Annotated in this window: 53 protein-coding genes, 2 tRNA genes and 3 pseudogenes (2 of these 58 running past the window's edge); 22 read left to right on the top strand and 36 right to left on the bottom strand. The window is 64.0% G+C overall.

The window, feature by feature from the left end:
* Together fdxA and IY145_RS26615 are read left to right on the top strand one after the other, a co-directional pair.
* Positions 1-6, top strand: partial view of a ferredoxin FdxA gene (gene fdxA, locus IY145_RS18130; protein WP_196409485.1) — the final stretch only. 333 nt of this gene lie to the left of the window's left edge; only the last 6 of its 339 coding nucleotides appear in the window; the start codon falls outside the window, past its left edge; its stop codon occupies positions 4-6.
* A gap of 402 nt (positions 7-408) precedes the next feature.
* Positions 409-2,130 carry a CarD family transcriptional regulator gene (locus IY145_RS26615; protein WP_409455313.1) on the top strand — a complete coding sequence of 574 codons (1,722 nt, stop codon included), beginning with the start codon at positions 409-411 and terminating at the stop codon, positions 2,128-2,130.
* Positions 2,131-2,262: 132 nt separating this feature from the next.
* Here IY145_RS26615 and IY145_RS18120 read toward each other — a convergent pair whose 3' ends face one another.
* From IY145_RS18120 to IY145_RS18110, 3 genes are all read right to left on the bottom strand, one after another.
* Entirely contained in the window at positions 2,263-3,129 is an 867-nt protein-coding gene (locus tag IY145_RS18120; protein ID WP_196409484.1) for an RNA polymerase factor sigma-32, read from the bottom strand.
* Between the two features lie 198 nt (positions 3,130-3,327).
* Positions 3,328-4,902: a M48 family metalloprotease gene (locus IY145_RS18115; protein ID WP_246722092.1), complete on the bottom strand. Its 1,575-nt coding sequence runs from the start codon at positions 4,900-4,902 to the stop codon at positions 3,328-3,330.
* Complete coding sequence (locus IY145_RS18110; RefSeq protein WP_196409483.1) at positions 4,808-5,641, bottom strand: thermonuclease family protein; 834 nt, start codon at positions 5,639-5,641, stop codon at positions 4,808-4,810. Before IY145_RS18110 ends, IY145_RS18115 begins: the two co-directional genes overlap by 95 nt.
* Before the next feature lie 165 nt (positions 5,642-5,806).
* Here IY145_RS18110 and ybgF point away from each other — a divergent pair, with 165 nt between their 5' ends.
* The 3 genes from ybgF (at position 5,807) to ftsH (ending at position 10,081) form a co-directional block, all read left to right on the top strand.
* Positions 5,807-6,883: a tol-pal system protein YbgF gene (ybgF, locus tag IY145_RS18105; protein WP_196409482.1), complete on the top strand. Its 1,077-nt coding sequence runs from the start codon at positions 5,807-5,809 to the stop codon at positions 6,881-6,883.
* A gap of 9 nt (positions 6,884-6,892) precedes the next feature.
* A complete protein-coding gene (gene tilS / locus IY145_RS18100; RefSeq protein WP_196409481.1) occupies positions 6,893-7,906 on the top strand; it encodes a tRNA lysidine(34) synthetase TilS in 1,014 nt (337 codons plus the stop codon).
* Positions 7,907-8,158: 252 nt separating this feature from the next.
* Positions 8,159-10,081: an ATP-dependent zinc metalloprotease FtsH gene (ftsH, locus tag IY145_RS18095; RefSeq protein ID WP_196409480.1), complete on the top strand. Its 1,923-nt coding sequence runs from the start codon at positions 8,159-8,161 to the stop codon at positions 10,079-10,081.
* Between the two features lie 165 nt (positions 10,082-10,246).
* Here ftsH and IY145_RS18090 read toward each other — a convergent pair whose 3' ends face one another.
* From IY145_RS18090 to arsC, 3 genes are all read right to left on the bottom strand, one after another.
* The gene (locus tag IY145_RS18090; RefSeq protein WP_196409479.1) at positions 10,247-10,393 is read right to left on the bottom strand and encodes a hypothetical protein; all 147 of its coding nucleotides are present in this window, start codon (positions 10,391-10,393) and stop codon (positions 10,247-10,249) included.
* A 118-nt stretch (positions 10,394-10,511) separates the two neighbouring features.
* Positions 10,512-10,844: a YnfA family protein gene (locus IY145_RS18085; RefSeq protein WP_196409478.1), complete on the bottom strand. Its 333-nt coding sequence runs from the start codon at positions 10,842-10,844 to the stop codon at positions 10,512-10,514.
* Entirely contained in the window at positions 10,841-11,191 is a 351-nt protein-coding gene (arsC, locus tag IY145_RS18080) for an arsenate reductase (glutaredoxin) (protein WP_196409477.1), read from the bottom strand. The genes IY145_RS18085 and arsC overlap by 4 nt, the downstream gene beginning before the upstream one ends.
* Before the next feature lie 298 nt (positions 11,192-11,489).
* On the opposite strand from arsC, the gene glmM reads away from it, so the two are divergent.
* The 9 genes from glmM to IY145_RS18035 all read left to right on the top strand — a co-directional run bounded on the left by glmM (position 11,490) and on the right by IY145_RS18035 (position 20,171).
* Complete coding sequence (gene glmM / locus IY145_RS18075) at positions 11,490-12,839, top strand: phosphoglucosamine mutase (RefSeq protein WP_196409476.1); 1,350 nt, start codon at positions 11,490-11,492, stop codon at positions 12,837-12,839.
* Between the two features lie 48 nt (positions 12,840-12,887).
* Positions 12,888-13,271 (top strand): MmcQ/YjbR family DNA-binding protein, encoded by a 384-nt coding sequence (locus tag IY145_RS18070; RefSeq protein ID WP_196409475.1) that lies wholly within the window; start codon positions 12,888-12,890, stop codon positions 13,269-13,271.
* A gap of 291 nt (positions 13,272-13,562) precedes the next feature.
* Positions 13,563-14,420, top strand: coding sequence for an outer membrane protein (locus tag IY145_RS18065; RefSeq protein WP_196409474.1), 858 nt, complete (start codon positions 13,563-13,565; stop codon positions 14,418-14,420).
* Between the two features lie 306 nt (positions 14,421-14,726).
* Entirely contained in the window at positions 14,727-15,605 is an 879-nt protein-coding gene (locus IY145_RS18060; RefSeq protein WP_196409473.1) for a class I SAM-dependent methyltransferase, read from the top strand.
* Between the two features lie 136 nt (positions 15,606-15,741).
* On the top strand, positions 15,742-17,316 hold the full coding sequence (gene xseA / locus IY145_RS18055) for an exodeoxyribonuclease VII large subunit (RefSeq protein WP_196409472.1): 1,575 nt from the start codon (positions 15,742-15,744) through the stop codon (positions 17,314-17,316).
* Between the two features lie 101 nt (positions 17,317-17,417).
* The gene (locus IY145_RS18050; protein WP_196409471.1) at positions 17,418-17,897 is read left to right on the top strand and encodes a DUF2948 family protein; all 480 of its coding nucleotides are present in this window, start codon (positions 17,418-17,420) and stop codon (positions 17,895-17,897) included.
* A 28-nt stretch (positions 17,898-17,925) separates the two neighbouring features.
* Positions 17,926-19,227, top strand: coding sequence for a histidinol dehydrogenase (gene hisD, locus IY145_RS18045; protein WP_196409470.1), 1,302 nt, complete (start codon positions 17,926-17,928; stop codon positions 19,225-19,227).
* Complete coding sequence (locus IY145_RS18040) at positions 19,184-19,708, top strand: UPF0262 family protein (RefSeq protein WP_210332690.1); 525 nt, start codon at positions 19,184-19,186, stop codon at positions 19,706-19,708. The genes hisD and IY145_RS18040 overlap by 44 nt, the downstream gene beginning before the upstream one ends.
* Before the next feature lie 4 nt (positions 19,709-19,712).
* Positions 19,713-20,171: a low molecular weight phosphatase family protein gene (locus IY145_RS18035; RefSeq protein WP_196409468.1), complete on the top strand. Its 459-nt coding sequence runs from the start codon at positions 19,713-19,715 to the stop codon at positions 20,169-20,171.
* Between the two features lie 62 nt (positions 20,172-20,233).
* Here IY145_RS18035 and IY145_RS18030 read toward each other — a convergent pair whose 3' ends face one another.
* Positions 20,234-20,644 carry an MAPEG family protein gene (locus tag IY145_RS18030; protein ID WP_196409467.1) on the bottom strand — a complete coding sequence of 137 codons (411 nt, stop codon included), beginning with the start codon at positions 20,642-20,644 and terminating at the stop codon, positions 20,234-20,236.
* Positions 20,645-20,773: 129 nt separating this feature from the next.
* Here IY145_RS18030 and IY145_RS18025 point away from each other — a divergent pair, with 129 nt between their 5' ends.
* Entirely contained in the window at positions 20,774-21,238 is a 465-nt protein-coding gene (locus tag IY145_RS18025) for a helix-turn-helix domain-containing protein (RefSeq protein ID WP_312030607.1), read from the top strand.
* Between the two features lie 86 nt (positions 21,239-21,324).
* Here the strand turns inward: IY145_RS18025 and IY145_RS18020 are convergent, their stop codons facing one another.
* Positions 21,325-22,506, bottom strand: a complete 1,182-nt coding sequence (locus tag IY145_RS18020; protein WP_196409466.1) for a glycosyltransferase — start codon at positions 22,504-22,506, stop codon at positions 21,325-21,327.
* Between IY145_RS18020 and IY145_RS18015 the strand changes: the two genes are divergently transcribed.
* The gene (locus tag IY145_RS18015) at positions 22,423-22,692 is read left to right on the top strand and encodes a hypothetical protein (protein WP_196410698.1); all 270 of its coding nucleotides are present in this window, start codon (positions 22,423-22,425) and stop codon (positions 22,690-22,692) included. The two genes, IY145_RS18020 and IY145_RS18015, sit on opposite strands and share 84 nt — an antisense overlap.
* Before the next feature lie 47 nt (positions 22,693-22,739).
* Here IY145_RS18015 and IY145_RS25840 read toward each other — a convergent pair whose 3' ends face one another.
* Positions 22,740-22,901, bottom strand: coding sequence for an ATP-binding protein (locus tag IY145_RS25840; protein WP_246722373.1), 162 nt, complete (start codon positions 22,899-22,901; stop codon positions 22,740-22,742).
* Between IY145_RS25840 and IY145_RS25340 the strand changes: the two are divergent.
* A pseudogene (locus tag IY145_RS25340) lies at positions 22,869-23,147 on the top strand (PepSY domain-containing protein); the annotation flags it as partial. The gene IY145_RS25840 and the pseudogene IY145_RS25340 overlap by 33 nt on opposite strands.
* 292 nt (positions 23,148-23,439) lie before the next feature.
* On the opposite strand, the gene IY145_RS18005 reads toward IY145_RS25340, so the two are convergent.
* A complete protein-coding gene (locus tag IY145_RS18005) occupies positions 23,440-24,102 on the bottom strand; it encodes a CDP-alcohol phosphatidyltransferase family protein (RefSeq protein WP_196409464.1) in 663 nt (220 codons plus the stop codon).
* 73 nt (positions 24,103-24,175) lie between these two features.
* Positions 24,176-30,967 (bottom strand): filamentous hemagglutinin N-terminal domain-containing protein, encoded by a 6,792-nt coding sequence (locus IY145_RS18000; RefSeq protein ID WP_196409463.1) that lies wholly within the window; start codon positions 30,965-30,967, stop codon positions 24,176-24,178.
* Between the two features lie 367 nt (positions 30,968-31,334).
* Here IY145_RS18000 and IY145_RS17995 point away from each other — a divergent pair, with 367 nt between their 5' ends.
* Together IY145_RS17995 and IY145_RS17990 are read left to right on the top strand one after the other, a co-directional pair.
* A complete protein-coding gene (locus tag IY145_RS17995) occupies positions 31,335-31,517 on the top strand; it encodes a hypothetical protein (RefSeq protein WP_196409462.1) in 183 nt (60 codons plus the stop codon).
* Between the two features lie 125 nt (positions 31,518-31,642).
* Positions 31,643-32,325, top strand: a pseudogene (locus IY145_RS17990) (IS3 family transposase); the annotation flags it as partial.
* Positions 32,326-32,426: 101 nt separating this feature from the next.
* On the opposite strand, the gene IY145_RS26195 reads toward IY145_RS17990, so the two are convergent.
* A complete protein-coding gene (locus IY145_RS26195) occupies positions 32,427-32,555 on the bottom strand; it encodes a hypothetical protein (protein ID WP_281433674.1) in 129 nt (42 codons plus the stop codon).
* A 299-nt stretch (positions 32,556-32,854) separates the two neighbouring features.
* Here IY145_RS26195 and IY145_RS17985 point away from each other — a divergent pair.
* Positions 32,855-34,042, top strand: a pseudogene (locus tag IY145_RS17985) (integrase core domain-containing protein).
* A 44-nt stretch (positions 34,043-34,086) separates the two neighbouring features.
* Here the strand turns inward: IY145_RS17985 and IY145_RS17980 are convergent.
* The 22 genes from IY145_RS17980 to crcB form a co-directional block, all read right to left on the bottom strand.
* A tRNA-Lys gene (locus IY145_RS17980) sits at positions 34,087-34,162 on the bottom strand.
* A gap of 116 nt (positions 34,163-34,278) precedes the next feature.
* Entirely contained in the window at positions 34,279-34,512 is a 234-nt protein-coding gene (locus tag IY145_RS17975) for a DUF1467 family protein (protein ID WP_196409461.1), read from the bottom strand.
* Between the two features lie 49 nt (positions 34,513-34,561).
* Complete coding sequence (mce, locus tag IY145_RS17970; RefSeq protein ID WP_196409460.1) at positions 34,562-34,966, bottom strand: methylmalonyl-CoA epimerase; 405 nt, start codon at positions 34,964-34,966, stop codon at positions 34,562-34,564.
* Between the two features lie 40 nt (positions 34,967-35,006).
* Positions 35,007-36,677 (bottom strand): ribonuclease J, encoded by a 1,671-nt coding sequence (locus IY145_RS17965; protein WP_196409459.1) that lies wholly within the window; start codon positions 36,675-36,677, stop codon positions 35,007-35,009.
* Positions 36,674-37,468, bottom strand: a complete 795-nt coding sequence (locus tag IY145_RS17960; RefSeq protein WP_196409458.1) for a biotin--[acetyl-CoA-carboxylase] ligase — start codon at positions 37,466-37,468, stop codon at positions 36,674-36,676. Before IY145_RS17960 ends, IY145_RS17965 begins: the two co-directional genes overlap by 4 nt.
* Positions 37,468-38,901, bottom strand: coding sequence for an NADH-quinone oxidoreductase subunit NuoN (gene nuoN / locus IY145_RS17955; protein ID WP_196409457.1), 1,434 nt, complete (start codon positions 38,899-38,901; stop codon positions 37,468-37,470). Before nuoN ends, IY145_RS17960 begins: the two co-directional genes overlap by 1 nt.
* 13 nt (positions 38,902-38,914) lie before the next feature.
* Entirely contained in the window at positions 38,915-40,426 is a 1,512-nt protein-coding gene (locus IY145_RS17950) for an NADH-quinone oxidoreductase subunit M (protein WP_196409456.1), read from the bottom strand.
* Entirely contained in the window at positions 40,426-42,468 is a 2,043-nt protein-coding gene (gene nuoL, locus IY145_RS17945; protein ID WP_196409455.1) for an NADH-quinone oxidoreductase subunit L, read from the bottom strand. The genes IY145_RS17950 and nuoL overlap by 1 nt, the downstream gene beginning before the upstream one ends.
* Before the next feature lie 6 nt (positions 42,469-42,474).
* Positions 42,475-42,783 (bottom strand): NADH-quinone oxidoreductase subunit NuoK, encoded by a 309-nt coding sequence (gene nuoK, locus IY145_RS17940; protein ID WP_196409454.1) that lies wholly within the window; start codon positions 42,781-42,783, stop codon positions 42,475-42,477.
* 13 nt (positions 42,784-42,796) lie between these two features.
* Entirely contained in the window at positions 42,797-43,399 is a 603-nt protein-coding gene (locus IY145_RS17935) for an NADH-quinone oxidoreductase subunit J (RefSeq protein ID WP_196409453.1), read from the bottom strand.
* A gap of 47 nt (positions 43,400-43,446) precedes the next feature.
* Entirely contained in the window at positions 43,447-43,935 is a 489-nt protein-coding gene (nuoI, locus tag IY145_RS17930; protein WP_196409452.1) for an NADH-quinone oxidoreductase subunit NuoI, read from the bottom strand.
* 12 nt (positions 43,936-43,947) lie between these two features.
* A complete protein-coding gene (gene nuoH, locus IY145_RS17925; protein ID WP_196409451.1) occupies positions 43,948-44,967 on the bottom strand; it encodes an NADH-quinone oxidoreductase subunit NuoH in 1,020 nt (339 codons plus the stop codon).
* A 10-nt stretch (positions 44,968-44,977) separates the two neighbouring features.
* A complete protein-coding gene (gene nuoG, locus IY145_RS17920; protein ID WP_196409450.1) occupies positions 44,978-47,041 on the bottom strand; it encodes an NADH-quinone oxidoreductase subunit NuoG in 2,064 nt (687 codons plus the stop codon).
* A 9-nt stretch (positions 47,042-47,050) separates the two neighbouring features.
* Entirely contained in the window at positions 47,051-48,355 is a 1,305-nt protein-coding gene (gene nuoF, locus IY145_RS17915) for an NADH-quinone oxidoreductase subunit NuoF (RefSeq protein ID WP_196409449.1), read from the bottom strand.
* Positions 48,356-48,362: 7 nt separating this feature from the next.
* Positions 48,363-48,989: an NADH-quinone oxidoreductase subunit NuoE gene (gene nuoE / locus IY145_RS17910; RefSeq protein ID WP_196409448.1), complete on the bottom strand. Its 627-nt coding sequence runs from the start codon at positions 48,987-48,989 to the stop codon at positions 48,363-48,365.
* Positions 48,989-50,179: an NADH-quinone oxidoreductase subunit D gene (locus tag IY145_RS17905; RefSeq protein WP_196409447.1), complete on the bottom strand. Its 1,191-nt coding sequence runs from the start codon at positions 50,177-50,179 to the stop codon at positions 48,989-48,991. Before IY145_RS17905 ends, nuoE begins: the two co-directional genes overlap by 1 nt.
* A 73-nt stretch (positions 50,180-50,252) precedes the next feature.
* A complete protein-coding gene (locus tag IY145_RS17900) occupies positions 50,253-50,855 on the bottom strand; it encodes an NADH-quinone oxidoreductase subunit C (RefSeq protein WP_196409446.1) in 603 nt (200 codons plus the stop codon).
* A gap of 99 nt (positions 50,856-50,954) precedes the next feature.
* The gene (locus IY145_RS17895; protein WP_196409445.1) at positions 50,955-51,539 is read right to left on the bottom strand and encodes a NuoB/complex I 20 kDa subunit family protein; all 585 of its coding nucleotides are present in this window, start codon (positions 51,537-51,539) and stop codon (positions 50,955-50,957) included.
* A complete protein-coding gene (locus tag IY145_RS17890) occupies positions 51,530-51,895 on the bottom strand; it encodes an NADH-quinone oxidoreductase subunit A (protein ID WP_196409444.1) in 366 nt (121 codons plus the stop codon). Before IY145_RS17890 ends, IY145_RS17895 begins: the two co-directional genes overlap by 10 nt.
* A gap of 197 nt (positions 51,896-52,092) precedes the next feature.
* On the bottom strand, positions 52,093-52,911 hold the full coding sequence (locus IY145_RS17885; protein ID WP_196409443.1) for an ATP12 family chaperone protein: 819 nt from the start codon (positions 52,909-52,911) through the stop codon (positions 52,093-52,095).
* Positions 52,912-52,992: 81 nt separating this feature from the next.
* The gene (locus IY145_RS17880; RefSeq protein WP_196409442.1) at positions 52,993-54,090 is read right to left on the bottom strand and encodes an RluA family pseudouridine synthase; all 1,098 of its coding nucleotides are present in this window, start codon (positions 54,088-54,090) and stop codon (positions 52,993-52,995) included.
* Positions 54,087-54,470: a fluoride efflux transporter CrcB gene (crcB, locus tag IY145_RS17875; protein WP_196409441.1), complete on the bottom strand. Its 384-nt coding sequence runs from the start codon at positions 54,468-54,470 to the stop codon at positions 54,087-54,089. The genes IY145_RS17880 and crcB overlap by 4 nt, the downstream gene beginning before the upstream one ends.
* A gap of 246 nt (positions 54,471-54,716) precedes the next feature.
* Here crcB and IY145_RS17870 point away from each other — a divergent pair, with 246 nt between their 5' ends.
* Positions 54,717-55,328: a PilZ domain-containing protein gene (locus IY145_RS17870; RefSeq protein WP_196409440.1), complete on the top strand. Its 612-nt coding sequence runs from the start codon at positions 54,717-54,719 to the stop codon at positions 55,326-55,328.
* Positions 55,329-55,521: 193 nt separating this feature from the next.
* A tRNA-Arg gene (locus IY145_RS17865) sits at positions 55,522-55,598 on the top strand.
* A gap of 122 nt (positions 55,599-55,720) precedes the next feature.
* Here IY145_RS17865 and IY145_RS17860 read toward each other — a convergent pair.
* Both IY145_RS17860 and IY145_RS17855 read right to left on the bottom strand, forming a co-directional pair.
* Positions 55,721-56,035 carry a hypothetical protein gene (locus IY145_RS17860; protein ID WP_196409439.1) on the bottom strand — a complete coding sequence of 105 codons (315 nt, stop codon included), beginning with the start codon at positions 56,033-56,035 and terminating at the stop codon, positions 55,721-55,723.
* A 537-nt stretch (positions 56,036-56,572) separates the two neighbouring features.
* Positions 56,573-56,856, bottom strand: partial view of a hypothetical protein gene (locus IY145_RS17855; RefSeq protein ID WP_196409438.1) — the 3' portion only. The gene runs 115 nt beyond the window's last position; only the last 284 of its 399 coding nucleotides appear in the window; its start codon lies beyond the right edge, outside the window; the stop codon is at positions 56,573-56,575.

Here is a 56,856-nt window from a genome sequence, read left to right as displayed (position 1 = left end):
GACTGACGCCTCGCCGTCCACAACGGCCGCGCCACGGAAATCGTTAATAGATTCAAAGGCTGTTACGCGGCCGCTCGTAACCATGCGGAAAGGCGCCGGCGCCTTTCCTTTGATTTTTCCCGTACCACATGATATACGGAACATTAAGAATTAGCTTTCGGGCGCGAGGGGCGCAAGCGTCGCGATTTCCAGACAGGAGATAGCGGCCCAGCCGCCGACGTCGAGAATAGGCGAAGATGGCGGCTGATCGTCCGCTAGCGTCGGCTCTATATTGTGAAGCGTCGGAGTTTCGCCAGCCAAACTATGCGCGGTCATTGGCGCTATCCTGGCCGGGGCGCGACGAGCCCATTCGGTCACGAGGCTTCCCGTCCCGTCTCCACAGCGGGGCAATAAAAGGAGTATCCGCGTATGCCCTCGTCCAGCAAGAAGACCGCAAAGAACCGCAAGGCGTCCGTCGCCGGAGCGCGACGCGGCGTGGAGGGCAAGACGACGCGCGCGACCGGCGCTTCCGCCGAGGCGCGGACAAGGAAGACCGCGAGCGCGAACGCCGCCGGTAAGGCGGCCTCCAAGGCCTCCGCCGCGACGACCAAGGCCGCGAAATCGGGAAAAGCGCGCGCCGCCGCCGCCGGGAAGTCGGCCGCCAGGGCGAGCGTCTCCAAGACGAGCCTTTCCAAGACGAGCGCCTCCAGAACGACTGGAAGCAAGGCGGAGACGAAGACGAAGACGGCAGCAGCGCGGACGCGCGCCGCCGCCAAGACGGCGGCCAAGGCCAGCGCAGCCCGTTCGGGCGCATCGAAATCCGCTGCGGCGCGAAGCGGCGCGACCGACGCCAAGACCGCGAAGTCTACAGTTGCCGAGTCTGCGGTCGCCAAGTCTGCGGTTGCCGCAAAGTCTTCGGCCGCCAAGACCGTCGCGGCGAAAGCCGCCACCGCCAAGCCGGCTGCGAACGGCAAGACGACTGCGGGCAAGACGCCGGCCAGGGCCCGCGCCAGCGCCGCGCACACCAGCGACGCCAAGCGCAGCGCGACCGAGCGCCGCGTCGAGACCGCGATCGAGCCGGTCGCGAACGGCTCTGAAAAGACCTCCGAGCCGACGAGCGCCGTCGAAACGGCGCGGGTCGAGGCCACCCGCCCGGAGAGCTCGCATCAGCTTTCACATGAGACTTCAACCGCCGTTGCGGCCGGCGTAACCGGAGATACGAGAATCACCACGCCCTTGCGCCAGAGCGCGACCAATACCGATATCGAGCACTCCGACGTCACCTCGGCTCCGAGCGTCGCCCCGACGGGCGCGAGCGAGCCGAACGCGACGGCGTCCGTTTCACCTCCAGCTTCGAGCGAAACCATTCCAGTGCCAAAACAGACACAAGGAAAGGCGATCAACGCCAAATCTTCGCCGGCGCCCAGAGCCCCCGCCCCCGCTGCTCCCGTGAGCGCTGCGGCGAGCTCGGCCCTTTCGCCCAAGGCCATCGTCGCCGCGCGCACCGCGGCCGCGGCCCCCATCAAGCAGCCGATCCCCGCCGCCGTAAAGGCGAAGACATCGGCGCAGAAGCTCGGGTTCAAGACCAACGAATTCGTCGTCTATCCGGCGCATGGCGTCGGACAGATCATCGCGATCGAGACGCAGGAAGTGGCCGGCTTCAGCCTGGAGCTGTTCGTCGTCAGCTTCATCAAGGACAAGATGACGCTGAAGGTGCCGACCAGCAAGGTCGCCACCGTCGGCATGCGCAAGCTCGCCGAGACCGAGGTCGTCGACAAGGCGCTCTCCACGCTGACAGGCCGCGCGCGCGTCAAGCGCACCATGTGGTCGCGGCGGGCGCAGGAATATGAGGCCAAGATCAATTCGGGCGATCTCGTCACCATCGCCGAGGTCGTGCGCGATCTCTATCGATCCGACACGCAGCCGGAGCAGTCCTATTCGGAGCGCCAGCTCTATGAGGCGGCGCTCGATCGAATGGCGCGCGAGGTCGCCGCGGTGCGCAAGCTCCTCGATTCGGAATCGCTCAAGCTGATCGAGTCCTTCCTGCAGAAAGGTCCGCGCCGTGGTCCCAAAGGCGACTCCGATACGGACGCCGGCGAGGATGCAAGCGAGGAAGGCGAAGAGGACGACGTCGAAGAACGCGCCGCCTGATCGAACGGTTACCGAAGAAAAGCGCTTACCAAGAAAAAACGCGGTCCCGACGGGGCCGCGTTTTTTATTTCTATCGCATCGGTCTCCCGCATCAGTCTCCATGGCGAGCCCGAAGGCTCGCTCATGTCCCGCTCACTCGGCGAGACTCGGCGTCTCCTGCGCTTTGGTCAGCGCCTTGCGCAGCTTGCACAGCGCGCGATTTTCGATCTGTCGCACGCGCTCTTTCGAAATGCCGAGACGATCGCCGAGCGATTCGAGCGTCACGAGACTTTCGCTGAGACGCCGCTCCTGCACGATGCGCAGCTCGCGCTCCGACAAAAGCTTCAGCGCATCGGCGAGCCAGCGCGTGCGACGTCCGGAATCGACGCGGTCCTCGACGATCTCGTCGGGCAATGGCCGATCGTCGACGAGGAAATCCATGCGCTCGGCGGAGGTCGAGGAATCATCCTCGACCAATTGGCTATTGAGCGAGACGTCGGAGCCGGCGAGACGCGAGTTCATCAGCTCGACATCGGCGCGCGAGACGCCGATGGCGCCGGCGATCGCCTGGAAGGCGTCGCCCGACTCCGACTGCGGCGCATGCGCGAGCTTGGCGCGAAGCCGACGCAAATTGAAGAAAAGAGCTTTTTGAGACGAACTGGTGCCGCCGCGCACGATCGACCAATTGCGCAGGACGTAATCCTGGATCGAAGCGCGTATCCACCATGTCGCGTAAGTCGAGAAGCGCACGTCGCGCTCCGGCGCGAAGCGCGCCGCCGCCTCCAGCAGCCCGACATGCCCCTCTTGCACCAGATCGGCCACCGGGAGACCGTAATGGCGAAAGCGCACCGCGAGCGCGATCACCAGCCGCATATGAGCGGAGGCGAGCTTGTCGAGAGCGTCTGTGTCCTTATTGTCCTTCCAAGCGATCGCAAGACGTTTTTCTTCTTCGCGTTCGAGAAAGGGCGCATCCATCGCCGCTTTCACGAGTTCGCGTCCGACTCCGGGCAGATAAGCCATTCTCGCTCTCCGGGGTGGCTGTCGCGCGCGAAAGGCTTCGATCGAAAAGGATCGATCGACGAAAAGCGCTGCGACGATGCCTCGATTGACGAGAATCCCCGGCTTCGGCGTAACCGACGCCTGTCTGTCCGCCCCCCCGGGAATTCTAAGGCTTACAACATTCTCGGAGCGCGACAGTTCCATCGCCGCGAGCGTTTCTCACTCGACGACGAGCTTGTATCTCTCGCCCGGCGTGAGACGGCCTCCATGCTCGAGGCCGTTCAGCAATTGAAAATATTCGAGCGGACGATTGGGGACGACCATGCGCTGCGCCATCGATTCCGCAGTATCGTCCGCGCCCGCGCTCACGATGAAGAGGTGAAGCGGACGCACGTCGATCGACTCTTCCCAGCTCGAGCGGCGGAATGTCGCGACGGAGGCGGCAAAGCGTCGCTCGGCCGCGTCGTCGAGCGCGCGCACGGCGAAAATGAGACGATAGAGCTCGTCGTCGATCTGTATGACCGCGAGCTTGAAATTCCATTCGCCGGCACGCGCGCTGGCGACGACGGCCGGCAATCCATTCACGTCGATGCGCTTCATCGAGGAGCGCAGCAAGCCGTCGACCCAGCCCGACTCGACATAGGCTTCGAGCGTCTTGCCGACCGGCGCGCGCACGCGGTCGAGCCGCAGCGCTTCGTCGTCGCCTTCCTTCACGCCGAAGACGGCCTCGCTCGAATTCTCGAGCAGGAAACCCTCCGGCGCGACGAAGGCGAAGCGCAGCCGCGGATGCGCGAATTTGCGGCCGCGCACGAAACCGTCATTGGGATCGTCGCCATAAGCGAGGCCGTTGATCGCGGCGAGATAGCCCTCGCGATCACGCGCCCCGGCGCCCGGCGCGCTGATCTGCCGCGCCGCCGACACGGCCTTGGCGATGCGATCGGGCGTCGAAGGATGCGTCGCCAATATGTCGAGGTCGGGCGTTTTCTTCTTGCCATAGAGAACGGCGCGCAGCTCGGCCGACTTGCCGAGCGCCGCGAGGAAGCGCGACGCTCCGTACGGATCATAGCCCGCGCGCGCCACCACGCGCACGCCGATGGCGTCCGCCTCCAGCTCCTGAAGGCGCGAGAAGCCGGCGAAGGAGAGGCGCTGCGAAGCGCGCACGTCGTCGCCCTTCTGCTTGCTCTGAATGACGGCTGCGGCCTGGCTGATGACCTCCGCCTCACGCTCGCGCTCGGCGCGCAAAGCGCTGTGGCGCGCGCTCACATGGGCGATCTCATGCGCCATCACCGCGGCCGCCTCCGAGGCGTCGCCGGCGAGCGCGAGAAGGCCGCGCGTGACATAGAGATTGCCGTTCGGCAGAGCGAAGGCGTTGACGACCGGCGTGTTGAGGATCGTCACCTTATAGGCGGCCTGCCCCGGCGTGTCGCTCGCCTGCGCGAGCTTGACGAGAATATCGTCGATGTAGCGCTCCGCCGAGGGAAAACGATATTCGCCGCCGAATTGCGCGGCGAGCTCCTTGTGCTCGGCGGTGGACGGCTGCTCGCCGCCGAGCGTGCGCGGAACCGCGGGCGGCAGCCGCCCTTGCGGCGCAGCGCCGCCATTGAGCATCTCGCCCTGGCGCTCGAGCTGGGCGCAGCCGCAAAGACCGAAAGCGACGAGCACCGCGAGCGCGACCAGACGCGCGCCGCTCGGCCGCGCGTCACGGCCGGCGGGCGCCGTCGAGGAATTCGTCGCCGAGGAGCTCGATCTGCGCCGGAGAGACGAGTTCCATGCGCGGTCCAAAAGCTGTGTCAATCAATCCTCGCACGCGCACTCGCCGCCCCGTGAGCATTCTGGGCGACGTTCCGGCCCGCGCGAATGTCTCGAGATTGCGTTTCCAGATCACGACAGCGAAATCTCCGCGGCGCGGCCCGAAATTCAGATAGAGAGAGCCTCCAGCCTCGCCGATCGTGCCGACGACGCCCTCCACCAGAACCATGCCCTTCTGTCCGGAGAGCGTTTCGGGCCGACCGGCGTCGACGATGTGATACTCGCCCGACGCCCAAAGTCCAAGCTTTCGTCGACGCGCCTGCGCCTCCGTCGCGAGCAGCCCATTGCGGCAGGCGAATGCGGCCGGATCGGGGCGAAAGCGCGCGAGCCCGGCGCCGATGAGCTCCTCCGCGAGAGAGACGAGCGGCGCCGCGTTCCCCTCGCCTTCCACGAAGACGCCCGCGGGAACGCCTCCCCAGCGATCCGGCGCCGTCGAGGTCGCAGCGAGAAAGACGAGCCGACCCGCGCCCACACGCTCGGCGAGAAAACGGCGCGCCGTCTCGCGCGCCGCCGCGCCGGAAGGGAATTCGACGCCCGCGAGCGCGAGTCGGCGGCCGTCCATGCTCGCGAGTTCGAGATCGTCGTCGACGGCTGCGATCTCGATCGGCGCAGCGGCGTCGAGCGCGCAGACGCCCGTCGCCTCCTGCGCCGTCGCGATCCGAAGCGCGGAAGCGGCGCCTGCGAGCAGCGCGAAAGAAACAGCGGCGAAACGAAGCTTCGTCATGAGCGCGAATGATGGAGGAGACCAGCCGAACAACGGCGAAAGACTAGCCGGGAGAAGGTCTCTTCGCCACATCTGAGCGACATTCGCCGCGGCTTCGTCAAATTTTGGCCGAAAGCCGGCTTATGCTACGCCTCGTCCCGTAGCGCTCTCGCAAACGATTCCGCCATGATCCTTTCGTCACGCCCCATTTTCGTCGGCGCCGTCCTCGGCGTCGTCATGGCCGCCGGCGCGGCCTTCGCCGCCGAATCCGACAATGGACCGCGCCTCGACGGGATCGGCCAAGGCATTCGGAACATCGGCCAGAATATCGGCCGCCGCCTCGATGTGACGCAGCTTTTCGGCCATCGCGACCCCGAGGAGGACGCCGGAGGACGCGAGGCGAGCGCGGCGAGCGTTCGCATCGACCGACTCGAGAATCAGATTCGCGCGCTCAACGGGCTCGTCGAGGAGCTGCAGCACAGCATGCGGCGCCTCGAGGATCAGCTGCGCCGCTCGCAGGAGAGCGCCGCCGGCCTGCCGCCTTCCGCCGCATCGCCGCAGCCGCCGCGCGCGGCGGCGACGCCCGAGCCGCCCCTGCCCGGACCGGTGGCGATTTCCCCGGTCGGGCCGCGGCGCGGCGACGCCTTCGATCCCAATCTCAATCCGAGCGCCCCCGGCGCGCCGCGCCCCATCGGCGCGACGCCGCCGAGCGCGCCGCTTCCGGTCGGCACGGCGACAGGCGCTCCGGCCGCCGATCTGCGCTCGCCCGGCGCCCCGCTCGACCTGACCCATGGGCGCCTCGGCGAAACGCCGCCGCCGGCCGAAGCCGCGCCCGCGCCCGGCCCCTCGGCCGCGCTCTCGCCCATAGCGACCGCGCCGCAGACGCCGAAGGACGAATTCGACCTCGCGGTCTCGAAACTGCGTCAAGGCGAATATGAAGCCGCCGAAATAGGTTTCGCCGGCTTCCTCACGCGGAACCCGAAGAGCCGGCTCGCGCCGCAGGCCGTCTTCAACCTGGGTGAGAGCTTCTTCCTGCGGAAGCGCTACCGCGAGGCGGCGGAGAAATATCTCGAGATCACGGCGAAGCATCCGAGCGCGCCGCAAGGGCCGGAGGCCATGCTGAGGCTCGGCCAGTCGCTGCACGAGATCGGCGCGAATGAGCAGGCCTGCGCCTCCTTCGGCGAGATCGCCGTGAAATATCCGGGCGCGCCGGCCAGGGTGAAAGAGATCGCCCAGCAAGAGAGCAAGAAGGTCCGATGCTGACGGGGGCTCATGCCCGCTGAGCCGCCCCCGCCCGATCCCGACCGCGCGCTCGCGCCGCTCGCCGCCCATGACGCGCTGCTGCTCGCCGTCTCGGGCGGGCCGGATTCGATTGCTCTGGCTCTGCTCGCGGCGCGCTGGCCGCTTCGAACGCAAAAGCGCATCGAAATCGCCACTGTCGACCACGGACTTCGCGCCGAAGCCGCGCAGGAGGCCGCGCAGGTCGGCGAATGGGCGCGCGGCTTGGGATTTGCGCATCATATTCTGCGATGGGAGGGCGAAAAACCCTCGACCCGCATTCAGGAGCGGGCGCGGGAGGCGCGCTACCGTCTGCTCTGTGAGCGCGCGCGAGAGATCGGCGCGACGGGGATCGTCACCGCCCATCACGCCGACGATCAGGCTGAGACGGTCCTGTTCCGGCTGACGCGCGGCAGCGGAATCGCCGGCCTCGCGGCCATGGCCGGGGAGTCGCGCATCGACGGGCTCGCGCTGCTGCGGCCGCTGCTCGGCTTTCGCAAGGCCGAGCTCGAGCGTCTCTGCGCCGAGGCCGACCACCCCTTTTTTCGCGATCCCTCCAATGAGAATCCGGCCTATGCCCGTGTGCGGCTGCGCCGGCTCGCCGTCACGCTCGCGGCGGAAGGTCTCGATGCCGCGGCTCTGCTGCGCCTTCGCGCCCGCGCCGCACGCGCCGAGGAGGCGCTCGCCTGGAGCGCCGCGCGCGCCGCGTCGGAGTTGCCGGCCGAGCGCGGCGAAGGGCGGTTCCGCATCGAGGCCGAGGCGCTGCGCACACTGCCGCGCGAGATGCTGCTGCGCCTGCTCGCGGCGGAGATCGTCCGCATCGGCGGCGGCGCGCCGAGGCTCGAGCGTCTGGAGCGCGCCGGCGAGCGGCTCGCCGATGCGCTCGCGAGAGAAACACGCTTCAAAACAACGCTGGGTGGCGCTACTGTGCTTTTCGAGGGCGGCGCCGTCGCCATCTCGCCCGAGCCGCCTCGTCACAGAGACGGCGCGCGCAACGAAGGCGCCTGACGGCCGCAAAAAAGCCACGCCGCTTCGATCGTATGACTTTTCGGCGACATGCGCCTGCAGCTGAGACGACATTCGCCGGCGCGTGAGAACTTCGGCCTGCGCGCAAAATGCACGCGATGCGCGCATCGACAGACGGCGAGACCGCGGCGCGAGGCGATCTCTTGGCAATCGCTTCCGGCGCGCCTAGATTACACGAAACGACTTCTGTTTTCCGGGATGGTCCGGGCGGCATCGTCATTCGCAAGGTTCGACATGAACGCAAACTTCAGGAACATCGCTCTCTGGGCGATCATCGGGCTGCTCGTCGTGGCGCTCGTCATGCTGTTCCAGCAGCCGGGTCAGCGGACTCCGATCCGCGATATCTCCTTCAGCGAATTGCTCACGCAGATCGATCAGGGCCGCGTCCATGACGTGACCATCGCGGGCAATGAGATCACCGGGCACTTCTCCGACAATCGGCCGTTCTCGACCTATGCGCCCAATGATCCGTCGCTGGTGCAGCGCCTGACCGCCAAGAATGTGGCCATCAGCGCGCGTCCGCCGGCCGACGGCAACAGCTGGCTGATGACGCTGCTCATCAACGGCCTGCCGCTCATCGCCTTTCTCGGCGTGTGGATCTTCCTGTCGCGCCAGATGCAGGGCGGCGCCGGCCGCGCCATGGGCTTCGGCAAGTCGAAGGCCAAGCTCCTGACCGAGACGCAGGGCCGCGTGACCTTCGAGGATGTCGCGGGCGTCGACGAGGCGAAAGAGGATTTGCAGGAGATCGTCGAATTCCTGCGCGATCCGCAGAAATTCCAGCGCCTCGGCGGCCGCATTCCGCGCGGCGTGCTGCTCGTCGGACCGCCCGGCACGGGTAAGACGCTGCTCGCCCGCGCCATCGCCGGCGAGGCGAATGTGCCGTTCTTCACCATCTCTGGCTCCGACTTCGTCGAAATGTTCGTCGGCGTCGGCGCCAGCCGCGTGCGCGACATGTTCGAGCAGGCGAAGAAGAATGCGCCTTGCATCATCTTCGTCGACGAGATCGACGCCGTCGGTCGTCACCGCGGCGCAGGCCTCGGCGGCGGCAATGACGAGCGCGAGCAGACGCTCAATCAGCTGCTCGTCGAGATGGACGGATTCGAGGCCAATGAGGGCATCATCCTCATCGCCGCGACCAACCGCCCCGACGTGCTCGATCCGGCGCTGATGCGTCCCGGCCGCTTCGATCGTCAGATCAATGTGCCGAACCCGGACTTCATCGGCCGCGAGAAGATCCTCAAGGTCCATGCCCGCAAGGTGCCGCTGGCGCCGGATGTGGATTTGAAGGTCGTCGCGCGCGGCACGCCGGGCTTCTCGGGCGCCGATCTGATGAACCTCGTCAATGAGGCGGCGCTGCTCGCGGCGCGTCGCAGCAAGCGCATCGTCACGCGGCAGGAGTTCGAGGATTCGCGCGACAAGATCATGATGGGCGCCGAGCGCCGCACTCTGGTGATGACGGAGGAGGAGAAGCGCCTCACCGCCTTCCACGAGGGCGGCCATGCGCTGGTGCAACTCAACATGCCGGGCGCGATCCCGATCCACAAGGCGACGATCATCCCGCGCGGCCGCGCGCTGGGCATGGTGCAGGGCCTGCCGGAGCGCGATCAGATCTCGCAGAGCTATGAACAGCTCAAAGCCATGCTGGCCCTGGCGATGGGCGGACGCGTCGCGGAGGAGCTGGTGTTCGGCCACGACAAGGTGACGTCCGGCGCGGCGAGCGACATTCAGCAATGCACGCGCATCGCGCGGGCGATGGTGACGCAGCTCGGCTTCTCGGACAAGCTCGGCACAGTGGCCTATGCCGAGCCGCAGCAGGAGCAGTTCCTCGGCTATTCGATGGGCCGCACGCAGACGCTCTCCGAGGCGACGCAGCAGACGATCGACTCGGAGGTGCGGCGCCTGGTGCAGGAAGGCTATGACGACGCCAAGCGCATTCTGACCGAGAAGCGCGGCGATCTCGACCTGCTGGCCAATGGGCTGCTGGAGTTCGAGACGCTGACCGGCGAGGAGCTGATCGGCCTGCTGCAGGGCAAGACGCCCGTGCGCGAGGACGTTCCGCCGCCGCCGCCGGCGCGCCCCTCGCCCGTGCCGTCGACCGGCCGCACGCGGCCCTCGCCCGAGCCGGACGCCGGCGGGCTCGAGCCGCATCCGGTGTGAGCAGAACGACAAATGAAAAGCCCGGCGAAAGCCGGGCTTTTTTCTGTCTGTCATACCGGAATCGGAAGCCGACGCCTCGCCGATTTCAGAATGTATTATGTGCGACACGGTTTGCAGGCGATGCTTCCAATGGCGAGCCCGTGGGCTCCTCGGCCCGCGAGCCGATCAGGCGGTTGCGGCAGGATAGACCCTCGTCCCCAGCCGCCGCTCGGCCTTCCAGCGCATCCTGCGCGATCTCGAAATATTGTCTCGTATGCCGTAGCCGACACAAAATCCGAGCACGATGAAAATCGTCGCGTCGAGCAAACCCATGACCCAAATCCTCACTACTGAACGCCACCGTGATATTTGAAACATAGTCTACTGATTCGAAACGACAGACTCACCATCGCAATTATGCGGATCGCCGCGCCGACGAAGCGTCAAAACCTCATCCACGCGGGCCGAGAAGCACGATCGCCGCGCCGATAAGACAAATTGCCGCACCAACCATGTCCCAGCGGTCGGGCGCGCGCCCCTCGACCAGCCACAGCCAGGCGAGCGACGCCGCTATATAGACGCCGCCGTAAGCGGCATAGGCCCGGCCTGCGGCGTCGACCTCGGCGCGGGTGAGCAGAGATGCGAATACGGCGAGCGACAGCAGACCGGGCAACGCCCAGAGCGGCGACAGTCCGAGTCGCAGCCACGCCCAAAAGGCGTAGCAACCGGCGATCTCCGCCGAGGCGGCGCCCAAATAGACTGCCAAAGTCCCCGCAACGCTCACCCGAGCAACGCCTCCACCGCCTCTGGCGGCCGGCACAGAGCCGCCTTGTCGCCGACGACGACGATCGGCCGCTCGATCAGGATCGGATGCGCCTCGATCGCGGCGAATATCGCCTCCTCCTTCACGGAAGGGTCGCCGAGGCCGAGCTCCTCATAGGGCGTGCCGCGCTTGCGGAGAATGTCGCGGACGCCCTTGCCCATCTGCTTCAGCAGCGCTTTCAGCGTCTTTCGATCGGGCGGCGTCTTCAGATATTGCACCACCTCGGGCTCGAGCCCGGCCTCCTTCAGCCGCGCGAGCACCTTGCGGGACGTGCCGCATGCGGGATTGTGATAGATGACGACCTTCATCGAGCCCCCCGGAACATGATAAGTTCGATTGCAGAGCATAGCTCCCCCCGCCGGCCGGACGAAGCCGCGCTGCGCAGGATTTTCGGGGGAGACATACGCGTTAACCACAAGGCGCGAAAGGCGATGGAAGCGACCAGTATGAATGGCGATATTTCTTCACATCCTTTTCCGATGATGCACGAAGGGACGGCGCGCCGTCCGAAAACGCCCACAATCTCGAGGTCGACTTAGCGCCGCGGCGGCGGCTCTCGCGCCTTTCCGGCGGCGCCGCCCCCGCCTTCCCGGAGAACGACAAGCAATGACGCGCAGCTATTTCGGCACGGACGGCATTCGCGGACGCGCCAATCAGAAGATCACGCCCGAGCTCGCGCTCAAGGTCGGCCAGGCGGCCGGCCTCGTGTTCAATCGCGACAGCGAGCGGCGCCATCGCGTCGTCATCGGCAAGGACACGCGCCTCTCCGGCTATATGATCGAATATGCGCTGGTCGCCGGCTTCACCTCCGTCGGCATGGAGGTGCTGCTGCTCGGCCCCATGCCGACGCCGGCCGTCGCCATGCTCACGCGCTCCATGCGCGCCGATCTCGGCGTGATGATCTCGGCCTCGCACAATCTCTACGAGGACAATGGCATCAAGCTGTTCGGCCCGGACGCCTATAAGCTCTCCGACGACACCGAGGCCGAGATCGAGAAGCTCATCGACCGCGATCTGACGAGCCGGCTCGCCGGGCCGCACGAGCTCGGCCGCGCCAAGCGCGTCGAGGACGTGCGCGCCCGCTATATCGAATACGCCAAGCGCACGCTGCCGCGGAACATGAGCTTCGAGGGGCTGCGCATCGTGCTCGATTGCGCCAATGGCGCCGCCTATAAGGTGGCGCCGGAAGCGCTGTGGGAGCTCGGCGCCGAGGTCATCACCATCGGCGACAAGCCGGACGGCTTCAACATCAATCGCGACGTCGGCTCGACCGCCCCGCAGGCGCTGCGCGAGAAAGTGCGCGAGATGCGCGCCGATGTCGGCATAGCGCTCGACGGCGACGCCGATCGCGTCATCATGGTGGATGAGCTCGGCCATGTGATCGACGGTGATCAGCTGATGGCGGTGGTCGCGCGCAGCTGGCGCGACGAGGGCCTGCTGGCCAAGCCCGGCGTGGTGGCGACGATCATGTCCAATCTCGGCTTCGAGCGCCATTTGCAGGGGCTCGGATTGAATCTCGAGCGCACGGCCGTCGGCGATCGCTATGTCATCGAGCGCATGCGCGAGCTCGGATATAATCTCGGCGGCGAGCAGTCCGGCCATGTGATCCTCTCCGATTACGGCACCACCGGCGACGGCCTCGTCACCGCCATGCAGGCGCTCGCCGCGGTGAAGAAGCTCAATCGCAATGTGAGCGAGGTGTGCCGCTGCTTCGAGCCGCTGCCGCAAGTGCTCAAAAATGTGCGGGCGCGCGGCGCGCGGGCGCTGGAGCAGGCCCCCGTCGTCGCGGCGATCGAGGCGGGACGACGGCGCCTCGAGGGCTCGGGCCGTCTCGTCATCCGCCCCTCGGGCACGGAACCGGTCATTCGCGTGATGGGCGAAGGCGACGATCCAGAGATCGTCGGCAGCGTCGTCGACGATATTTGCGACGCGCTGACGCGCGCCGAGGCGGCCTGATACGCTCGTCCGCCACCGCTCGAGGCGGCTCGCTGGGAGGCGACGAGCATGACGTACGACGAGTACAACGCCATGTGCGGCGCGCTGCCAGCGACGAGCCATGTCGTCCAGTGGGGCGGATCGCACGTCTGGAAGGTCGGCGGGAAGGTGTTTGCGATTGGCGGCTGGGACGAGGGTGAGCCACGCTTCACCTTCAAGGTGAGCGACATCGCCTATGAGATTTTGAAGGAGCAGCCGGGCTTGCGTCCCGCGCCCTATCTCGCCTCCCGCGGTCTCAAATGGATCCAGCATTTCGCGGAGCCGGGCCTCTCGGATGGAGCGCTGCGCGACTACATCCGAGAGTCGCATTCGATCGTCTCGCGAGGGCTCTCGCGGAAGAAGCGCGCCGAGCTCGGATTGGATATCGCCCAGAGTCATTCCGGTTCAGATTGAACCCGGAATGACTCTAGATCTCCTTGTTCGGTCGTGTTTTCTTCACGCGAACCGGTTCCCACTTCGCTCGAAAACACTCCAGGCCCCTAAAATCTTTTGTTTTGACGCGTTTCCAACGCCGAACCTGTGTCTACTTCGGCTGGAAACGAAACCGACATCGTCTGCGGAAGGGTCTAGGTATTCCGTCGGTAAGGTTAACTCCACTTTAAGCGTTCTCGCTCAATCTTCCTTCACATTGGCGTAGAGCCAAGGGTCCGCGCCGCGGTCCTCTATCGTGAAGGGAAGATATTTATGGGCAAGACCAGAGCCCTCCTCATAGCGGCCGCGATCGCTTCCGCCATGAGCGCAGGCCCCATGAGCACGGGCGCATTCGCCGCCGATTTGTTGCTGCCGCCGCCTCCGCCGCTCGAGCCGCCGCCGCCCGCCGACTACGGCGGCTGGTATTTGCGCGGCGACGTCGGCGTCGGCGTCAACCAGATTTCCGAGCTTCGCTCGACCTTCAGCCCCACCGTCCTGGTGCCGGCCCCGCAGTTCGATCAATATTCGATCGGCGACAGCGCTTTCGCGGGCGGCGGCGTCGGCTATCAGATCAACAATTGGTTCCGCGTCGACGTGACCGGCGAATATCGCACTGCCGCCAATTATCGCGCCACGCAGAGCTACGCCAACATCTTCGGCCTCGCCTGCGGCGCGCGCTGCTACGACATCTATAGCGCGCAGCACAGCGCCGCCGTCTTCCTGGCCAATGGCTATGTCGATCTCGGCACCTGGTACGGGATCACGCCCTTCGTCGGCGGCGGCGTCGGCGTCGCGGTCAATTGGCTGAACAATCTCTATGATCTCTCGGCGCAGCCGGCCGGCGGCTTCGGCATCGCCCAGGACGCGACCAAGACGAATTTCGCCTGGGCCGTGATGGCGGGCCTCGCCTATAACATCACGCCAAATTTCAAGGTCGAGCTCGGCTATCGCTATCTCGACATGGGCAAGTTCCAGACCAATGTCATCGGCTGCCTCGCCGCCGGCTGCGCGGGCGAGCGCCAGACCTTCCAGCTCGCCTCGCACGACATTCGCCTCGGCTTCCGCTACGCGCTGATGGCGCCGGCGCCCATGCTGATGGCGCCCCCCGGCCCGCTGGTCCGCAAATACTGATCTGAAGCGTCTTCTCCGAAGCCTCTGGGCGCGCGGCTCGCGAGAGCTGCGCGCCTTTTGTTTTCTACGGCCTTAAGTCGGCGCCACAATATACGCCCGACCTTCACATAGGCGATACTAACTCCTGCGCTCCGTTACGCTGGCGTCATCTCCCAACGCCCAGCAGGAGACGAATCCGCTTCCGGGCCAATCAATAGGAAGCGAACTTTCGATGACGAATCGCCATCTCCTTCCATTCTCAGAGTCGGAATGTAAATCATGTATATTCTAAGCACACATAGAACATTTTTGGCGGTCGGCGGACCAATGCACATACATCAAATAAAAATAGACAAAAGCAGCGATCAAGATACACTAATATCGATAGACGACACCGATATTTCTGCCGGACAGATTCGGAGCGGACCTCTATCTGGTTATAATATTATCGATAATAATGGAGTGTTTTATTTTAGAATAGGCGAATATTATTTATGCGCAGACGGAGAAAGTTTTTCCGTCACGACCGATCGATTACTTCCCCGCGCCTGGGAATCATTCACGCTCGTGCATCCAGATCGCGTCGACCGCATCAAAACGCACGGATCGGCCGCCGAGGAGATGACGCGATTCAGATCGCGCGTGGAGCAGCTCACAGCGCAAGGCAAGCCGGTCAAACTCTATGTGGGAGCCGGCGAATTCCCGCGCCGCGGTTTCTTGAACGTCGACCGGGTGCTTGCCAACGCCAACTTCTCCTTCGGCCATTTCGAGGACTACTTCCTTTTCCCCTGCGTTGACATGCATTGGGACATAGCGGAGAATTCCGTCGATTATATCTTTCATGAAGACTTCATCGAGCATCTCGACCAGACGGATCAATTCCGCTTTCTCGCCGAAGCTCTCCGTGTACTGAAGCCCGGGTGCTGGCACCGAGTGAATACGCCCGACATAATCTGGACAATGAAAACGAGGTCCGATTTTTCGCGCGGATTGGAAGGCGTCTATACCGGCGAGAGGCAATGGGGGCATCTCTCCATCTTCTCGCACGCATCTCTCGCCGAGGTCGCGAAAACGGTCGGCTATAAGGAGGTCGTGTTCACGAAGAAAAACACGAGCGTTTCACCCTATGCCGAAGCAGATCACCGACCGCTCGACGATCGCGATCCCGTGCTCGGAAACATATATGCCGATCTCATGAAGGGATGAGCCACCTTTCCAGAGTCGAAGCTCTCGCGAGACGATAGCCGTGGAGCTGGCGATCGCCGAAAAATTCCGGTGACGGTTCGGCCGCCGCCGGCCAGCCCCCCTCGCGGGAAGCCGCAAAATCGGCCATATCTCCCGTATGGCCAAGCGTCCCGCCAAATCCCCCGCCCCCGAGGGCGACGATCCCGCCCCGCCGATCGTCGCCGGGCCCAATGTGCCGGAGCTCTCCGTCTCCGAGCTCGCCAATGCGCTCAAACGCACGGTGGAGGATCGCTTCGGCCATGTGCGGGTGCGCGGCGAGATCACCAATTATCGCGGGCCGCATTCCTCCGGCCATGTCTATTTCAGCCTCAAGGACCAGAACGCCCGTCTCGACGCCGTGATCTGGAAGATGACCTTCCTGCGCCTGCGCGTGAAGCCGCAGGAGGGGCTGGAAGTCGTCGCCACCGGCAAGATCAGCACCTTTCCGGGCAAATCCTCCTATCAGATCGTCATCGAGACGCTGGAGCCGGCCGGCGCCGGCGCGCTGATGGCTTTGCTCGACGAGCGGCGCAAGCGCCTCGCCGCCGAGGGGCTCTTCGACGCCGAGCGCAAAAAGCCCCTGCCCTTTCTGCCCCTCGTCGTGGGCGTCGTCACCTCGCCGACCGGCGCCGTGATTCGCGACATATTGCATCGGCTGCTCGATCGTTTCCCGCGCCGCGTGCTGGTATGGCCGGTTCGCGTGCAGGGGGAGACCTGCGCCACGGAAGTGGCCGCCGCCATCGACGGCTTCAACGCCCTGCCCGCGGGCGGGCCTATTCCTCGGCCGGATGTGCTGATCGTCGCGCGCGGCGGCGGCTCGCTCGAGGATTTGTTCGGCTTCAATGAGGAGATCGTGGTGCGCGCGGCGGCGGCGAGCGCCATTCCGCTGGTCTCGGCCATCGGCCATGAGACCGACACCACGCTCATCGATTTCGCCGCCGATCTGCGCGCGCCCACTCCCACAGGCGCCGCAGAAAAATGCGTGCCCGTGCGCGCCGAGCTGGTGGAGCATACGGCGACGCTCGCCCGGCGCCTCGCGGGGGCGGAACGGCGGCTTTTGGACGCCAATCGGCGGCAGCTCGCCTCGTTGCAGCGCGTGCTGCCCGCGGGCGCGCAATTGCTGCTGGTGCCCGCCCAACGCGCCGATCGCGCCGGCGAGCGGCTGCGCGGCAATTTGCGACGCGCGCTGGATGGCAGGCGGCTCACGCTCTCCCGCGTCTCCCAGGTGCTCGCCCGCCATTCGCCGCAGGCGGAGCTGGCGCGCGCCTCCGAGCGGCTGAAGGGCCTGCAGGCGAGGCTGCGCCAGGGCCTCGTCGCGCGGCGCTCTCTGGCCCTCCGCGAGGCGGAGAGCGCGCAGAGGCGGCTCGACAATGCCGAGCAGCGCCTGCGCTCGGCCTACATCCGCATTCTCGATGAGCGGCAGGCGCGGCTCGATAGGCTCGATCAGCTGCGCAAGACGCTCGGCTATGAGCAGGTGCTGGCGCGCGGCTTCGCTCTGGTGCGCGACGAGACCGGCGCGCTGCTGCGGCAGGCGGCCGATGTCACGCCGGGCCAAAGGCTGGATGTGCAATTTTCCGACGGCCATATCGCCGCGCAGGCGGAATCCGGCGGCGCGTCACCCGCTCCGGCCCCTGCCGCACGGCCGAAGCGCGGGAAAGACAAGGGCGGCGGCGACCAGGGCTCACTCTTTTGAAACCACGCGGCAAATTTTCACTCGGCGTGCGCCATCGCCTCAGCGGCGCGGTTGCACAGCGAAAAGGCGCTCGCCATATGCTCGAACAGGAGGCCCGCTCCATGTTCAAGCGCTCGTCGTCGCCACAGTCCGATGGTCTGAGGCTCCAGGCAATGGACGCCGAGGATCTCTCTTGCCTCTCCGCTCTGCTCCAGGACGCTCTGGTGCGGGTCGGTGATATCGCCTTTCTGCCCGAGCAGAGCCGTTTCGCCTTCGTCGGCTGCCGCTATGATTGGGCCGCCGCCGAGCAGGGCAGACGCGAGCGTTGCCACTCGGGCGTCCATTTCGACGGGGTGCGGCGGGTCCGCCAGCTCAAAATCGCCCGCGACAGGCCTGATGCGATTTTGGAGCTTCTCGCCGTCACTTTCGAGCCCGCCGCCGAGCCGCCGGGGGGCGTGGTGACGCTGATTTTCGCCGGCGGAGCGGCGATTTCCCTGGATGTGGAGTGCGTCGAGGCCCGCCTCCAAGACCTCGGTCCGCGCTGGGCGGCGAAGGCCTGTCCGTCACATGAGCTTGACGAAGACGGCGAGGCAAGGTCATGACAACCGGAAATACCGGTTGGAGAAGAACATGACTTGGCGATTGGATGCGTCGGCGGCGGATTTCGAGGAGCGCTTCTCGGCGCTGCTGGCGACGAAACGCGAGGCCGCCCAGGACGTCGACGACACCGTCCGCGGCATTATCGAGGATGTGGCGGCCCGCGGCGACGAGGCGCTGATCGATTATTCCAAGCGCTTCGACCATATCGACCTCGCGCAGACCGGCATCGCTTTGACGAAAGCCGAGATCGACGCCGCCGAATCCAAAGTGCCGAAGGAGACGCTGGCCGCCCTCGATCTCGCCCACGCCCGCATAAGAGCCTTCCACGAACGCCAGCGGCCGGAAGACCTCCGCTATAAGGACGAGGCCGGCGTCGAGCTCGGCTGGCGCTGGAGCGCGCTCGAATCGGTCGGCCTCTATGTGCCGGGCGGCACCGCCTCCTACCCCTCCTCCGTGCTGATGAACGCCGTGCCGGCCAAGGTGGCCGGCGTCGACCGGCTGGTGATGGTGGTCCCCGCCCCGCATGGGGTGATCGACCCGCTGGTGCTGGCCGCCGCCAAGCGCGCAGGCGTCGACGAGGTCTATCGCGTCGGCGGCGCGCAGGCCGTCGCGGCGCTGGCCCATGGCACCAAGACCATTCGCCCCGTGGCCAAGATCGTCGGGCCGGGCAACGCCTGGGTGGCCGCCGCCAAGCGCCGCGTCTTCGGCCTCGTCGGCATAGACATGATCGCCGGCCCCTCGGAAATTCTCGTGCTCGCCGACAAGACAGCCAATCCCGATTGGGTGGCGATCGATCTGCTCGCCCAGGCGGAGCATGACGAATCGGCGCAGTCGATCCTCATCACCGACGATCCGGCCTTCGCCGACGCGGCCGCCGCCGCCGTCGAGCGTCAGCTGGCGACGCTCTCGCGCGTCGAGATCGCCTCCAAGAGCTGGCGCGATTATGGCGCGATCATCGTGACCAGGAGCCTCGCCGACTCCATTCCGCTCGCCGACCGCATCGCCGCCGAGCATTTGGAGATCGTCTCGGAAGACGCCGAAGAATTGGCGGCGAAGGTGCGCAACGCCGGCGCCATCTTCATCGGCGCCTATACGCCCGAGGCGATCGGCGATTATGTCGGCGGCTCCAACCACGTTCTGCCGACGGCGCGCTCGGCGCGCTTCTCCTCTGGGCTGAGCGTGCTGGACTTCGTCAAGCGCACGTCGATCCTCAAATGCGACCCCGCCTCGCTGCGCCAAATCGGCCCCGCCGCCGTGACGCTCGGCGACGCCGAACGGCTGCAGGCGCATGCGCGCTCCGTGGCCATGCGCCTCGACCAGCGCGGGGCGTGAGGTGGCGGAAAGCGCGACCAAGCGACTGATCTCCGTCACGCTCGACGAGCAATCGATCGGGCGTGGCACGGCCGATCAGGAGCATGAGCGCGCCATCGCCATCTACGATCTGCTCGAGGACAATAGTTTCGCACTGGAGGGCCATGACGGCGGGCCCTACGCCCTCGTCATCGCCCTGCATGACGCCAAGCTCGTCTTCGACGTGCGCGACGAAGCAGGCGCGACAGTCGTCACGCATATTCTGTCGCTGACGCCCTTCAAGCGGCTGCTGAAAGACTATTTTCTGGTTTGCGAGACCTATTACGCCGCGATCCGCACCGCGACGCCGAGCCGGATCGAGGCGATCGACATGGGCCGGCGCGGGCTGCACAATGAAGGCGCGGCCCTCCTCGCCGAACGGCTGAAGGGCAAGATCGACTGCGACTCGGACACCGCGCGCCGCCTCTTCACGCTGGTCACGGCTCTGCACTGGAAGGGCTGAGCCCATGCCGGAGGAAGGCGGACTCGTATCGCGGCCACACGCCGTGCTGTTCGCCTGCACGCAGAACGCCGTCCGCTCGCCCATGGCGGAAGCGCTGGGGCGTCATTATTTCGGCCGCGAAATCTATTTCGCCTCCGCCGGTCTCAAGCGCGGCGAGCCCGATCCTTTCGCCATAGCGGCGATGGACGAGATCGGGGTCGATATCTCCCGCCACAAGCCGCACAGCTTCGAGGATTTGGAAGATTCCAACTTCGATCTCATCGTGACTTTGTCGCCGGAGTCGCATCACAAGGCGCTCGAATTCACACGCGCCATGGCTGTCGACGTCGTCTATTGGCCGACGCTCGACGCCACTGCGACGAGCGGCTCACGCGAGACGATATTGGACTCCTATCGCGCCGTGCGGGACTCGCTGGCCAAACGCATTTTGAAGATGCTGTCGGTGGAGCGAGGATCGGATTGATTTCGCGCCCTTCGTATCTTCGTGGTGAAATTCAGCACCAAGATACAAAGAGCACGTAGACGTCACGAATGCGCGAGAATGGCGAGCAGCAGAGTGATCTGACAGCCGAAGCCGATGAGGAACATCGGCGTGCGAACCCACGGCAGGCCCAGCGTGTAGACGGCATAATGCGCCGCGCGCGAGGCGAAGAACAGGAGCGCCGCGGACGCCGTCGCCGCGGTCCCGCCGCCGACGATCTGAATCGTCAGCGCGAGCACGGCGAAGACGAGGAGATTTTCGATCATATTCGTATGGGCGCTCTTGGCGCGCTGCGCCCAGGGCGCTTTGGTGGCGACGTCATGCAGAGGATCGCGGAAGGCCTCGATCGGCCCCAACTGCAAAATGCGCTGCAAAATATAGGGAATCCACAGGACCGAGGCGAGGCCGGCGGTCAGCACGGTCCAATAGAGCTCGGGAGAAAGGGCGTTGGTCATAGCTTGTCGCGCTCCACTTTTGTCAAAGACGGCGCGAAGCTTAGCGACATGCTTTTCATTGGTGAAGTACGCAGAAATGTCGCATATACCGACAAATCATGTCGATACGGCAGAAATGGATACCGTCTCATGCGCAAGCAGCGACACGAGGAATATGACGAGTGCCCGATCGAGGCCGCGATGGACATCATCGGCGGCAAATGGAAGCCGTCGATCCTATTCCGCCTCGCCGACGGGACCAAGCGCTTCAGCCAATTGCAGCGGCTGCTGAAGACGATCACGCAGCGCACGCTCACGCAGCAATTGCGCGATCTCGAGCGCGATCACATGATCTCGCGCCGCATCTATCCGGAAGTGCCGCCGCGCGTCGAATACAGCCTCACCGAGCGCGGCCGCTCACTGGAGCCGGTTCTCGCGCTACTGTTCCGCTGGGGCGTCGAGAATGTGCTGGAGACGAAGGCCAGAGCCGCCCCGAAAGCCCCTGCGCCAAAAGCCCCTGCGCGGCCTCGATCGGCTGTCGATCCGAGCAGCGCCGGCCGACCCGTGAAATCCCGAGCGGCGGCGCGCCCACGGGCCACGAATAAGGGACGCTGATCTGTGGCTGGCCGAAGACGCTCGCCGTTTTCGTGCAGAAAGTTCTCCCTGCGAATCCGCGCGCTCGCGAGCCTGCCGCCGCCAGCCTATGAAAATCTTCGCCGAGCCGACTTCCCCGCGGTGACGTCCACCACCTCGTCGGTTGCGGCGAGGCACGCTTCGAGCGAGAATTTGCGCAAGGCGCTCTCATAGCCGCGACACGCCAAATCCGCACGCTCATTCGGCGACGCCAGGATAGCGCGCATCGCCGCAGCTAGCGCGCCGGCGTCGCCCGGTTGGACGAGCAAACCGCTCACGCCGTCCTCGATGATCTCGAGCGCCCCGCCGGCGGCGGTCGCAATCACCGGCTTCTGCGCCAACATGCCTTCGACGATAACCCTGCCGAAGGGCTCGGGCGCGATCGAGGTATGTATTACGATGTCCACCGCGCTCATCAGCGCCGGTATATCATTCCGAAACCCCAAAAAATGAATGCGACCCCGAACCTCGGCATTATCGGCTTCGCGACGGAGCTTGTCTTCATAGGCTTGCTCGTCGAACAAAGGGCCGCCAACCAGCACGACATGCACATCGGGCGTCGAACGCGCCGCTTCGATGGCGATATGCTGTCCTTTCCAAAAGGCCAGACGGCTGAACACGCCGACGAGCGGGCTATCCCCGCAACCGATTTGGCGCCGCAATTCCGTCCCGGCCGCCTCCGCATCGACATTCGAGAAAGGAGCGGGGTCGATTCCATTGTGAATCACCACTGCGCGGCGCCGTCCGCCGGCGGCGGCGAAGGCGTCGGCCGTCGCCTGCGAATTGGCGATAACGCAACTGGCTCGCCAATTGGCCAACCGAATGGCGATCGCGCGCATCGCTGCGCTGAAATGGCTCGCCGTCAATATATCGTGCAAATGCCAAATCAGCGGACGCCTGCCGATCACAGATGCGAGCGCGCAGACGACCAGAGCTTTTTGGGAGTTGGCGTAGAGCAAATTCGACCGTCGCGACTTCATGGCGACGGCCCAGACGAGATTGGCGAGGTTTGGGACGACTCGCAATGAACTCCAGAGGCCCTGCTCCCGGGATATCGCCAAAACATCGTTCGCCCCCTGCTCGACCGCCACAGACACGCCGGCCTGCTCAAGCCGCTCTCTGAACGGTCCGTCGCTGAACAGCAAAACGTCGCAGTCCTTTCGGCGATGACGAGCAAAATCGAGCAACGAAAGCTCACCGCCTCCGAGTTGCCCAGTCTGGTCGACGATGAGGATTCGCGAATTGCTCATTTCACAGGGTTCCTGGCGGCGGCGGCAAGACAAATGTCGTTCGCTTGCGAGGCCTCAATCTATGCCGTCGTCTTTCAACGTTTCGTTGCGATCGCCTATAAAAAAGATGAACCGCCGATGGAAGGCGCTCGGACTTTCCGCGAGCAAAAAGCGGCCTCCTCGGCTCGGGCCCCATGCTCTCGCTGAACTTCGGCGCAAATCGACCCGTTGCATGGGCCGATCATGACCTCGGTCTACTCGGCGGCGAATATGACCCTGAACGTCGCTCCGCCTCCAGGCGTATCCATAATCGAGATTCGGCCTCCCGACAGCAGAACCAATTCCTTCACGATCGACAAACCGAGCCCGGATCCCGGCGATATTTCTTCCTTGCGCCAGAATGGCTCGAACACCATGTCTCGATCCGCCGGCGCCACACCTCCTCCGTAATCGACAACGATCCTCTGGCAGGCAATGGCGACGGATTCATAGCATGGCAGTGGCCACTGCATTCGGGCTATGTACTCGGATGGACTGGTCGTATCGCAGTATTTCTTCTCGGCCTGACATGGCCGCTGCTCTTCTTCACCGGCGTAATGCGTTGGCTACAAAAACGGAGCGCGCATCGCATTGTCGCAACGAGACGGAAGGGCGGTGGCTGATCGCGGCGGATGCAGCATGCGCCGACTGAAGTTTCCGTGATCGACGATAGCGCGCGATCTGGTGACCTCGGTCGAAGACGAGCTCGCGGCAATGGACCCAGACGGCCGACGAGCTGTCGATTTTTTTCGTGACCGGCCTCAATGCGCGGTCTCATAAGCCTCCTCTGCGGATTTGGGCCGCCACAAGCCTCGCGGAAGCTCGCGGCCTTTCCCAACATGTCCTTCGGCCGCATTTCGCGCCTGGCGCTCTCTCCGTTTCCGCTCTGGCGATCGAACCGTCGTTTCTCGGAAGTTATTCCTCCGCTGCGATCTGCCGGGCGTCCGAGAAAGCCTTGACGGCGAGTCCCGCAACTCCGATCGCGGCGAGGATCAGAAACGCCGTATCCAGCCGAGCCGCGGCGTCATGCGCGGTCGCGTCGATTCCCCCGGCGCGCGCGACGAAAGGCCATGTGGCCATGAGAATGCGGAACTCGGTCGGGCCGAGACCGATATAGCTCATCGGCCGCGCGTGAAGCGCGATCGTGCGAACATAATTATAGGCCGAGAAGAGCAGATAGCAGGTGAGAATGACCAAGGTGGACTGAAACGATAGAAACGGCGACGCGCCGAACATGACGATGAGCAGGACTTGCGTTATCAGGTCGTTGGTCTGGCCGATGAGCTCGAGCTGACGACATGTCACGTTACGACGCCGTGCGAGCGGCCCGTCGAGCGCCATGCCGAGCCAATTGAGGAATATTCCGGCGACGAAGACCGGCAGCCATGTAGGCGACCAGCGGCAGCCGACGAGCGCCGCCGCAGCGACAATGGCGCCGATGACGCCGATCTTGGTCAAGCGCAGAGGCGTGACCGAGTCTGGCAGCGCCGCGAGGATAATGTCGGCGAGCTTTTGCTCGCCCGCGGCGAGGAAGCTCCGATCGAACCGTTCGGCATGCTCGCTGAGAAGATACGCCACGCTGCACTCCATTTCTTCTTTTTTAGGCGCCGAGCCTTCGACGAGCGGCGACCTTTCTGAGCCAGGAAGGCGCTTATTGGGCCTTCGGCGCGGGAACGTTGTTTCTGCCGCCCTTGTCGAGATCGAAATGCTGGCCGTCGACTTCGATGCTGCGGATGTGCGCGCGATATCGCGCGCCCGGCGAGGCGGCATGAACCTTGTGAACCGCGCCGGCGGAGTTTGTCGCGGCGGCGTGATGCGCCTTCGCGTGAGCGGCGGGCAGAGGCGTCTGCGTGGGCTCGCCTCCCTGAATATTATCGTCGATATCGGCTGCGGAAGCGGCGGCGATCGCCGCTCGACCCGCAGCGGCGAGAGACGCCTTCGAAACGTCCGCGGTGCGAGTAGCCGCTCGATCGGAGATCACATTGGCCGCGCCGGTCGCCGTTTGCCGTGTCTGCGCGAGCCGCGCGGCGGCGGCTGCAGCGGCGTCGGCCGCGCGCGCCGCCAACACCTGGTTGATCGTGCCATTGATATAGAACGGCGCGTCCTTGATCTGCGCGCTGGTCAGGCCACCGCCGCCCGTCACCTTGCCGGCGACGAGCTGATTTGCGAGGCCTGACGGAAAATTGGTCGCCGGTAAGCCGGGATTGACCTCGGAGTTGTAATAGCTGTTGTTGATGACGCCGGTCGTCGTGTTGTTGGGATTGCCGCTATTGTTGAAATTGACGCCGGCGATCCCGCCCGCGTAGCCGCTCTGGCCCGTCACGGCGCCGGTGGCGTAGGAATTGGAGATTAGTCCGAAATTGGTTCCGACCAACCCGCCGGCGGAAGCCAGCGTGGCGTTGGTCGTCGTGCCGAGAGCGGTCACCGATCCGGTCGCGTGTGAGCCGGTGATCGTCCCGCCGGCGTTGGTTCCCACGAGGCCGCCGGCTTGCACATTGGCGACGACATTGCCCGTAGCGTAGGAATTGGTGATGGTAGCGCTGCTGGAGCCCGCGAGGCCGCCGGCGTTGTTGCCGCCAGTCACATTGCCGGTCGCATAGGAACTGGTGATGTTGGTCGAGCCGCCTGTGCCAATAAGGCCGCCCGTGCCGGAGACGCCTGTGACATTGCCGGTGGCGTAAGAGTTGGCGATGAGTCCGTTACCCTGCGTATAGCCGACGAGGCCGCCAGCGCCCGTGCCAAAGGCCCCCGTATAGGTCACATTGCCCGTGGCGTGAGAATTCGTGATCGTCACGATGTTCGAGCCAAAGCTGCTGGCCGCGCCGATCAGGCCGCCTATGCCGGGGTTCTGGCTGACATCTGTGTTCTGATAGCTGGTCACATTGCCCGTGGCGTAGCTATTGTCCACGGTGAAGTTGGAAATCGACGACGAGACAGTGCCGACCAATCCTCCGAGATCGTAGAAACCCGTCACATTGCCGGTGGCGAAGGAGTTCCTGATGAGGATCGGAGCGGAGCCGCTCGGCACATTTCCGATGAGGCCTCCGAGACCAACGCCGATCGTGCCGCCGAGGACATTGCCGGTTGCGTAAGAATCGTAAACATTCGTATTGCTTGCGTAGCCGATCAATCCTCCGCTGTTTCCTCCGAGCGAAGAGTCGACGGTTCCGCTGGCGTGGGAACGATAGATGTTGAGATATTCGCTTCGACCGATCAGTCCTCCGGTCGTTCCACCAATCACGTTCACGGTCGAGAAGCTGTCTGAGATGGTGTTGAATACGCCGGGTTGCGGGAAGATGCCGTTATAGCCGATCAGGCCGCCGGAATTGGCGCCGATGACGGTTCCGGTGCTGTAGGCTTTGCTGATATTGGCCAAATTCGAGCCGACGAGCGCGCCGAGGAAGTTGCCGTAAACTGTCTGGGCGCCGGATGAAAAGACGACAGTGGCCGAAGAGCTGATATTGGCGTTGACGACGCCGATATCACGAATCAGGCTGCCGGCGGACGTCTGGCCGATCAGAGCGAGATTGGGAACGGGATTGTTGTTCACCAACGCCGTGGAGCTGATGGTCAGATTGCCGACGGTATGGCCGAGTCCGGCAAAAGTTCCTGAAAACTTTTCGATCAACGCATCCGTATAAATCTTCCCCGAGGCGTCGATATTCTGCCCCAGAGCGAAATTGCCAGAAGCGCTCGTCGCCGTGGTCCCGGACAGGACAGTCGCATCATGACCGTCGAGCGCATCGAGCTGCGCCACACTCTGGATGAGAGTATAGCTGGCTCCGTTGATCTTCAAGCCGGCGTTGGCGCCACTCAGCGTCACGCTTGCGTATTGCGTGCCCGCGGGAGCCAGAAGCGGGATCGGATAGCCATTGGAGTCGAAAGTGATCCCGCTATAGGTCGCCGGCGAAAGAATATTGTAGTCGCCGCCGTAATTCATCGCTAGGCCGGCGCTCGCGCCGCTCGCTGTGAGCGACGCGTTGATGTTGATGTTATTGCTCGCGTTGAGCCCGAGCGTCGTACTCGCCGACCAGCTCACCACATCATTGACGTTGATGTCGCCGTTGATCGCATTCAGGTTGAAATTGCGCGCAGCGAGAGCTCCCGCGACGAATTGCGCCGTGACGCCGCCCGAGCCGATGGTGACGCTCGGCTGCGTCCAGGACCATGTTCCATTCGTTCCCGCGTTCAGCGATAGATTATTGGCGACGAAGATCGCCTTGCCCGCCGTCTCTAGCAGGCCGCCATTGCCGCTCGTCGCCGCGAGATTGATATTGCCGCCGACTTTCGCCGTCCCGCCGAGATTGCCGACGATATAGCTGCTCAATCCCGAATTGGCGGAGCTCAACGTCAGATTCAGCGTGTTTCCAGAGACGACCAGGGCCTTGCCGCCGCGCGCCGTTACATTGCCCGATTGCTCGACGGCGTTATTGCTGGCGAGCGCGAGGAAGCCGCCGTCGACGATGACGATGTCGCCCGCAGCGACAACCGAGCCGGTCCCCCCGGATGCGACGAAGAGATAATTGCCGGCATTGAAATTGGCGTCGCTGACATTGAGCGTGCTCGCGACCAGCGCGCCGACATTGACGCTCGAGCCCGCCGTCAAAAGCACGCCCGCCGAATTCAAGATGAACACGCGGCCATTGGAATTCAGCGCGCCGGAGATAATGCTCTGCTCATTGCCCGTGACGCGATTGAGCACGACCGAGCTCGCTGAAGGCTGGACGAAATTCACCGTCTCGCCCGCAGCGATCGAGAAGCGGAACCAGTCGATGATCGCGCGGTCGGTCGTCTGCGTGACCGTCGTCGTCGCGCCGGATGTGGCGATCGACACGGAGCCGCTGACGACATGGTCGAGCGCCAGGCTCTGCGAGCCCAGCACCACCGAGCCCACAGCGCCGACGACGGTGTAATTCGGATTGCTGACGCTGAGCCCACTGAAATCGGTGATCGTCTGCACGCCTGCCACGGCGCCGGAGAGCTTCGCCAAGCCGCCGAGACTGGCGGCGTCGCCGGCGACGAGATTCATCGCCGTCAGATTGCCGCCTTTGATATCTATAGAGCCATCGGGGGATCGCGTTCCATAGATCGTCAAGGGCAGCGGCGCGATATTGGCCGTCGTCTGCGCCGCCGTGCTCTGCAGCAGATAATTGCCCGCATCCGCTCCCGTCAGCGTGAGCCCCGTGACGCTGACCGCTTTTCCTGTTCCGGTGTTCTTGTCGGAGAATTGGGGCGTCGCATAAGAAAGAACGAGATTGTCGCCCGAGACCATGCCGGGCAGCGACCATGTGATCGTATCGGCGGTCGTGCCGTCGTAGATCTTGTTCTGTCCGGCGACTGTCGCGGTGATGGGCTTTTGTCCGATCGTCGCCGCCGTCGTCTTGGCGATGGAATAATTGCTCGCCTTACCGCCATTGGCGCCATCGGCCACCGTATAGCCGATGTTGACCGTCTTTCCGTTCCCTGCGTTTTTATCTGCAAAGGCGGCGGAAGTGTAATTGATGTTCAGCGTCTGATTGCCGACGAGGCCGACGAGGCCGCCATTGGCGACGCCGCTCACCAAGGTCGCAGCTGTCGTGCCGTCATACACTTTATCGGCCACCGCGCCGGCGATCGTCAGCGTCTTCGGATTGACCGTCACGACGCCTTTGACGTTCTTATAGACGGAAGACAATAGGCTCGACGCATTCCAGGCGCCGGCGTCGACATAGCCGTTCGTCGTCACCACGATGAAGGGATTATTGGTCGTCGAGGCCGCGCTGTCGATCGCCGAGAGCGTTCCGCCGCCGCCTTGCAAGCCGAGCACGGAGAGCGACAGGCTCGCGGCCGAAGAGGTCGCGGAGCCATAGGCGGGAGCAGCGCTCGTCGTCACATAGATCGGGATCTGCGCCAAAATCGGGAAGCCGGAGGTCGATGCGGCCCAGATCGTCGAATCGAATCCGGCGTAGCTCGCGAAGGTCGACGCCTGTGCGGCAGTGAGGCTCTTGGCGCTGGAGCTGTCGGTCGGAATGGTAGCGCCCGTCGCGCTGCTCGCCGACCAATAGGCGTTGGTTATCGTGCCGCCGGTATTGTCGAACACGAATCCATAAAGCGGCGTCGAGCCGCTGTTCGCCGAATATTCCGTCGCATAGGCGTTGCTGATCGCGCCGGAATTCTTATAGGCGAAGCCCGCGCTCCAGAGAGCCGACGTATTGGTGGTGTTGAGCGCATTGGTATAGGAATTGGTGATCTTACCGGCGTTTTCGCCGACGAATCCGCCGACACGAGGCCCTAGCTCATAGAGGGTGGAGACAGGCGGCGCCGACACATAGGACTGATCGATGACGCCAGTGTTCTTGCCGACGAAGCCGCCGGCGATGGAGGTCGCATCGTTCAGTCGCAAGGTGAGGATCGTGTAGGATCGATCGATCTCGCCCGCATTCACGCCGACGAAGCCGCCGGCGTAAGTCGGCGTGGCTGTCGCCTGAGAGAAAACGAGGCCGGTGTTCGCCGAATTGAGGCGTGTGAAGCTGTCGAGGATCTTGCCGCTCACTTCATTGACGCCGACGAGGCCTCCCCCGATCCCCGTCGTGAAGACATTGCCGGCGGAATAGGACTTCGAGATCAATCCGAAATTATCGCCGACGAGGCCGCCGACGATGGCGATATTCGTGTTGGCGACGTTCATGGCGGCGAAACTGTCGACGATCGTCCCTCGATTGACATTTGCGAGCGCGCCGACTGCTGATTTCGCTGTCGCGACGCCCGAGACCGATCCACCGGAGATGCCGAGGCTGCTGATCGTCGCGCCGGCGCCGACCGTTCCGAACAGGCCGGTCGCGGCGAGCGTAGGTGAATTGAACACATGGCCGAAGCCGTTGAAAATTCCGCTGAAGACGCTCGTCTCGCCGAGCGTGGCGCCGAAGTTGATGTCCGCGCCGAGCACATATCGCCCGCTCAGATTGTTCTTCACCGCGGCGAAGCCCGCGGCATTGCCGATGACGGTGTACGTCTCGCCGTTCAGCGTCACCGTCCCTGCGCCGCTGAAATTGATCTTGCCGGCGTAGGTGTAGGTTCCAGACGCCGTTCCCATCAAAGTGAAGAGACCCTTTGGCGAGCCGTCCGCATTGAAGCCGGAGCCGTAATTCGCCACGAAAGAGGCGGTCCCCGTCGCCGTCATCACAGCGTCGATGAAGACATTGTTCGTCGCGGTCAGCGTCAGTTTGTTGCCCGACCAGCTCACCGCATCATTGACATAGATATTCCCGTCCGCGCCCTTGCCGCTCGTCGACAATATTGTGACATTGTTCGAAGCGAGCTGGCTCGTCAGCGCAGCCCCGGTGATGTCGCCGCCGACGCCGATCGTGAATCCGTCGGGATCGATGATCCAGCTTCCCGTCGCCCCGCTCGTCGACGCCGTCGTCACGACCGCACTGTCGGCCACCGTCACCTTATTGCCGGACGTCTCGATCGTTCCGCCGTCGCCGCCCTTGCGCGCCGAGGCGTCGAGCTTTCCGGAAAGATTGACCGTTCCGCCCGACGCCAGCAGCTTGATCTTTCCGACCTTCACGGTCCCGCTGCTGGACGACGAGCCGCCTGTCAGATCGGCGAGCGTGCGCGCCATGATGATCCCGCTGTTGTTGACCTGCGCCGAGAGCAGATCGTCTGCCGCTTTCGCGGTCAGCACGACCTGGCCGGCATTGGCCTCGATCAGTCCTTTATTCTCGACGAGAGCCTCGTAAGTCCCCTTGTCGATCGTGACATCGAGGAGCGAATCGCCCTCGAAATTGAGCGTCATCTGCTCGCCCGAGGCCAGAGCGACCGTGCCGAGCTTCGCTTTGATCGCCCCTTCGTTCGACACGGTCTTGCCGAGCAATGCGACATAGCCGCCTTCGCTCGCCTTGATGGCTCCCTGATTGACGACCGAGGCGGTCGAGGAGCCAGAAAACACATAGTTCCCGGCCATGAAATTGGAGTTGGAGATGTCGAGCGTCGAAGCGACGAGGCCGCCGACATTCACCTGCGCATCCTTGCCGAAGAGAATGCCCGCGGAATTGACGAGGAACACGCGGCCATTGGCGTTGAGCGCGCCGGAGATGACGCTCTGCTCATTGCCGACGACTCGATTGAGAGTGACCGACAAGGCCGTCGGCTGGAGGAAATTGACCGTCTCTCCGGCGCCGATGGAGAAGCCCTGCCAATTGATGATGGCGCGATTGGTGGACTGAGCGACGTTCATCACGCTGCCGGCGGAGGAGATCGTCGCCGCGCCATCGACGACGACGCCTCCGGTCGGATTGGCGAGCGAATAGCTCGGCAACGCCAGCACCGCGGCTATCGCCGTCATGGCGGAGAGGCCTCCCCTCAGAGCGAGCGGTTCGGGAGCAGATCGCTCGAGCACGCCTGGATGTGGCTGCGCCGGGCGGATCGCCGTTTTCTGCTTCTCGATCCGATTTCCGTTCATCGCCATAAAACCTCTTTTTCCCAAAGGCCCGGATGTTGTTCCGAAGCGCTCCACGGGGCCATCGCGGCGGCCCTCTCCCGGCCTATTCTCGAGAGTGCGAGTGGCTCACCCGAAAGTGTTATGTAAATTGTTTATATCGAAACACGGCCTACGTAGTGCAAAAAAATGGTGCAAACCCGACAAATTTGGGGCAGCATTATCAACAGGTTCCATAGCGAATAAGTTTGTGCGTATTGTCAAGAATTGATCAAATAATTATGAATTACACATTTGCAATGTGAGCGAGTCGACCTACATGACAAAACGCTCGACGCCCGTCTAGAAAGCAATCCGCGCCGATATTTTTTGTTCAAATAGCCTGAAGATCATGATCATTATTTTCCTTTTGGATACCCAGCTTCGTGACCGAGTCTGGCAGCGCCGCGAGGATAATATCGGCGAGGAAGCTCCGATCGAACCGTTCGGCACGTTCGCTGAGAAGATACGCCACGTTGCATTCCATTTCTTCTTTTTAGGCGCTGATCTTTCCTTCGTTCGACGTATCACCTGACGCGCCCTTCCTCAGAAGGCGAATCCGACCTGCAACAAGCCCTTGGTATGCCGGTCGTAGGCCGTCACGCCGCTGTTGGTTCCATAGGTATGCGCGGCTTGCGCCTTCAGCATCAATAGGCTGCCAAAACGACGGTGAGCGACCGCAGAACTCCGTGCCCGCTCGACAAGGTGAACCGGCAATTTCGGGCGGAGCAGCCGAATGCGCTGTGGCTGTCCGATTTCACTTATGTCTCGACTTGGCAAGGCTTCGTCTATGTGGCTTTCGTGATCGACGCCTTCACTCGGCGGATCGTCGGCTGGCGCGCCTCGCGCACGGCGCATGCGGGCTTCGTGCTCGACGCGCTCGAGCAGGCGCTGCATGATCGTCGGCCGGTTCACGGCGGCGGCCTCGTCCATCATAGTGATCGCGGCGTTCAATACGTCTCTATAAAATACACCGAGCGCCTCGCCGAGGCCGGCGTCGAACCCTCGGTCGGCAGCGTCGGAGACAGCTACGACAACGCGCTCGCCGAGACGATCAACGGACTCTACAAGGCCGAGCTGATTTGGCGACGCGGGCCGTGGCGGAGCTTCGAGGCGGTCGAGTTCGCCACGCTCGAATGGGTCGACTGGTTCAACAATCGCAGACTGCTGGAGCCGATCGCCCCCCGGCCGAAGCCGAAGCGCTCTATTATGCGCAACTCGAGGAGCCCGCCGTGGCGGCGGGACCCAGACGAAATGGCCTCCGGCAATCCCGGCGCGGTTCACTTCCTCGGCATGGTCAGCATCGCCACGGCCAGATACTGGCTCAAAATATCAGACTCTGACTTCGTCCATCCCCAGGGATGGGAACAAATCAACCGACAACTATACTATAACGTAACTGCGGCCGAGCGAGGACGTGGCGCCGAATTCCTGCTGATCCGCCCTATGCGCAGGCGCGGACGCCGAGGCCGATCGCCTCACGGCCGGACATTTCGGTGAAGGCGAGACTGTCCAGAGCCTGATGCCGACGCACCCAGGCTTGGATCGCCGGCGGATAGCGGCAATTCGTCAACTGAGATTCCCGAAAAATTTTCCGCAAAATCACGTAAATCCATTCGATTGCGTCGGCCGCTCCGAAAGTGAGGACCGAAACGTGAACGGTTTGCGGCGATTTCGGTGGGTTCTATCGGCTTACCGGTCGCGTTTCGACCGGGCCCGGCCGAGAGATTTTTTCGGCGCCGTCGCCCCAGCAAATTTTGCCCCAGCGGGGCAGTTCTCTAAGTCTTTTGAGCGACCTGAGACATGGGTGACAGTTTGTTCCGGACACATGGGTGACACCTCCCGCCAGGCTAGCCTGGCGGGAGGTGTCGAATGCCCTGGAAGGAGTGTTCGGTTATGGAAAAACGTCTGCGGTTCGTCGCGCGTCTGCTCGACGGCGAGGCGATGAGCGATGTGTGCCGGGAGTTCGGCATCTCGCGCAAGACGGGCTACAAGATCTTCGATCGTTACAAGGAGCACGGCCTCGAGGCGCTCTCCGACCGCTCGCGGCGGCCGGTGCGCTACGCCAACCAGCTGCCCGAGCAGATCGAAGGCCTCATCCTGCGCTGTAAGCGCGAAAAGCCCCATTGGGGCGCGCGCAAGATCCGCGAGCTGCTGCTGCGCAAGCTCGACGGCGATTTCCGCGTCCCCGCCAACAGCACGATCCATGCGGTCTTGTGCCGGCACGGCCTCGTCAAGGCGCTCGGACGCCGCCGCCCGCGCGCGCAGGGCACACAGCTCTCGCCCGGCCTTGCTCCGAACGATCTGTGGTGCGTGGACTTCAAGGGCGAGTTCAAGCTCGGCTCCGGACGCTACTGCTATCCGCTCACCGTCACCGATCACGCCTCGCGCTTCCTGCTGCTCTGCGAGGCGCTGGAATCGACCAGAGAGGACCCGGCGATCGCCGCCTTCGGCAGGCTGTTCCGCGAGCGCGGCTTGCCTCGAGCCATCCGCTCCGACAATGGCGTTCCCTTCGCCAGTCCCAATGGTCTCTTCGGCCTCTCCGAGCTCTCCGTCTGGTGGCTGCGGCTCGGCGTCGAGATCGAGCGCATCAAGCCCGGCCATCCCTAGCAGAACGGCCGCCATGAGCGCATGCATCTGACCTTGAAGAAGGAGGCGACCCGTCCGCCCGGAACGAACAGCTTGCAGCAACAGGCCCGCTTCGACGAGTTCGTCAAAGAATTCAACGAGGAAAGGCCGCATAAGGCGCTAGCCATGAAGCGCCCGGCCGATGTCTATCGCCCTTCCGCCAAGCCCTATGACGGGAAATTGCCCGAGCTCGCCTATCCCTTGCACGACCGTGATGTGCTGGTCACCGCCTGCGGGCGCATCTGCATGTATCGAAAGCGCGTCAACATCTCGACCGTGCTCGCCGGTCAGCGCTTGGGAATCAAGGAGGTCGACGACGGCATTTGGCTCGTCAGCTTCATGAGCTACGATCTCGGCTTCATCGATCTGGAGCAGAAGACTTTGCAACCCCTCGACAACCCGTTCGGCCCGAGGTTGTCACCCATGTCTTAGGAACAGACTGTCACCTATGTCCTCGGTCTGGACATTTGATATTGTGGTGAGCGCGATGGGACTCGAACCCATGACCCTCTGATTAAAAGTCAGATGCTCTACCGACTGAGCTACGCGCTCGCTCGAAAACCGCTTCGAACCGCGGGCGTCGCCTCGCGGATCATCGCGACCCCAGCGTTCGACCCCTACCCGTTGACGACGGAGCGGTCAACCCCGCCTCCCGCCAGATCGATCCTCTATCCCGCCCACTTCACATAAAGCACGAAGAGCGCGAACAAAACCGTAGAAACGAGCGTCGTCACGACGGCTTTCATCCAGAGCTTCGGCGCCACGGGCGCGCCGGGATCCACTCCCGTCGGCGTGTCGTCCTCTTCCTCCGATGAGCGAACCCCAAAAGGCAGAATCGCAAATAGCACGATCCACCAGATGGTGAGATAGATCGCGATCGCGAGCGGCGTCGTGAATGGCACGGTCTGCGCTCCTTGGCCTTACGCCGCCTTTCCGCAAAGGGCGCGCAGCTCAGGCCTGCTCGAGTTCCAGCAGCGCCCCATTGAAGTCCTTCGGATGCAGGAAGAGCACCGGCTTGCCGTGCGCGCCGATCTTCGGCTCTCCGTCGCCCAGCACGCGCGCGCCGGACGCCTTCAGCCGGTCACGCGCCGTCACTATGTCGTCGACCTCATAGCAGAGGTGATGAATCCCGCCGGCCGGATTCTTGGCGACGAAGCCCGCGATCGGCGATCCTTCGCCGAGCGGCTGCAGCAATTCGATCTTGGTGTTGGGCAACTCGACGAAAACGACCGTGACGCCATGCTCGGGAATAGCCTCCGGCTCAGTGACCTTTGCGCCGAGCGTGTTTTTATAGGTCGCCGCCGCCGCCGCGAGGTCCGAGACGGCGATGGCGACGTGATTCAAGCGTCCGATCATGACGTTTCCCTGAAATTTCTCCAGAGACCTAAATGCGCCATCAAGCCTCGATGATCAATACATGCACCTGAGGTTTCTTGCCCCAGACGGCGTTGACGCTGGCCCGCACGGCGCGCTCCACGGCCGTCGCCGCGGCGTCGAAATCCCGGCGCTTCTGCCGCGGAAGATTGTCGAAGGTGCGGAAGATGGCGTCGTCCACCACCTCGCCCATATCCTCGCCGTCTCGGCCCTTCTTGGGCAGGCCGGAGATCAGCACGTCCGGATCGCCGATGAGGTCGCCGCGCTTGTCGATCGCGAGCGCCAGCGAGACGACGCCGGAGAAACTGAGCTTGGCGCGCTCCCGCACAGCGCCGTCGTCCTCCGAGATCAGCACGTCGCCATCCTTGAGGAGACGCCCGGTCGGCGCTTTGCCGACGACGCCGGGCTCGCCGGGGAACAGGCGCACGATATCGCCGTTGCGGGCGCCGATCGTTCTCTCCACGCCGCGCGCCTTCGCAAAGGCGGCATGTACGGAGAGATGATGCCCTTCGCCATGCGCGGGCACCGACACGCGCGGCCGCACCCAATCATAGAGCTGCGCCACCTCGCCACGGCGCGGATGGCCGGAGCAGTGGACGAGATGATCATGATCGGTGATCACCTCGACGCCCAGATCACAGAGCTTGTTGATGACGCGATGAACTTCCCGCGTGTTGCCAGGAATGGCGCGCGACGAAAAAATCACCCTGTCTCCGGTCGCGAGCTTGATGACCGGATGTTCCTTCTCCGCCACGCGCGCCATGGCCGCGCGCGTCTCACCCTGGCTACCCGTCGCGAGCACGACGATTTTGTCGCGCGGCAGCGCGGAGAACATGTCGAGAGACAAAAAGGGCGGCAGGCCGTCGAGAAAGCCACATTCGCGCGAGACCTGGATGACGCGCTCCATCGCGCGGCCGGCGATGACGACGCTGCGCCCCGCCGCCTGCGCCGCCTCGGCGACGGCGCGGATGCGCGCGACATTTGACGCAAAGGTCGTCACCAGAACGCGCTCCTTTGCCTCGCCGATGAGCTTGCGCAGCGTCTGCGCCACGTCGCTCTCGGAGAAACTGTCGCCCTCACGCAGAATATTGGTCGAATCGCAGATCAGCGCGTCGACGCCCTCGTCGCCGAGCGCCCGGAACCGCGCCGCGTCGATGCGATGGCCGACGCCGGGCTCGGGGTCGATCTTCCAGTCGCCCGTGTGAATGGCGAGCCCGAGCGGCGTGCGAATCGCCAGCGCATTGGCTTCCGGAATCGAATGGGCCACGGCGACGAACTCGACATCGAAGGGGCCGATGTCGAGGCGCTGGCCAGTCGCCACAGTGACGACCTTCACATTCGGCGCGCCAGCCTCGCTAAGACGCCGCGCCTCGAGCAGGCCTGCCGCGAAACGAGTCGCATAGACGGTGCAACCGAGCTTCGGCCAGAGAAAGGACAAGGCGCCGATATGATCTTCATGGGCGTGGGTGATGACCAGCCCCACGAGATCGCGGCGGATCTTCTCCACGAAAGACACGTCCGGCATCAGCAGATCGACGCCGGGAAGCTCCGGGCCGGGAAAGGCCAGGCCGCAATCGACCATCAGCCATTGCCGGGCCTTTGGCGGGCCGAAACCATAGAGAGCGGCGTTCATGCCGATCTCGCCGAGACCGCCCAGCGGCGCAAAGACGAATTCGCTCGTTACCTCGTTCATCGGCCTCGCTCCGGCTCGGGCCGGGCCGCCGCGAGGGCCGGCAAGAAGATGTCTCCCGCTTCGATGGCGCGTCGGCCGCTGCGGGTAGAAATAATAAGGCGTCCGTCGGCGTCGATCGTCTCGAATATTCCAGCAACCGTCTCCCGCGCGAGCCGCGCCTCGATTTCGCCGCCCAAGCCAGCCGCATGTCCGAGCCAACGCTCGCGCAGCAAGGGAAACCCGGCGCCGCCTGCCCAGAGAGCCAGCGTCTCCTCCATCTTGTCCGAGAGCAAAGCAAAGAGCGCGCCGGCCCCGGGCCCGCTCAAACGCGACAAATCGCTCGCCGGCACGGGAAGATCGCGCGGCGCGGCGGCACAATTGACGCCGACGCCGATGACGCAACCGAAAGTCGCGCCCGCCCGTACGCCTTCGAGCAGCACGCCCGCCAGCTTTTCACCGTCCAACAGCACGTCGTTCGGCCATTTGAGCGCGAGTCGATCGACCGCGCCGGTGGACTCGATCAGTGCGGCGATCGTCGCGAGGCCGGCGACGAAGCCGAGTTGCGGCGCGAGGGCCGGAGGGCCGAAACCCGACAGAAGCACACTCGCATGAAGATTACCCTCGAGCGAACTCCAGCTGCGGCCTAGGCGGCCACGGCCTTTGGTCTGACGGGCTGCGACAATCCACAAAGGGCCCGCATCGCCTCCCTCCGCACGACGCTTGGCTTCGTCATTCGTCGAGTCGATTTCGTCGTAAATCTCGAGACGAACCCCGCGCGCGAGAGCGCGATCACCTAGCTTCACGCCTTCCATCAGAACAGGGATTTCGCCGCCGCCGTCGCCGCTTCCACGACCGGCGCCGGATAGAGCCAGAAGCCGAGCAGGAACAACGTCGAGACCGCGAGCACCGCGCGAAGCGACAAAGGCGAATGATCGAAGGCCGGAGCCGGATCGTCGAAATAGATCACCTTGACGACGCGCAGATAGTAGAAGGCGGAGATCGCGCTCGCCAGCACGCCGACGATGGCGAGCGGAAAGAGCCCGGCCTCGACCGCGGCCAGCAGCACGTAATATTTCGCGAAGAAGCCCGCGAGCGGCGGCACGCCCGCCAGCGAGAACATCAGCATGGCGAGGAAAAAGGCCGCCACGCCATTGTTGCGCGAGAGTCCCGAGAGATCGGCGATCTTCTCGACCGGATGGCCGTCGACGCGCATCTGCAGAATCGCGGCGAAGGCGCCGAGAGTCATCACCAGGTAGATGGCGAGATAGATGGCGACGCCGCGCACGCCCGCCTCATTGCCCGCGGCGAGCCCCACCAGCGCGAAACCCATATGGCCGATCGAGGAATAAGCCATCAGGCGCTTGATATTGGACTGGCCGATCGCCGCGAAGGAGCCGAGCAGCATGGAGGCGATGGCGAGGAAGATCACGATCTGCTGCCATTGTCCGACAATGCCCGGAAAGGCCGTGAAGACGATGCGCGCGGTGATCGCAACCGCAGCCATCTTCGGCGCCGAGGCGAAGAAGGCGGTGACCGGCGTCGGCGCGCCCTCATAGACGTCCGGCGTCCACATATGGAAGGGCGCGGCGGACATTTTGAAGGCGAGCCCGGCCAGCACGAAGACGAGGCCGAAGATCACGCCGAGCGGCGGCGCGCCGGTGATCGATTTGGCGATGCCGTCGAAGGAGATCGTGCCGGCGAAGCCGTAGAGAAGCGAGGCACCATAGAGCAGCATGCCGGACGAGAGAGCGCCGAGCACGAAATATTTGAGGCCCGCCTCGGAGGCGCGCGCGTCGTCGCGGTCGAAAGCGGCGACGACATAGAGCGCGAGCGACATCAGCTCGAGGCCGAGATAGAGCGCGATGAGATTATCGGCCGAGACGAGCAGCAGCATGCCGACCGTCGACAGCAGAACCAGCACCGGGAATTCGAAATTGCCGAGCCGGGCGCGCTGTAGATAGTCGCGCGACATCAATATCGTCACCAGCGAGCCGACGAGCGTCAGCGCCTTCACGAAGCGCGCGAAGGCGTCGTCGACGAAGGCGCCCTCGAACAGCGAGGCTTCCGACGTCTGGCCGAAGAACAGCGCCAGAATGGCGAGCCCGATCAGCCCCACGGCGAGCTCGTTGACGAGGCCGAAGGCTCGTGTTCCGCGCCAGGCGCCGATGAGGATCAGCGCCAGCACGCCGAGGACGAGGATGGTTTCCGGCAGGAAGTGATGCGCGAGGGCGGTTGAGAACGACATCGTCAGCGACCGATCATTGAACAGCCTGGGCGACGACTTTCGCCGCATTGGCCAGGGCCGTGTGAGATTGCAGGAGATTGGCGACGGAGGCTGCGGAAGCCTCAAGGATCGGCCCCGGGCGCACGCCGTAATAGATGGTGAGCGCGATGAGCGGCACGAAGAGGACGAGCTCGCGCGCCGAAAGATCGCTGATCGATTGCAGCGACGGCTTGTCGAGCGGCCCGAAGACGACGCGTCGATAGAGATAGAGCGCGTAAGCGGCCGACAGGACGACGCCCGTCGTCGCGAACAGCGCCACCCAGCTATTGGCGACAAAGGCTCCGGCCAGAGTCAGGAACTCGCCGACGAAGCCGGATGTTCCGGGCAGGCCGACATTCGCCATGGTGAAGATCATGAAGGTTACGGCATAGAGCGGCATGCGATTGACGAGGCCGCCATAGGCCGCGATCTCGCGCGTATGCATGCGGTCGTAGATCACGCCGACGCAGAGGAACAGCGCGCCGGAGACGAAGCCGTGTGAGACCATCAGGAACATCGCGCCCTGCACGCCCTGCGGCGTCAGCGTGAACAGGCCCATGGTGACGAAGCCCATATGCGCGATCGAGGAATAAGCGATGAGCTTTTTGATGTCCTCCTGCACCAGCGCGACGAGCGAGGTGTAGATGACGGCGATGACCGAAAGCGCATAAATGAGCGGCGCAAAATAGGCCGACGCGTCCGGGAACATGGGCAGCGAGAAGCGGATGAAGCCGTAGCCGCCCATCTTCAGCAGAATGGCGGCGAGGATCACAGATCCCGCGGTCGGCGCCTCGACGTGAGCGTCCGGCAGCCAGGTGTGGACCGGCCACATCGGCATCTTCACCGCGAAGGAAGCGAAGAAAGCGAGCCACAGCCAAGTCTGCATCGACGGCGGGAACTGCGTCTCGAGCAGAGTGACGATGTCGGTCGTGCCCGTCTTGCCATAGATCGCCAGAATGGCGATGAGCATCAAGAGCGAGCCCACGAGCGTGTAGAGGAAGAATTTGAAGCTCGCATAGACGCGCCTTTTGCCGCCCCAAATGCCGATGATGAGGAACATCGGAATGAGGCCGCCCTCGAAGAAGAGATAGAAAAGCACGAGATCGAGCGCGCAGAACACGCCGATCATCAGCGTCTCGAGGACGAGAAAAGCGATGAGATATTCCTTCAGGCGAAACTTCACCGACTCCCAGGAGGCGAGAATGGCGAAGGGCGTCAGGAAGGTCGTCAGCAGCACGAAGGGTATGGAAAAGCCATCCACACCCATTTTGTAAGTGAGGCCGGAGCCGAACCAGCTCTTCTGCTCGATGAGCTGAAAGGCTGCGCTCGCCGTGTCGAAGCGCCCCCAGACGACGAGCGAGAGCAGAAAGACGACGATCGTCGTCAGCAGCGCGGCCCATTTGGCGTTGCGCAGCGTCGCCTCGTCCTCACCCTTGAGCGTGAGAATGAAGGCCGCGCCGACCAGCGGCAGAAAGGTGAGGCCCGTGAGAATGCCGAAACCGAACATCAGCGCAGACCTCCCGCGACGAACCAGGTGATGACCGCCGCGACGCCGATCAGCATGGCGAAGGCATAGTGATAGACATATCCGGTCTGCAGTTTCACTGCCAGACGCGCCCCGTCGACGACGCGCGCGGCGATACCGTCCGGGCCGAGCCCGTCGATGATCCGTCCGTCGCCGCCCTTCCACAGCAGACGACCGAGCGCGAAGGTCGGACGCACGAAGATCGCGTCATAGAGCTCGTCGAAATACCATTTATTGAGCAGGAAGCGGTAGAGCCGCGGGAAGGCGTGCGCGATCTTCTGCGCCGTGCCCGGGGCGAGTTGGTAGATGAAGAAGGCGACGAGGAAGCCCAAAACCATCATCACCGTCGCGGCATAGGAAACCCAATGCGGGATCTCATGCATCGCGTGCAGAATGTGATTGTCATGACCGGTGAACAGAGCGCCCTTCCAGAATTCGTCATAGGCGTGCCCGGCGAAGTCGCCCATGAACACGGCGCCCGCCGCTACCGCGCCCACCGCCAGAACGGCGAGCGGGATCAGCATGACGATCGGCGACTCGTGCGGCGCGTGATGGCCATGGCCATGGGCGTCATGTGCGTGATCGTCATGAGCATGGTCGTCACCATGCGCGTGAGCGTCGCTATGCGCCGCATGGGCGTCGCCATGCGCCTCCTTCGCCTTGCCGAAGAAGGTCATGAAGACGAGACGCCAGGAGTAGAAGGAGGTGAGGCCCGCCGCGACCACGGTCGAGACGAAGGCGAAATAAGCGACGCTGTGGTGCTCTCCGGCCGCGAAAGCCGCCTCGATGATCGCATCCTTGGAGAAGAAGCCCGCGAAGCCGAGCTCCGTCCCCGGAATACCGACGCCGGTGAGCGCCAGAGTGCCGATCGTCATCATGGCGAAGGTGAAGGGAATCTTGTTCCACAGCCCGCCCATGTTCCGCATGTCCTGCTCGTGATGCATCGCATGGATGACCGAGCCGGCACCGAGGAACAGCAGCGCCTTGAAGAAGGCGTGGGTGAAGAGATGGAACACGCCGAGCGAATAGGCGCCGACGCCTTCGGCCACGAACATATAGCCGAGCTGCGAGCAGGTCGAATAGGCGATGACGCGCTTGATGTCGTTCTGCACGAGGCCGATCGTCGCCGCGAAGAAAGCCGTTATGCCGCCGATCAGCGTGACGAAGGCGAGCGTGTCCGGCGCATATTCGAAGATCGGCGACAGGCGCGCGACCATGAACACGCCCGCGGTCACCATTGTCGCGGCGTGGATGAGGGCGGAGACCGGCGTCGGGCCCTCCATCGCGTCCGGCAACCAGGTGTGCAGCAGGAATTGCGCCGATTTGCCCATCGCGCCGATGAAGAGCAGGAAGGTCGCCAGCGTCAGCGCGTCGAAATCGGCGCCGAACACATGGATCTTATGGCCGGCAATGCCAGGAACGGCGGCGAACACCTGCTCGAAGCTCAAGGATTGCGTGAGCTGGAAGACGAGGAAAATGCCGAGCGCGAAGCCGAAGTCGCCGACGCGGTTGACGACGAATGCCTTGATGGCCGCGGCATTGGCCGACGGCTTCTGATACCAGAAGCCGATGAGAAGGTAGGAGGCGAGACCAACGCCCTCCCAGCCGAAGAACATCTGCACGAGATTATCGGCCGTCACCAGCGAGAGCATGGCGAAAGTGAAGAGCGACAGATAGGCGAAGAAGCGCGGACGGCTCGGATCCTCGTGCATATAGCCGATCGAATAGAAATGCACGAGCGCGGAAACGCTGTTCACGACGACGAGCATCACCGCCGTCAGCGAGTCGACGCGCAAGGCCCAATCGACACTGAGCTTGCCCGAGGTGAACCAATTGGCGAGCACTGGCGCGCTGGCGTGGCCATGGCCGAGCGCCACGTCGAAGAACACGATCCAGGAGAAGCCCGCCGCGATGAACAGCAGCGTCGTCGTCACGAGCTCCGACGCCCGCGCGCCGATACGCCGCCCGAACAGGCCCGCGACGAGAAAGCCGATGAGCGGCAGGAAGACGATTGCTTGGATCATCGGCGCTCAGCCCTTCAGAGAGTTGATGTCCTCGACCGCGATCGTGCCGCGGTTGCGGAAATAGGTGACGAGAATGGCGAGGCCGATGGCCGCCTCCGCCGCCGCCACCGTGAGGATGAACAGGGCGAAGACCTGACCGGTCAGATCGCCGAGCGAGGCCGAGAAGGCCACGAGATTGATGTTGACCGACAGCAGGATCAGCTCGACCGACATCAATATGATGATGATGTTCTTGCGGTTGAGGATGATGCCGGCGACACCGAGCGTGAACAGGATCGCCGAGACGACGAGATAATGAGTGAGGCCGACGACCATTGCTGCGATCCCCTCAGACGCCCGCCCGCGAGGGCACTTTCTTGATCTCGATGACATTGTCGCGCGTGCGCGCGTTCTGCTCCTCGATCTTCTGCCGCTTGACGCCGGGCCGGTGATGCAGCGTCAGCACGATCGCGCCGATCATGGCGGTGAGCAGCACCAGAGCCGAGGCCTGGAAGAAGAGGAAATATTTGGTGTAGAGCACCTGCCCCAGCGCGGCCGTATTGGAGACGCCCGCGACGATCGGCGCAGCGGCGGCCTCCTGCGCGCCGGGCGCGCTCTGCCAGCCGAGCGCGACGAAGCCGAGCTCGCCGAGCACCACAGCGCCAACGGCGGCGCCGATCGGCAGATATTTGGTGAAGCCCTGGCGCAGCTCCGCGAAGTCGACGTCGAGCATCATCACCACGAAGAGGAACAGCACGGCGACCGCGCCGACATAGACGACGACGAGGATCATGGCGAGGAATTCGGCCCCGGCGAGCAGGAAGAGCCCCGCGCCATTGACGAAGGCGAGGATGAGATAGAGCACCGAATGGACCGGATTGCGCGAGACGATTACCGCGAAAGCCGATGCGATCAGCACCGCCGAGAAAAGATAGAAGAATGCCACAGCCACTTTGTCGTCCTCTCTCGAGAGCCTCGTTGTCCGGGCGATTCTCGCCTTTAGCGATAGGGAGAATCGAGCGCGATGTTGCGCGCTATCTCGCGCTCCCAGCGCGCGCCGTTCTCGAGCAGGCGCTCCTTGTTGTAGTAGAGCTCCTCGCGCGTCTCGACCGCGAATTCCTGGTTCGGCCCTTCGACGATGGCGTCCACCGGACAGGCTTCCTGGCAGAAGCCGCAATAGATGCATTTCACCATGTCGATGTCATAGCGCGTCGTGCGACGCGTGCCGTCATTGCGGCGCGCCCCGGCCTCGATGGTGATCGCCTGCGCCGGACAGATCGCTTCGCAGAGCTTGCAGGCGATGCAGCGCTCCTCGCCATTGGGATAGCGGCGCAGCGCATGCTCGCCGCGGAAGCGCGGCGAGATCGGGTTCTTCTCGTGCGGATAGTTGAGCGTCGCCTTCGGCTTGAAGAAGTAGCGCATCGACAGAAAGAAGGCTGCGATGAACTCGGCTAGGAAGAGCGACTTGGCCGCTTGATCGAGCTTCATGACGTCACTCCCTTAGTTCGCGCCCGCCGAGCCGGCGAATTGCAGAATGCCGGCGACGACGATCACCATGACGAGCGAGATGGGCAGGAAGACCTTCCAGCCGAGCCGCATGAGCTGGTCGTAGCGGTAGCGCGGCACGAAGGCCTTCACCATGGCGAAAAAGAAGAAGAAGAACGTGACCTTCAGGACGAACCAGATCACGCCCGGAATCAGAGTGAAGGGCGCGACATTGACCGGCGGCAACCAGCCGCCGAAAAAGAGGATCGTCAGCAAGGCGCACATGGTCAGGATCGCGACATATTCGCCGAGCATGAACAGCATGTAGGGCGTCGCCGAATATTCGATCATGAAGCCGGCGACGAGCTCCGATTCCGCCTCGACGAGATCGAAGGGCGGGCGGTTCGTCTCGGCCAGCGCCGAGATGAAGAAGATGATGAACATCGGCAGCAGGCGCAGCCAATACCAGCCGAGGATTCCGTATTGCGAATCCTGCGCGCGGACGATCTCGGTGAGGTTCAGCGAGCCGGCGCAGAGCAGAACGGTGATGATGACGAAGCCGATCGAGACCTCATAGGACACCATTTGCGCCGCCGAGCGCAGCGCCGACAGGAAGGGGTATTTCGAGTTCGACGCCCAGCCGCCCATGATGATGCCATAGACGCCGAGCGACGAGATGGCGAAAATATAGAGAATTCCGACATTGAGATCGGCGACCGCCCAGCCGTCATTGACGGGGATGACCGCCCAGGCCGCGACCGCGAGCATGGCCGTGATGAAGGGCGCGAGCAGGAACACGCCCTTATTCGCCGTGTCCGGGATCACCGGCTCCTTCAACACGAATTTGAGCATGTCGGCGAAGCTCTGGAGCAGGCCCCAGGGTCCGACGACATTGGGGCCGCGGCGCAGCTGCACGGCGGCCCAGACCTTGCGGTCGATGTAGATCGCATAGGCGAGATAGATCAGCAGAGCGACGGTGAGAACGACGCTCTTTACGATGATCAGGAGAAGGTTCAGCAGCCAGCCGTCGATCACGTCCTTGCTCCTATTCCGCCGCTTGCTTCAACCGGCCCTGCGCCAGCGCCGAACATTCCGCCATTGTGGCCGAGGCGCGCGCGATCGGATTGGTGAGATAAAAATCTGTGATCGCGGAGACGAAATCGTCCTTCCAAGCCGTCGCCGGCTGCAGCGCCACCGCCTCTAGATCGGCGGCCGAGCCCGGCTCGATCTGGTCCAGCTTGCGCAGATGCGGATGCGCCTCGCCGAGCTTGGCGCGCAGCTGCTGCAGTGAATCGAAGGGCAGCGGAGAACCGAGCGCGCCGGAGAGAGCGCGCAGGATCGCCCAATCCTCGCGGGCGTCGCCCGGCGGGAAGGTCGCGCGCAGCGCCTCCTGAACGCGGCCTTCCGTGTTCACATAGAGGCCGAATTTCTCCGTATAGGCTGCGCCCGGCAGGATGACGTCGGCGCGATGCGCGCCCTTGTCGCCATGCGTGCCGATATAGACGACGAAAGCGCCCGGCTCGATCACGATCTCATCGGCGCCGAGATTGAAGACGAGATCGAGCGCGCCGGCCTTGGCGATGTCTGCGGCGTCGAGACCGCCCTGCCCCGGCGTGAAGCCGAGCTCGAGCGCCCCCACGCGCGAGGCCGTAGTGTGCAGCACGCTGAAACCGTTCCACCCCTCGGAGAGGCCGCCATGTTTTCTCGCCGCCTGAGCGGCGAGCGCCAGTATGGCACGGCCGTCGGGGCGCGTCAGCGCGCCCTGCCCGATCAGCACGAGGCGCTTGGCGGAGCCTGTCGGCGCGCTTTCGACGAAACGCGCCAGAGCGTCGGGACCGGAGCCAAGATAATCGTAATCATAGGTCAGATCAGCCCGCTCGCCGATCACCGAGATGGGGAAATCGCCCTTCAGCCAGCGCTTGCGGATGCGCGCATTGAGCACCGGCGCTTCCTTGCGTGGATTGGAGCCGATGATCAGCAGCGAATCCGCCGCGTCGACGCCGGCGATGGTGGCGTTGAAGAGATAGGAGGCGCGGCCGAAACGCGGATCGAGCTTGGTCCCGTCCTGGCGCGCGTCGAGATTGGCGCTGCCGAGGCCCTCGACGAGCAGCTTCAGCGCGAAGATTTCCTCGAGCGCGGCGAGATCGCCGACGAGCGCGCCGATCTTCTCGGCTTTCGTCGCCTTGGTCTTGGCGGCGACAGCGGCGAGCGCCTCTTGCCAGCTGGCCGGACGCAGGCGTCCATTCTCACGAATATAGGGGCGGTCGAGGCGCTGCGCCTTCAATCCGTCGACCACTTGGCGGGTCTTGTCGGAAATCCACTCCTCATTCACCGCCTCATTGAGGCGCGGCAGAATGCGGATCACCTCGCGGCCGCGGGCGTCGACACGGATCGCCGAGCCCAGCGCATCCTGCACGTCGATGGTCTCGGTCTTCTGATATTCCCACGGACGCGCGCGGAAATTCTGCGGCTTGGGCAGAAGCGCGCCGACCGGACAGAGATCGGTCACATTGCCCTGCAGCTCCGACGTCATCGCCGTCTGCAGATAGGTGGTGATCTCCATATCCTCGCCGCGGCCGATCGCGCCCATGTCGCTGGTGCCGGCGATCTCCGCCGTGAAGCGCACGCAGCGGGTGCAATGAATGCAGCGGGTCATCGCAGTCTTGACGAGCGGACCGATATATTTGTCCTCGACCGCGCGCTTGTTCTCGGCGTAGCGCGAGCTGTCGCCGCCGAAGGCGAGCGACTGATCCTGCAGGTCGCATTCGCCGCCTTGATCGCAGATCGGACAGTCGAGCGGATGATTGACGAGCAGGAACTCCATCACGCCTTCGCGCGCCTTCTTCACCATGGGCGTCTTGGTGAAGACTTCCGGCGGCGCGCCATCGGGGCCGGGACGCAGATCCTTGACGGCAATGGCGCAGGAGGCCTGCGGCTTGGGCGGGCCGCCCTTCACCTCGACGAGGCACATGCGGCAATTGCCGGCGATCGACAAACGCTCGTGGAAGCAGAAGCGCGGCACCTCGGCGCCGGCCTCCTCGCAGGCCTGCAGCAGCGTATATTCGGCCGGAACATCGACCTCGACGCCATCGACGAGAATTCTGGTCATTGGAATGCCTTACTCCGCCGCCACGCGCACAGGATCGGGATGCGGATTGGCCGCATAGCGATCGATGCGCTTCTCGATTTCGCCACGGAAATGATTGATGAGGCCCTGGATCGGCCACGCCGCCGCATCGCCGAGCGCACAGATCGTGTGTCCTTCGATCTGCTTCGACACATCGAACAGCATGTCGATCTCGCGCTTGTGGGCGCGGCCTTCCGCCATGCGGGTGATGACGCGCCACATCCAGCCCGTGCCCTCGCGGCAAGGCGTGCATTGGCCGCAGCTCTCATGCTTGTAGAAATAAGAGATGCGGGCGATGGCGCGGATGATGTCGGTCGACTTGTCCATGACGATGACCGCCGCCGTGCCGAGGCCCGAGCCGAGCTTGACGAGATTGTCGAAATCCATCGGACAGTCGAGAATCTGATCCGCCGGCACGAGGCGCACGGAGGAGCCGCCCGGAATGACGGCGAGAAGATTGTCCGAGCCGCCGCGCACGCCGCCGCAATGGCTGTCGATCAGCTCGCGGAAGGGAATGGACATGGCCTCTTCCACATTGCACGGCTTGTTCACATGGCCGGAGATGGAGAAGAGCTTGGTGCCGGTGTTGTTGGGCGTGCCGATGCCGGCGAACCAGCTCGCGCCGCGACGCAGAATGGTCGGCACGACGGCGATGGATTCGACATTGTTGACCGTCGTCGGACAGCCGTAGAGGCCGACATTGGCAGGGAACGGCGGCTTCAGCCGCGGCATGCCCTTCTTGCCCTCGAGGCTCTCGATCAGCGCCGTCTCTTCGCCGCAGATATAGGCGCCCGCGCCGTGATGCACATAGAGATCGAAAGGATAGCCGTGAATATTGTCCTTGCCGATGAGCTTGGCGCCATAGGCCTCGTCGATCGCCTTCTGCAACGCGACGCGCTCGGCGATGAACTCGCCGCGCACATAAATATAAGAGGCGTGGGCGCCCATGGCGAAGGAGGCGATCAGCGCGCCTTCGATCAGCGTCTGCGGATCATTGCGCATGATCTCGCGATCCTTGCAGGTGCCCGGCTCCGACTCGTCGGCGTTGATGACGAGATAGGAGGGACGCGCCGGATCGGGCGTCTTAGGCATGAAGGACCATTTGAGGCCGGTCGAGAAGCCGGCGCCGCCGCGTCCGCGCAGCCCCGAATCCTTCACTTCCTGAATGATCTTGTCGCGGCCGAGCTGCAGCAGCGCCTTGGTGTTGTCCCAGGCGCCGCGCGAGCGGGCTCCGGCGAGGCTCTTGTCGCCTATGCCGTAGAGATTTGTGAAGATGCGATCCTTATCGGCGAGCATGGGTCGTTCACTCCGCCTGCGCTTTGGCGCCATCGCCGTAGAAGGATGTCAGGCTCGTCAGTCCGCCCGCCGGCTCCGAGGAGACGCGGCCCGTCTGCGAGCCGATCTTCACCGGCCGGCCGGCGGCGAGATCGTCGAGCAGCTTCTCGAAATTCTCAGCCGTCAAATCTTCGTAATAGTCGTCGTTGATCTGCACCATGGGCGCGTTGCAGCAGGCGCCGAGGCACTCGACCTCGAGCCAGGAGAACAGCCCGTCCTCCGTCACATGACGCTGAGGGCCGACGCGACGCTCGAGCACGGCGATGAGATCGTCGGAGCCCGCGAGCAGGCAGGGCGTCGTGCCGCAGAGCTGGACGTAGAATTTGCCCACCGGCTCAAGATTGAACATGGTGTAGAAGGTCGCGACCTCGAACACGCGGATGTAGGGCATGCCCAGCGTCTCCGCGACCTTCTCGATCGCCTTCTGCGGCAACCAATAATCGTTCTGCTTCTGCGCCTGCCAAAGGGCGGGCACGACGACGGACGCCTGACGTCCGTCGGGATATTTGGCGATCTGTCGTTCCAGCCACGCCTTATTCTCGGGCGTGAACTCGAAGCTCGCGGGCTGCTCTTCGGCGAGACGGCGGATGGACATTAGCGATCGACCTCCCCGAAGACGATATCGAGCGAACCAAGAATCGCCGAGACGTCGGCGAGCAAATGGTCCTTGCAGAGAAAATCCATGGCCTGCAGATGCGCGAAGCCCGGCGCGCGGAGCTTGCAGCGATAGGGCTTGTCGCTGCCGTCCGACACGAGATAGACGCCGAACTCGCCCTTGGGCGCCTCGACCGCCGCATAGACCTCGCCGGCCGGCACTTTGAAGCCTTCCGTATAGAGCTTGAAGTGATGGATGAGCGCCTCCATGGAGCGCTTCATCTCGGAGCGTGGCGGCGAAGTGATCTTGTTGTTGACTGTCGCCACCGGACCGCGATTCTCCGCCTTCAGCAGCTTGTCGACGCATTGCTTTATGATCGACGTCGACTGACGCATCTCTTCCATGCGGATGACCGCGCGGTCGTAGCAATCGCCATTCTTGCCGACAGGAATGTCGAACTCCATCTCCTCATAGCAATCATAGGGACGCGCCTTGCGCAAATCCCAAGGCGCGCCGGAGCCGCGCACCATCACGCCGGAGAAGCCGAATTTCCACGCATCCTCGAGCGAGATGACGCCGATGTCGGCGTTGCGCTGCTTGAAGATGCGATTGCCGATGAAGAGCTCGTCGAGATCGTCGAGAACCTTCAGGAACGGATCGCAGAAGGCTCCGATATCCTCGACGAGCCGGTCCGGCAGGTCGCGGGCGACGCCGCCGGGACGGAAGTAATTGGCGTGCATACGCGCGCCGCTCGCTCGCTCGTAGAAGACCATGAGCTTCTCGCGTTCCTCATAGCCCCAGAGCGGCGGCGTCAGCGCGCCGACGTCCATCGCTTGCGAGGTGACGTTGAGGAGATGCGAGAGAAGTCGCCCGATCTCGGCGTAGAGCACGCGGATGAGTTGGCCGCGGCGCGGAACCTCGACCTCGAGCAATTGCTCTATGCCGAGACAGAAGGCGTGCTCCTGGTTCATCGGCGCGCAATAGTCGAGCCGATCGAAATAAGGCACGTTCTGCAGATAGGTGCGCGCCTCGATCAGCTTCTCTGTGCCGCGATGCAGGAAGCCGACATGCGGATCGCAGCGCTCGACCACTTCGCCGTCGAGCTCGAGGATCAGGCGCAGCACGCCATGCGCCGCCGGATGCTGCGGGCCGAAGTTGAGATTGAAGTTGCGGAGGCTCTGGTCGTTCATCGGGACAGTCCCAGGCGAGGGAAGAGCGAGTAGCGAGAGTCAGAAACAGCGCGAAGGTTCATGACGCGCGCTCTCACTTGCTCGCCTTTTCGTCGCCGGGGAGATCATATTGCACGCCCTCCCACGGCGACAGGAAATCGAACTTCCGATATTCTTGGGTGAGGTTCAGCGGCTCGTAGACGACGCGCTTGCGCTCGTCGTCATAGCGCACCTCGACATAGCCGGACATCGGGAAATCCTTGCGCAGCGGATGCCCCTCGAAGCCGTAGTCGGTCATGATGCGACGCAGATCCGGATGACCGTCGAACAACACGCCGAACAGATCATAGGTCTCGCGCTCGAACCAGTCGGCACCCGCATAGACGCTCGTGAGCGAGGCGATCGGAGTCGATTCGTCGGTCTGCGTCTTCACGCGGATGCGCTGATTGTGCTTGGGCGACAGAAGATGCAGCACGACGTCGAAGCGCAGATCGCGCTCAGGGTAATCCGCCGCGGTAATGTCGGTGAAACTGACGAAGAGGAGTCCCGGATCGTCGCGCAGCACGCGCGCGACATCGAGCCAGCGTGCGCGCTCGACCTCGACGGTGAGCTCGCCATAGGCGATCTTGAGGCCTCTCACCGCACCCGGCAGAGCGGCGACGACTTTTTCGCCGAGCAATTCGAGTTCCGCGCTCATCTCAGGCTCACCCTACGTTACGAGAAACCGACGGCTGTTCGCACGTCGGTTCGCATCGTCTTCATTTCTTTTTTGCGCGCTTCTGGCGAGCGCGAGACTTTACCGTTCGATCGTGCCGCTGCGGCGGATCTTCTTCTGCAGGAGCAGAACGCCATAGACGAGCGCCTCGGCCGAAGGCGGACAGCCGGGGACATAAATATCCACGGGAATGATTCGATCGCAGCCGCGCACCACCGAATAAGAATAGTGGTAATAGCCGCCGCCATTGGCGCAGGAGCCCATGGAGATGACGTAACGCGGCTCCGGCATCTGGTCGTAGACCTTGCGTAGCGCCGGGGCCATCTTATTGGTCAGCGTGCCCGCGATGATGATGACGTCCGACTGGCGCGGACTGGCGCGCGGCGCGAAGCCGAAGCGCTCGAGATCATAGCGCGGCATGGCGGCCTGAATCATCTCCACCGCGCAGCAGGCCAGACCGAAGGTCATCCACATCAGCGAGCCGGTGCGGGCCCAATTGATGAGATCGTCGGTCGCGGTGACGAGAAAGCCCTTGTCGGCGAGCTCGTCATTGAGGCCGAGATAGAAGGGATCGTCCGCGCCCACCGGCTTGCCGGTGCGCGGATCGACGAGACCCTTGGCGGACGGCGCGACGAGAGTCTGGCTCTGGCGAGTGATCAATCCCATTCGAGCGCTCCCTTGCGCCATTCATAGACGAAGCCGACGGTCAGAACGCCGAGGAAGAACATCATCGACCAGAAGCCGAAGGCGCCCGCCTCCTTGAAGGCGACCGCCCAAGGAAAGAGGAAGGCGACCTCGAGGTCGAAGACGATGAAAAGCAGCGCGACGAGATAGAAGCGCACGTCGAATTTCATGCGCGCGTCGCCGAACGGATTGAAGCCGCACTCATAGGCTGAGAGCTTCTCCGGGTCCGGCGCCTTGAAAGCGACCAGGAAGGGGAGAACGAGCAGAGCGCCGGCGATGATCGCCGCGAGGGCGATGAAGATCACGAGCGGCAAATATTGTTCGAGCAGGCTCGGCATGGCGATGTCCGACGTTTGCGGCGGGGGCGGCGCGGTGTTTCTCGGGGCGGGAGCCCCGGGCGCCGTCTGACCGCGCGTTCCGTAACCCAGCGTATAGGTCAAAGCAAGAGCCGAGCGCGTCTTTACCGAAGGGATTGGGCGGGCGGGCCTTACGCCCGCCCCGGCGGGGCGAGAAAATGCGCGCCGGCGCCCGTAAATCAGGCGGCGTCGCCGAAGAATTCGGCGATCCGGGCGGCGGCCTTCATCTCCTCAAATCGCCGCGCCCGGCGCGCCACCGCCTCGGCGTCCGCGCCCCAGGCTTTCATCTGATAGTCCTCGTCGATATGGGCGACGGCCCAGGCGGCTTCCGCATCCATTTCGCCGAGCGCCACCGCAAGAGCGATGAGGCAGGAGCCGGTCAGCGTCGTCATCGTGTGCAGCGCCGCCAGCCGAAAGGGCGCCCCGGCCCCCTCCCCCGCATAAGCGCGCACGGCCGAGGCGACCGCAGCCATAGCCTCTGGCGGTTGGGTGAGAAACATCACGCCCGAGGTCGCGGCGAGCTCCGCGCCGAGCCGCTCCCGCGCGAAAGCGAGCAGCGGATCCCAGGCCTCGGCCTGGGCCGCGGCGAGGCCGGCAGGCTCGTCGGCGCGATAGCTCACGAGGTCTGATCCCGCGTATTTGGCGACGTCGGCGGCGACCTCCTCGATCCGCTCCACGACCCCGTCGATCGCCGAATTAACGAGCCGAGTCAGCGGCATGGATGAAGGGTTCAGCCTTTCGCCCTGCGCCGCCCATTCCGCGGCGAGAGCCGATGTCAGCGGTGCCGACGGCGTCGTCAATGTCCGCCGCGCCGGCGTCTTGACCGTCCTGCCGTCGAGCAGAACGGCATAACCGCCTTCGGCCTCGCCGACGCTCGACGACTTATAGAATCGCTTCGGCAATTCGGGCCGCGCCCCCTGAACCGCGGCGCGCAGCGGATTGCGCTCCTCATTCGGCACGAACAAGCCTTCGGCGAGATTTTCGCTTTCACGGGACATGAACGGTCTCCTCGGCGGGATTTCGTCGAAATCCCGCCTTTTTCAATAGATGAGCGCATGATCGACGAGACGTCGACGGGCTCACGCGTCCGGAGCCGCCGATATGGGGTCATCCTGCGCGATATCGAAGCCGAAAAAGTCCCAGCTCTTTTTCATATGCGGCGGCAGCGGCGCGGTGACGTCGAGCGTTCCGCCCTTGGGATGCGGCAGGATCAGCCGCCGCGCCAAAAGATGCAGCTTGGGCTCGAGCTCAGAGGGCATGGCGCGCATGGGATCGCGGCGGCGGACCTCGTCCTCCGGCCTGTGGCCATATTTGGGGTCGCCGAAAATCGGACAGCCGATCGCCTCCGCATGGGCGCGGAGCTGATGCGTGCGCCCGGTCAAGGGCTTCATCGACAGCCAGGCGCAACGCGGCGCGGCCTTGTCGACGATGGCGTAATAGGTCAGCGAGTGCTGCGCCCCCTCGTCCCCATGCCGGGCGACGCGCATTTTCTCCCTCGCGTCAGAGGGCTCGGCGGCGCGGCGATCGCCCCCGCGGCGGGAGCGCTCCTCACCCATATCCGCGCCTTTGGCGAGATAGAGCGAGACGCGTCCCTGCGCCGGCTTGGGGACGCCCTCGACCAGCGCCCAATAGATTTTCTGGGCCTGGCGCGAGCGGAAGATCTCGCCGAGATCGGCGGCGGTGCGCCGATTCTTGGCGATGAGCAAGACGCCCGAGGTGTCGCGGTCGAGCCGATGCACCAGCACCGGCCGCTTGTCCCCTTGGGCCAGCGATTCGAGCATGCCGTCTATATGCCGCTTCATGCCCGAGCCGCCTTGGACGGCGAGACCATAGGGCTTGTTCAGCACGATGAGATGCGCATCCTCGAACAGCGTCATTTCGGCGAGGTCGCGGGCGTCCTCCGGCCTTGCGCGCAAAACCGCCGGCGCCGCGACTGTCTCCAGTTTGAGCGGCGGCACACGGATCTTCTGGTTTTGCTCGAGCCGCGTAGACGTGTCGGCGCGCTTGCCGTCGACGCGCACCTCGCCCTTGCGGCAAATTTTGGCCAGATGCGACAGAGCGAGCGCCGGGAATCGACGCTTGAACCAGCGGTCGAGCCGCAGGCCCGCCTCATCCTCCTCGACGATCAGCGTCTGCACCGGCGTCGATTGCGGCGCCTCCGCCCCGGCCGCGCTCACGTCAGCGCCCTCACCAGATAGAGGCCGAGGAACAGCGACGCTATGGACAGGCCGACCGAGCCGCCGACATAGAGCCCCGCCGAGAGCATGTCGCCGCGCTCGATCAGAGTGGCGGCGTCGAGCGAGAAAGCGGAGAAAGTCGTATAGCCTCCGAGCAGGCCCGTGGTGACGAACAGCCGCATCGACTGCGACCACCCCGTCCCCGCCTTGAAGGCGAAATAGCCGGCGGCGAGCCCCATGGCGAGAGAGCCGGTGACGTTGATGACGAAAACGCCCCAGGGCAATTGAGCGCCCAGCCAGCGTTGGCACCAAATATTGACGAAATGCCTCAGGACTCCGCCCAATCCGGCCCCGAAAAAGATGAGAAGCAGCGCGCGCATGACCCGCCTTCTAGCGCAAGCGCGCGCCGACGTCACTGAGCGAGACGTCGTCAATTGCGTCGCTTCGATTCAAGCCCGATTTACGTATCGCCTCTATAATGATTAATCTAGCCCCGACGGCGGCGCGCCGCAGCCAGGTATAACACATTGAGATTTCTATATATTATCGGTCGTGCAGCGGCCGCAATTCGTCAGCGCCCCAGTCGATGAGCGACTGGCGGGCGCCGCGCATGTGGAGCGACGGCCGTGGGACGACATGATTTTCGCCCGAAGAACGGGGAGGAGCGCCTCGCCGCCGAGACGATCGCCGAGCCGAGGTTCGACGGCCGCTTCTCCCTGCCGCCCGACCAGCGCCGCCACCCCTGCCGCACCATCGACATGTCGGCGGAGATCGTCGCCTTGCGCAGCGACTACCGGCCCGCTGTCGGCGACAAGATATCTCTCGATCTCGACCGTTGGGGCCGCTTCGACGGGGCCGTGATTCGCATCTTCGACGGCGGCTTCACTCTGGACCTCGAGATAGCGGATCGACCGCGGGCCCATGTCGCCATGCAATTCGCATGGCTGACGCGCCATTTCGCGCCGGACTCCGCGCGATGCCGCGCCCATGAGCGGCTGCAGCCCAAACGGCGATTCACGACATTTACGGTGGCGCAGGTGACCCTGCCCTGCGAGATTCTCGATTTATCGCGCAGCGGCGCCTCGCTGAGGACCGAGGTGCAGGTTCCGCCCGGCGAGAAGATCACGATCGGCAAAAGGACACAAGCGGAGGTCATTCGCCAGACCGAGGACGGTTTCGCGGTACGATTCCGCCGTCTTTTGCCGCTCGAGATATTCGACGAGGACATAGAGCTTTAGACCAGTTTCCGATCCGTTTGGATCGGAAACTGGTCTGGATTCTCGTATGGAGAGAATTCTGATCGCTCGAACGATTCCATTCGACCGGAAAGCCCGCCGATGCGGCCACCGACAACAAGCGAAAAGCCGGAAAGCCGCACGAGCCCGATTGCAGGCCACGCCCGCTTGCGGTAGTGAAGGCGCGAAGCCTCGCGCGCCCGTAGCTCAGCTGGATAGAGCGCTGCCCTCCGAAGGCAGAGGTCAGGGGTTCGAATCCCTTCGGGCGCGCCATTCGTAACACCTTATGAGACAAAGGTTTTCGACGGATGGCGCAAAGAGCCGAGAGAGCGCCGGAAAATTCCACGGAACCACGGCGGCACAAACCGGGGCGATTTCGAGCCCTCCCCGCCCCCTCACCCCGTCGTCGCGAGAATGGCCTCGGCCCTCTCCACCATGTCGCGGGAGAAGCGCCAGCCGAAGTTGACGAGGGGCGGACCGAGGCGATTGACCTCTCGCCGGTAGAGCCCGGCGACGACTTCCCAGAGCGGGCTCTTCGTCTCCACTCTCACGCGGTCGCGAGCGAAGCCGGGCGGCGCGGGTCCGCTCGCCGGCGCGGTCTCGCGTCCAGGCCGATCGGCGCGACTTCCATTTTCTCGACGAGGATTGAGCGACAGCTCGGCCGGGTGGAGCTCGACCTCGGGTCGGCGATCAGCGGCGGGCTTCGCCAAGGCGGCCTCGGTCTCGGGAAGGAGCCGAGCGCCGAAGAGGTTGCAGCCGAACCGAGCCGCATTGTCCTCAATCGACAGGTGGCCCGCGCCCTTCATTGCACGCAAGAGCCGCTGGACGGTTCGGACGGAAAGGCCGGCGATTTTCGCGAGTGTGCCGACGGCGGGCCATGCCGTGAGGGTCGCGCGGTTGAGGAACTGCCGAAGCGCCTGCGCGACATGCAGCGCATTCCTGGGGAGGCCCTTGTCTCCAAAGACTTGGGCAATCCATGCGTCCAGGCGCGCGGACGCGCCTTGCCTTCCGGGCGGCTTTCGCCCAGAATTTTCCGAGACCATTTCGCAGCGTCCTTCGACACGTTGCGGAGTGCTAGAACGGGGGGAAGGCTGGCAGGCTGCCCCCCGTTCGCCGGTCAATCTCCGCGAAAATCACAGATTCGTCAAAAGACGCCCTCGCAAGGGGAAGGCGCGCGCCTGTGCGCCCTGTTCTCATAGAGTTCAAAGGTTCCGGCACCGGCGGTGTCACCCGAAGGGCGCGGCTCGTTATTGACGCCCGAAGGCATGGGCGCGGATTGTCACCCGAAGGACGGCTGCGCTATGGGGCGCGATCGGCGCGACGTGGGACGTTCCGCGGCGACCTACCGGCGAAGCATTCCGCGGACGGCCGGCTCCAGTTCCGCATCCGAGCGCATCGCGATCAAGAGCGCCTGGGGCTCGTTGAGCCAGTATTCCTGGACTTCCGACGGTCCCGCCCTGCGGACGATTTAGCAGCGCGCCACGGTGGCGCGCTGCCCCATACCGTTGAAGTTCCGCGATATTGCGCTCGA

Origin of the sequence: Methylosinus sp. H3A (genome assembly GCF_015709455.1) — a bacterium.
Taxonomy (GTDB): domain Bacteria; phylum Pseudomonadota; class Alphaproteobacteria; order Rhizobiales; family Beijerinckiaceae; genus Methylosinus.
This window is presented reverse-complemented; position numbering and strand designations above follow the sequence as displayed.

Bases quoted from the DNA above. Each gene is read 5' to 3' on its own strand.
- IY145_RS26615 (WP_409455313.1), top strand. From the start codon at position 409: ATGCCCTCGTCCAGCAAGAAGACCGCAAAGAACCGCAAGGCGTCCGTC.
- IY145_RS18120 (WP_196409484.1), bottom strand. From the start codon at position 3,129: ATGGCTTATCTGCCCGGAGTCGGACGCGAACTCGTGAAAGCGGCGATG.
- IY145_RS18110 (WP_196409483.1), bottom strand. From the start codon at position 5,641: ATGACGAAGCTTCGTTTCGCCGCTGTTTCTTTCGCGCTGCTCGCAGGC.
- ybgF (WP_196409482.1), top strand. From the start codon at position 5,807: ATGATCCTTTCGTCACGCCCCATTTTCGTCGGCGCCGTCCTCGGCGTC.
- tilS (WP_196409481.1), top strand. From the start codon at position 6,893: ATGCCCGCTGAGCCGCCCCCGCCCGATCCCGACCGCGCGCTCGCGCCG.
- ftsH (WP_196409480.1), top strand. From the start codon at position 8,159: ATGAACGCAAACTTCAGGAACATCGCTCTCTGGGCGATCATCGGGCTG.
- IY145_RS18090 (WP_196409479.1), bottom strand. From the start codon at position 10,393: ATGGGTTTGCTCGACGCGACGATTTTCATCGTGCTCGGATTTTGTGTC.
- arsC (WP_196409477.1), bottom strand. From the start codon at position 11,191: ATGAAGGTCGTCATCTATCACAATCCCGCATGCGGCACGTCCCGCAAG.
- glmM (WP_196409476.1), top strand. From the start codon at position 11,490: ATGACGCGCAGCTATTTCGGCACGGACGGCATTCGCGGACGCGCCAAT.
- IY145_RS18070 (WP_196409475.1), top strand. From the start codon at position 12,888: ATGACGTACGACGAGTACAACGCCATGTGCGGCGCGCTGCCAGCGACG.
- IY145_RS18065 (WP_196409474.1), top strand. From the start codon at position 13,563: ATGGGCAAGACCAGAGCCCTCCTCATAGCGGCCGCGATCGCTTCCGCC.
- IY145_RS18060 (WP_196409473.1), top strand. From the start codon at position 14,727: ATGCACATACATCAAATAAAAATAGACAAAAGCAGCGATCAAGATACA.
- xseA (WP_196409472.1), top strand. From the start codon at position 15,742: ATGGCCAAGCGTCCCGCCAAATCCCCCGCCCCCGAGGGCGACGATCCC.
- IY145_RS18050 (WP_196409471.1), top strand. From the start codon at position 17,418: ATGTTCAAGCGCTCGTCGTCGCCACAGTCCGATGGTCTGAGGCTCCAG.
- hisD (WP_196409470.1), top strand. From the start codon at position 17,926: ATGACTTGGCGATTGGATGCGTCGGCGGCGGATTTCGAGGAGCGCTTC.
- IY145_RS18040 (WP_210332690.1), top strand. From the start codon at position 19,184: ATGCGCGCTCCGTGGCCATGCGCCTCGACCAGCGCGGGGCGTGAGGTG.
- IY145_RS18035 (WP_196409468.1), top strand. From the start codon at position 19,713: ATGCCGGAGGAAGGCGGACTCGTATCGCGGCCACACGCCGTGCTGTTC.
- IY145_RS18030 (WP_196409467.1), bottom strand. From the start codon at position 20,644: ATGACCAACGCCCTTTCTCCCGAGCTCTATTGGACCGTGCTGACCGCC.
- IY145_RS18025 (WP_312030607.1), top strand. From the start codon at position 20,774: ATGCGCAAGCAGCGACACGAGGAATATGACGAGTGCCCGATCGAGGCC.
- IY145_RS18015 (WP_196410698.1), top strand. From the start codon at position 22,423: ATGACGAGCAAAATCGAGCAACGAAAGCTCACCGCCTCCGAGTTGCCC.
- IY145_RS18020 (WP_196409466.1), bottom strand. From the start codon at position 22,506: ATGAGCAATTCGCGAATCCTCATCGTCGACCAGACTGGGCAACTCGGA.
- IY145_RS25840 (WP_246722373.1), bottom strand. From the start codon at position 22,901: ATGGTGTTCGAGCCATTCTGGCGCAAGGAAGAAATATCGCCGGGATCC.
- IY145_RS18000 (WP_196409463.1), bottom strand. From the start codon at position 30,967: ATGAACGGAAATCGGATCGAGAAGCAGAAAACGGCGATCCGCCCGGCG.
- IY145_RS17995 (WP_196409462.1), top strand. From the start codon at position 31,335: ATGATCATTATTTTCCTTTTGGATACCCAGCTTCGTGACCGAGTCTGG.
- mce (WP_196409460.1), bottom strand. From the start codon at position 34,966: ATGATCGGACGCTTGAATCACGTCGCCATCGCCGTCTCGGACCTCGCG.
- IY145_RS17965 (WP_196409459.1), bottom strand. From the start codon at position 36,677: ATGAACGAGGTAACGAGCGAATTCGTCTTTGCGCCGCTGGGCGGTCTC.
- IY145_RS17960 (WP_196409458.1), bottom strand. From the start codon at position 37,468: ATGGAAGGCGTGAAGCTAGGTGATCGCGCTCTCGCGCGCGGGGTTCGT.
- nuoN (WP_196409457.1), bottom strand. From the start codon at position 38,901: ATGTCGTTCTCAACCGCCCTCGCGCATCACTTCCTGCCGGAAACCATC.
- IY145_RS17950 (WP_196409456.1), bottom strand. From the start codon at position 40,426: ATGTTCGGTTTCGGCATTCTCACGGGCCTCACCTTTCTGCCGCTGGTC.
- nuoL (WP_196409455.1), bottom strand. From the start codon at position 42,468: ATGATCCAAGCAATCGTCTTCCTGCCGCTCATCGGCTTTCTCGTCGCG.
- nuoK (WP_196409454.1), bottom strand. From the start codon at position 42,783: ATGGTCGTCGGCCTCACTCATTATCTCGTCGTCTCGGCGATCCTGTTC.
- nuoI (WP_196409452.1), bottom strand. From the start codon at position 43,935: ATGAAGCTCGATCAAGCGGCCAAGTCGCTCTTCCTAGCCGAGTTCATC.
- nuoG (WP_196409450.1), bottom strand. From the start codon at position 47,041: ATGACCAGAATTCTCGTCGATGGCGTCGAGGTCGATGTTCCGGCCGAA.
- nuoF (WP_196409449.1), bottom strand. From the start codon at position 48,355: ATGCTCGCCGATAAGGATCGCATCTTCACAAATCTCTACGGCATAGGC.
- nuoE (WP_196409448.1), bottom strand. From the start codon at position 48,989: ATGTCCATCCGCCGTCTCGCCGAAGAGCAGCCCGCGAGCTTCGAGTTC.
- IY145_RS17905 (WP_196409447.1), bottom strand. From the start codon at position 50,179: ATGAACGACCAGAGCCTCCGCAACTTCAATCTCAACTTCGGCCCGCAG.
- IY145_RS17900 (WP_196409446.1), bottom strand. From the start codon at position 50,855: ATGAGCGCGGAACTCGAATTGCTCGGCGAAAAAGTCGTCGCCGCTCTG.
- IY145_RS17895 (WP_196409445.1), bottom strand. From the start codon at position 51,539: ATGGGATTGATCACTCGCCAGAGCCAGACTCTCGTCGCGCCGTCCGCC.
- IY145_RS17890 (WP_196409444.1), bottom strand. From the start codon at position 51,895: ATGCCGAGCCTGCTCGAACAATATTTGCCGCTCGTGATCTTCATCGCC.
- IY145_RS17885 (WP_196409443.1), bottom strand. From the start codon at position 52,911: ATGTCCCGTGAAAGCGAAAATCTCGCCGAAGGCTTGTTCGTGCCGAAT.
- crcB (WP_196409441.1), bottom strand. From the start codon at position 54,470: ATGCGCGCGCTGCTTCTCATCTTTTTCGGGGCCGGATTGGGCGGAGTC.